We start from the raw sequence: 56,057 nt of genomic DNA, 5'->3' as shown, positions 1-56,057 counted from the left end.
CTTTCTATTACAGGGATTCTAGTAGGTAAGGGTCTAGGAGATACTGTCGCACTGTTGACAGATGGCCGCTTCTCTGGAGGCTCACATGGATTCGTAATCGGACATATTGCCCCAGAAGCTCAGGTCGGTGGACCAATTGCTTTAATTCAAAACGGTGACATCGTTACGATAAATAGTGAAGAACAAATTTTGAATGTTGAAGTATCCGATGAAGAATTTGAAGAAAGAAGAAAGAGTTGGACCCCACCTCCACTACTTGAAAGAGGCTACTTAGCCAAATACTCAAGACTAGTGTCGTCAGCATCAAAAGGGGCAGTTACGGATTATTTTGAGGAGTAATTGGTGTGTGATTTTGGTTGGGGAAACCGTATGAGTTTAATCAACTAACCTACGAATTATAAAAATATGCAGGGTGTCGGTCGGGATGGGTAGGCTGACACCCTGATTTTTGTTATTTTGAGTTTTGGAGGTGTCAAAGGAGGTTTTTCAAACCGTGATTCCTGTGATTTGGGGTTTTGGCGGTGTCAAAGAAGGTTTTTGAAACCATGATTCCTGTGATTTTGGATTTTGGCGGTGTCAAAGGAGGTTTTTGAAACCGTGATTCCTGTGATTTTAGGTTTTGGAGGCGTCAAAGGAGGTTTTTGAAACCACGATTCCTGTAACTTTGGGTTTTGATGGTGTCAAAGAAGGTTTCTGACACCATGATTTACTGGAATAAGAAGATATCGTGTCAACAGGGATCCCACCCACCCATCATATATACATTAAGTTATCCAATTTTTAAAAATCTAATCCGAACCCGAAAATACTGATTAAAACCAATCCGGTCTTCCTCGCACTAAAATTGCATAAGATATAGTATTTATAGTATGCTTACATTGCAAAATAGTTTTGGGAGGGATCGCTATGTCTATGGCATATGAAGAATATATGAGACAAATGGTTAAACCAATGCGTCAAGAACTAGTTCAAGCTGGGTTTAAAGAATTATTAACAGAAGATGAAGTTGAGCAGTTTATGGAAAATGCAGAAGGAACAACACTAGTAGTAGTTAACTCCGTTTGCGGATGTGCAGCTGGACTTGCTCGTCCTGCAGCAACTCAAGCTGTTTTACGTTCTGAAAACAAACCTGATCATTTAGTAACCGTTTTTGCTGGGCAAGATAAAGAAGCTACGGCAAAAATGCGTGAATACTTTAATGATATCCCACCTTCTTCTCCATCTATGGCGTTATTAAAAGGGAAAGAAGTTGTCCATTTTATCCACCGTCACGACATTGAAGGAAATTCTATGGAAGCAATTATGGAGAATTTATCTTCTGCTTTTGAAGCAAAATAACGACCAATAGGATGTCATTTGACGTCCTTTTTCTATGCTTGTATTTCCATTTTCAAAGCTTAAAAATTACTTTCTATAGGTGAAAATATGTTTGTTACAACAGCTGGACGCACGGATCAAATCATGATCGAGAAGGCAAATGAAATTGCCCAGCAATTGCAAATTGAATATGTACATAGAAGAAAACGCTCTATCCCTACTTTGCAACAGTTAAGGTCCGATAGTTGTATTGTAGTTGGTAAGGAAAGGCTAGAGTTATATCCCTTGGGTTTTAATGAACCATTTTTCTTTCATCCTAACTCTGCTATGTTTCGTATCAAACGACTTCAAGCTGGTGAGCATGATCCTTTTATTGAAGCAACCAATCTAAGTCTAGGAAAAGAATTTTTGGATTGTACATTAGGCTTAGCATCTGACAGTATAGTTGCGAGCTTCGTTATAGGAAGTAGAGGGACGGTTGTAGGAGTAGAGGGTAATGAATATTTGTCCTACCTTGTAAAAGTAGGGTTAAAGCAATGGGATTCAGGAATTTCCGCTATGAATGAAGCGATGAATAGAATTCAAGTAGAGCATGGAAATTCTTTAAACATGTTAAAAACAATGAAAGATAATAGTTTTGACTGTGTATATTTTGACCCGATGTTTGAAGAAAATATTGTTGAGTCGGATGGAATTAAAGGTTTAACAAACTTGGCATTGTATGAAGAAATAACAGAAGAGTATATCAATGAGGCACTCAGAGTAGCTAGAGAGAGAATTGTTTTGAAAGATCATTTCCGGAGCAATCGATTTGAGAAGTTCTCTTTCAAAGTGTTAAAAAGAAAGACCGCAAAGTTTCATTTTGGCATACTTAAAAAATAACGCAGAAAGGATCATGACCTCTCTGCGTTATATGTAGGTGTTAATCTGCAATACCAAGATAGACAAAATACCCCAACATTACCAGACAACCTATAACAACCACTAACGTCCAATCCATCTAACTCACCCTTCCACTTTTATTATAGTACTTTCCCCGCTTCCACTATTTTAATCGTATTTATATTTGATTTTTTGTTGGTCTGTTTGGAACAGGAAATTTGTAAATAATTTTTAAAAACTAATCTACTCATAAGTTATGTTTGCTTTTGGTATTTTAGTAAAAAAAGAGTATAATATTTAATAAGATTAGAAGGTTGATGGAGGAACTAGAATGAACATCTCTATGTCAAGACGTATGAATGCTTTTCAAGAAAGCATCTTTACGGAATTAGCGCAACTTAAAAAGTCAAAAATTTCTGAAGGCAACGATATGATTGATTTAAGTATCGGCAGCCCGGACCTTCCACCTCCACCTTTTATTGTGAATGAACTAGTAAATTCTGTACAAGACCCTGCACTATACGGATATTCGTTAAAGGGAACCTCTGAGTTTCAGCAAGCTGTCAGTAAATATTACATGCGGGAATATTCCGTTCAGTTAGATAGTGAGGAAGAAGTCTTACTATTAATGGGATCTCAGGATGGTCTTGTGCACCTTCCGATGGCACTTTGTAATCCTGGAGACTACATTTTGGTACCTGATCCAGGTTATACGGCCTATGCTGCAGGAGTTGCAATGGCTGATGCTGAACTATACCCAATGCCTTTGAAAAAAGAACATTCATTCTTACCGGATTTTACCAACATTCCTACAGAAGTTTGTCAAAAAGCTAAATTGATGATTTTGAATTGTCCTGGAAATCCTGTTCCGGCAATGGCAACACAAGCCTTTTTTGAACAAGCGGTTGAGTTTGCAAGGGAACACAATATTGTCATCTTACACGACTTTGCCTATTCAGAACTTTATTATAATAAAAAGCCAATTAGCTTTTTATCAATAGAGGGAGCTAAAGACGTTGGGATTGAAATGAATTCATTGTCAAAAAGCTTCAATATGGCAGGCTGTCGAGTTGCATATGCAATAGGAAACAAAAGAATCTTAAAAATGCTCGGGGATTTAAAGTCTAATTTAGACTATGGAGTTTTTTATCCAATTCAAGCTGCTGCTAGTAAGGCACTACTTGATGAATCTCCTTTTTTAGAGGAAAACCGTCTGATTTATAAACATAGAAGAGATTTACTAGTAGACGGATTCCATCAATTAGGGTGGAACATAACTTCACCACTTGCATCCATGTTTATTTGGGCAGAAGTCCCTGAAGGTTATACATCTAAAGAGTTTACGCTAAAGCTTCTACACGAAGCAAATGTAGTTGTAACCCCAGGAACAGCGTTTGGTACATGGGGAGAGGGGTATGTAAGAATTGCGCTTGTACAGCCAGAAGAAAGATTGAAGCTGGCATTATCAAATATGAAAAAGAGTCAGATCTTTTCAAATAGTGTTGGTGTTTAAATATAGTTTATTGGTTTAAGTATGGATGAAAGGAAAGAATACTATGCCTAAATGGTTACAAAAATCATTCGTCGTCCTAATCACAATCTTAACATTCGGATTAATCTCACCATCTCATATTTTATTAAATGATGTTAGTGCTGAAAAAGCTGAAAAACGAGATGCACTCGAATCTGAATCATCAAAACTTTTACTAGAAAATCAAATTGATAAAACCGATATAGTCAAACAATTAGTAACAGAAGCAGAACAACAGTCTTACATAAAATTCGGAAGTAGAATTAAACCAGTTATTGAAGATGAATTTAGAGATATTATACTTCCAGAAATTGAAAAAGTGATTGAGGTTGTAGCTTCTAACTATCCCGAAGAGGACTTAAGTAGATTAACCATTACTGAGATTCCTAGTGGTGGAAACTCTGAAAAGATTTTTAATATTTATGACCATGTTAAAAAGCAGGATATCATTCGCTTTCATGTGAGAAAGGATCATCCTCCACAAGAGGGATATTGGTTTAATTTCCATTATCATACTTTTGAGGATCAATTCCAGGGGCATCATCATTTAGGCTCTATTTATTGGGATAAAAATACTCCTCCACAATGGATGAGTTAATGGTAAGGGACACAGGGCTTTCTGTGTCTCTTTTACTAGGTAAGAAAGTATAAGTGTTTTCAAGTTAGATTGGTGTCTAGCTCCAGCGCCTAGCGCCTAGTAAACTTCACCCCATCTCCTTACGATAAGTCAACATCGAATCGCTACGCTCTCCGTGTTTCCTTTATCTCATACGATGGGGCTCCAGTTTATACGGCGCTTAGCAAGGCGCTTGCGCTTTTCTTAAATAAATCAAATGTGAGAAGCATCTACAATCTGAAGATCCAAACCCCTTAATAGGATATACTCCACCCACTTGTTTCCTTAATTTCTCAGCTAGCAAGCACTCACCGATTGTATGTTCATATGTTATAATTTTAGTAATAGACCCGAACGGACGTATGTAGTCGAAGTGCCATCTTATTGTTTTTTCTAGTTGTAAGTGCCTATTAATTCTTGCTTGAATATTTTTCTTCGCACTTCCAACATAAATATATGTGCCTTCCTTCAAATGAAAGTGACCCAGTTTTCCGACGGTTATTGCCGCAGCTTGATCAATTTTTAAATGAACGGCATAAAGAGTGTGTAACGGATTTATCATTTCTCTCAAACTATAAACCTCCTAAACATAAAAATTGAAGGGTGAAATGTTATGCGAAAAGGAATTCTAATTTTAATTGTATGTATAACATCCTTATTCCTCTTAGGGAATTCTCAAGCCGACATGGGAGGGATCCCTTTAAAGAGCTTTCCAAATCAATCTGAATTAAAGCTGAACCTAAGCTTACAATCAAAGCATTTGATTGAGGAACTGATTGTTGTACCAAAGGAACCTTTTGACCAACTAGAAGCTGCTTCTATGATAGCACGTATTGATTTATTACCTCAGTCTCTATTAGCGAAATTGAATGAAAATGATATAAAAGTAGAATTGTTTGTTGGAAAATTAACAGACAACCCAACAGCTGATCATCTAAAAGGAATCATTCCTAGAGGATATAAGTCAAAGAAAAAGTGGGATCATGTTCCTGGGATTGGTGGAGGAAAGACTGTTTTAGTGAAGGTAGGACATAGTGAAAAAGGCCAAGGGCATGGATCGGTAAATTTAGAATTACATGAACTAGCTCATTCGGTGGAGCGCCATGTATATAAGGAGCTTCGTCATAACGGAAATTTTCTGAATGTTTGGAATGCCGAAAAATACAGTCTTTTTCCAGACAGAGATTATTTTTTAACATTTCCTGAGGAATATTTTGCAGAAACCTTTGCCATGTTCTATGTAGGACTGGAGTCTCGTCTACTATTAAAGGAGAAAGCTCCTTTAACTTATGAATTTATTAATAACCTAAAATAGATCTATATTAATTGTGAAAATATATTCAATAGTTTTTAGCCTTTATTTTTGATAAAATAAAAACAGTATTTTTCAAAAAGGGGCGGTTGAGCACATGAAACAATATTTACAACTGTGTGAGCATGTACTACAAAATGGTGTTAAGAAAGAAGATCGTACGGGAACTGGTACACTAAGTACATTTGGTTACCAAATGCGGTTCAATTTAAAGGACGGTTTTCCTTTAGTTACAACTAAGAAGTTACACCTGAAATCAATTATCCATGAACTGTTATGGTTCTTAAATGGTGATACAAATGTAAAATATTTACAAGATAATGGTGTTCGTATATGGAATGAATGGGCTGACGATGATGGGAATTTAGGTCCAGTATATGGCCATCAATGGAGATCTTGGACAACTTCAGATGGAAGCACCGTTGACCAGATTACACAGTTGATTGAGCAAATTAAAACCAATCCTGATTCAAGACGTCTAATTGTAAACGCTTGGAATGTAGGGGATATTGAGAAAATGGCATTACCGCCATGCCACTGTCTATTCCAATTCCATGTTTCAAACGGTAAATTATCTTGTCAGCTTTATCAACGTTCAGCAGATGTATTCTTAGGAGTTCCATTTAATATTGCATCTTATGCATTGTTGACGATGATGGTTGCACAAGTGTGCGATCTAGAGCCAGGAGAATTCGTTCATACCTTTGGAGATGTTCATATCTATCAGAATCATTTAGAGCAAGTCACGATGCAAATAACGAGAGATCCACACCCATTACCAACATTAAAGATTAACCCTGATGTAAAAGATATCTTTAGCTTTAAATATGAAGATTTTGAGCTAGTAGATTACACAGCTCATCCTCATATTAAAGGAGTCGTAAGTGTATGATTTCACTAATTTGGGCAATGGATGAAAACCGAGTAATTGGCAAAGATAATAAGCTTCCTTGGCATATTCCAGGGGATTTAAAATTTTTCAAGCGCGTTACAATGGGACATCCAGTCGCAATGGGACGTAAAACATATGAATCGATCGGGCGAACTTTACCTGGGAGAGAAAACATTATTGTAACAAGAGACTCGAATTATTCGGTCGAAGGTTGCACCACTTTAAATAGCGTTGAAGAGTTAATTTCTTATAGTAAGGCACAAAAGGACGAAGAGTTTTTTGTAATCGGTGGAGCGGAAATATTTAAAGCAATTTTTCCAAAAGCAGATCGACTCTATATTACAAAGATTCATCATACGTTTGAAGGAGATACGTTCTTTCCAGAATTCAATCTTGATGAGTGGAACCTTGTGTCAACGGAACAGGGCATTAAGGATGAAAAAAATCCATATGATTATGAATTTCTCATTTATAATAGGAAGTGACTCTAATAAAGCAGTCGTTACTACGGCTGCTTTATTTTTGGGTTTGAATTGAAACTGATTTTACAACAATTGGAGGAACACATGATTCGACTAGTAACTTGTTTTTTATTTATGTGTAGTTATTTAGTATACAGCCTTCCTACCTTATCGAGGATGAAGGAGCTGGACAAAGAAATTCCAGTAGGGGAAAGAGACCGTATCATTCATAAAATGCCGAAAAGATGGTCTAGGCTAATTATGAAAATTACTGGTGCTGATATCCAAATAAAAGGACAAGAGCTTTTGCCTGAAGGTCCTGTCGTTTTTATTAGTAATCATGAAGGGAATTTTGATATCCCTACTTTATTGGGGTATGTTGATAAACCGTTTGGATTCATTTCTAAAATTGAAGTGAAAAAGGTGCCTATCATCTCTTCTTGGATGGAAGTGTTAAATTGTGTATTTATGGATCGAAAAGATCGACGCCAGGCAATCAAATCGATTAGAGATGGTGTGGAATTACTTAAAGAAGGTCATTCCATCTTGATATTTCCAGAGGGAACAAGAACGAAGGGTGGACCTGTGGGAGAATTTAAATCAGGTAGTTTTCGTTTGGCTAAGGATAGTCAGGTTCCGATTGTTCCAATCAGCATACAAGGGACATCTGATGTCTTTGAAAAGAATGGAAGACTAATAAAGCCTGCAAAAATAAAAGTAACGATTTGTCCACCTGTTGATTCCCATCTAAGCGAGAATGTGGATATTAAAGACTTAGCTGTTCAAGTACGACAAATCATAGTAGACCATATGGACTAATTAAAAATCCCCCTGAACGAAGGGGGATTTTTCTATACATAAAACAGAACACAAAAATACATAGAAGCGCTTCCTGCTATAACAAATAAATGCCAAATTGCATGGAAATAAGGTATCTTTTGAAACACATAAAAAACAGATCCTAACGTATAAAGAATACCACCCACAAACAACAGCATAAATCCTGAATTTCCTAAAATGGAGTATAAAGGCTTAATTCCTATAATAATGAGCCATCCCATAATTACATAAATAATGGTAGACAGAACAATAAATTTCTTTACAAAAAAGAATTTAAAAATAACGCCTAAAACGGCTAGCCCCCACACGATTCCAAATAATGTCCATCCAAGACCACCCCGTATGGAAACCAGAACAAATGGTGTATAGGTTCCTGCTATAAGCAGGTAAATGGCGGAATGATCCATAATTTCAAAGAAATCTTTTGCTTTCTTATGTTGAATGCTATGGAGTAGGGTTGAAAACAGGTAAAGCAGCAACATGGTTACCCCAAATATGGTAAAGCTAACAACTCTCCAAGGGTCACCAGTCTTTGCTGCAAAGACAATTAAAATAACTAAGGCCGGTATGCTTAATAGGAAACCAATCCCATGAGTAATTGAGTTAGCAATTTCTTCTTTTATTGAAAAGGTCATACTTTTTCCTCCCTATACTACTGTTTATCATTTTAATGTAATAAAGGAAGAAAAACAATGATTCAAACTGGAGTCACTAATTAAACCTTTGCGTTGTTTAAATAGTCGGTAAACGAACTAATCATGTGATGAAACTCAGCTTTATCACAAAATTCATCTTCATTAAAGTTGGTTTGGATCCAGTTAATTAATTCGACCGGACTGTTAAAAAACTCTCCACTCGTATCGCTTTTCCTTACCATGTAACGCCCATTATCTTCGTCTAAAGTCACCTCGACTGGAAGTGCTCCATCAGGAACATTTAATAAAAATTCCACTTTCATTCCCCCAATACAATCATATTTGGATTATTATATGTAGTTTTTTTAATTATAAAACCGACAAAAGTTTGAAAAATATAAATTTTTTGATAATGGTATTGAAATGAAAATAGTACGTGGTATAATGTACAAATTAAATAACGGATAGAAATGAGGGAATGATATGGAACAGAAGACAATGAAGAGAAAATGGGTGCAATTAGAAGATATTTTAATTGCCTATCAGCACTTAAAAGATATCGTTGCTCATACACCGTTACAAAAAAATGAACGGTTATCCGAAAAATACGAATGCAATGTGTACTTAAAAAGGGAAGACTTGCAACACGTCCGTTCCTTTAAGCTCCGCGGTGCTTTTTACAAAATGAAATCATTAGGCGAAGAAACACTGAAAAAAGGTGTTGTATGTGCAAGTGCGGGAAATCATGCTCAAGGAGTAGCATTTGCATGTAGGCATCTTAATGTACATGGTAAGATCTTCATGCCTTCTACCACACCGAAACAAAAAGTGAGTCAAGTTGAGCTGTTTGGAAGAGGATTCGTAGACATCATCCTCGTTGGCGATACATTTGATGATTCATACTTTCAAGCAGTTGCATGTGCAGAAAAGGAAAATCGATCTTTTATCCATCCCTTTGATGATGAACTTATTATCTCAGGACAAGGTACAGTAGCAGTAGAAGTCTTAAATGATTGTGAGGAACATGTGGATTTTGTCTTCGCCAGTATCGGTGGAGGAGGATTGATGGCGGGGTTGAGTACCTACATAAAAAGTATCTCTCCAAATACTAAAATGATTGGTGTAGAACCAGAGGGTGCACCATCGATGAAAGAATCCTTCCTAAATAAATCGGTTACTCCACTTATGGATATTGATAAATTTATTGACGGTGCTGCAGTAAAATGCGTAGGGAGTAAAACCTTTGATACATGCTTTGAATTATTGGACGACATTTTATTAGTTCCTGAAGGAAAAGTGTGTACATCTATTTTAGAACTGTATAATGAACATGCGATTGTTGCCGAGCCAGCAGGGGCAATGCCAATTGCTGCTCTTGATTTATATAAAGAAGAGATAAAGGGTAAAAATATTGTTTGTGTCATCAGTGGAGGGAATAACGATATAAGCAGAATGCAAGAAATCAAAGAACGCTCTCTACTTTATGAAGGATTACTATATTATTTTATCGTTAATTTCCCGCAAAGAGCAGGTGCACTTAGAGAATTCTTGGATGGAGTACTAGGTCCGACAGATGATATTACAAGATTTGAGTACACGAAGAAAAATAACAAAGAAAATGGTCCGGCTCTCGTAGGCATTGAGCTTCAAAGGAAAGAGAACTACGAAGATTTAATCAGCAGGCTTAATAAAAAAGGATTTTCATATAAAGAAGTAAATAAAGATAGCAACCTCTTTCATTTACTCATATAGGACCTGTGATAAAACATTAAGAATCTTCGATGAAATAAGTCACAAATAGAAAATGTAATAGAAATTTGTGAAATTCTTATGAACATTTCAGATTCCTTCCCCAAACCTCTAAAAAAGTACTATAATCATAGTAGATGAATAGATTTCAAACTTAAATGAAATTTATTCAGGCTGCAATGTGAAATCATAAAAGGGGATGTAATACATGTTATCTAATATCGGAGTTCCTGGTTTAATATTAATTCTTGTTTTAGCTTTAATCATATTTGGCCCTAAAAAGTTACCAGAGATTGGTCGTGCATTCGGTCAAACGTTACGCGAATTTAAAAAGTCAACTCGTGAATTAACAAGCGACGTTATGGATGATTTTGAAGAAGAAAAGAAAAAAGCGACTAAATAAGTGTGAGATTCTTATCTTGCACTTTTTTTCTTTAAGTTTTCAACTTACACACTTTAAAAACATCGATTAATGGTAGGGGAAAGTTATGGAAGATAAAGAGTTGAATCTAGTCGATCATTTAGATGAGCTAAGAAAACGTCTAATTATATCGGTTGGGGCTTTTCTAATATTTTTTGTTATTGGATTTATATATGTAAAAGACATTTATAGTTGGCTTGTACGTGATCTGGATGTGAAATTAATCGTCCTTGGGCCAAGTGATATCATTTGGGTATATTTCATGCTGGCAACAGTTATTGCTATTGCTGGAACCATTCCAATACTAGCACTACAAATATGGTTGTTTGTAAAACCAGCTTTAAAGCCTGTAGAAAGAAAAATTTCATTGGCTTATATCCCAGCATTATTTATGCTATTTTTAGCAGGATTAAGCTTTGGGTACTTTGTCATTTTTCCTACAGTCTTGAATTTCTTAGTTGAACTTAGTGGAGATATGCTTGTAACGAACTTTACGGCAGAAAAATATTTCAAATTTATCATGAACATGACACTGCCTTTCGGGGTGCTGTTCGAATTACCAGTTGTTACGATGTTCTTAACATCACTAGGAATCATTAATCCTTATGTACTACAGAAAATAAGAAAGTACGCTTATTTTATCTTGATTGTAGTAGCGATCATTATATCACCACCTGACTTTATGTCTGACGTGTTAGTAACGATTCCTTTGCTATTCCTTTATGAGATTAGCATAAACTTATCGAAGGTTGTTTATAAACGTAAGTTGAAGAAACAAGCGGAATGGGAAGATGAGTTTGATGATGAAGATGAGGATACTTCAGAGGTAAGTTAATATTTTATTAACAAATAAATATTTATTAAGAAATAAAAGACTGGCTTCAGAGATAATAAGTTCTCTAAAGTCAGTCTTTATTTTCTTTTATAGGTAAGGCATTAATGACATATCGTTGTGGTGCATCTCCTAGGTATGAAAAGGGATAACACGTTGTTACAGTTAATACATCATTAGGTGCCGTAGACCTAATTACGGTTCGGTCATCTGCCTCTACGATTTTCATTTCATGGATGATATAAGAAAAGTGACCGTATGGAAGTTTAACCGTAAATATATCGCCTATTTCGAGCTCACCCATTCTTCTAAAAACTGTATCACGATGACCTGATAGGAGAATCTGGTCATTTTGTAACGGATAGGCAGTCCCCTTATAATGGCCAACCCCTTTTTCAAGCTCGTCTTCATCTGTTCCTTCTATAATAGGGAGCTCTGCACCTATTTTAGGTATTTCTAGTACTCCGACAACTTCACCTTGTTTTGGATTGAACTCTTTTTTTATAGTTTCAGTATTAGATTGCTGAAGTGGTTGGTTCTCAGATACGATATCTTTAGCTATTTTAATGCTTTCTTCTTGTTGTTGTTTTGTTTGTGCAAATTGGAGTCCACCATAGCCAATAAGAAGTAATCCGCTAATGAGAATGATAAACGCCGCATATTTTAGCACGATCAGTTTTCGCTTTCTTTCATTGTTGTTTTAAGAAATTGAGTAACTTCTTCTTGAGTTAACCCTAAATCCTTTGCAGCTTGAACCAATAGTATCCATTCTTGATCCAATGTCATTCTTTCAATCGTATCCATTAGGAATCCCCCTTCGTTTTCTTCATTTCTGGCCTTTTCTGCCACTTCTTAAATTTAGAAAAATCAAGATAGCTTTTAAATTCATCCTTACTAATACCTGAATCAATTGCCTTCTTAATAAGTGTTAACCACTCATCATCTAATTTTTTTTCTATCTCGCTCTTCTCTTCTCCCAGTAAATACTCAATACTCGTTTCTAAAGTAGAAGCAATTTTAGATAAGAATTGTAAGGAAGGATTTTTCTGTACATCTCTCTCTATGTAGCTTAAATAAGACTTTGACACCCCTGCGATCCTAGCAAGTTCTGTTATGGAATAGCCTTTCTTTAACCTTAGCTCCTTGATTCGTTCACCTACCATTTTTATTCTCCTTTTGTTCTTCATAAAGAAAGTTATTTTTCACTATACGTACATTATATAGAACTTTTTTGTTCATTAAAAAAGACAAAATAGTAAGAAAAAAAGAGGTATAGTGAAAAAACAAGAGATATCTGTTCTTTATAACGAAAAAACGGCTATTTTTGGTATTTTTCAAAATAATTCGTTTGGCTTATACTCAAGTTGTGAGTTCGGTAAAACGAACAAAGAGATCGAAGTACTTAACAACTAGTTTTTGCTTAAGTTGAAAGAGGGTGAGTGTGATTAGATTGAAGAGAGCGAGAAAATTCCGAAACCGTTATCGCCAAATCCTAAGTGGAATTAAAATGTTAACAGTTTGGTACCTCATTATATTTGTTGGAGTAAGTGTAAACACATTTACGAATGCATCTTTTAACGATATTGAAGAGTTACATGCCTCCATACATGTTAACTGGCCAGTTGAAGAATGGGATAGTAGTTCATTGGATTTCGCTGGAGCTACTACTGGATTTACCTGTAATCCTCCTAGTGTTTATAGTGGGATAGCAAATAAAGGAGAAGATATGACATTCTCTACTTGGAGTTGGGAATTGTTTGAAGTTGGTGATGGAAATGAAACTAAGACACCAATTGGTCCTGTATTAGCAAGCGGTGAAGTACCAATGATTAATAAAAGTCAAAGCGGGATAATCCTAGCAGAAAATATAGACCTATCCGATGGTAATTATCGCTTTAAAGTTACTAAACCGGAACGACCAGGTCAGGATTACATTTGGAGTGAGAAAATTGTAGTATCAGGATGCGTTGATAATGGTGAGACTAATTTAAATGTGGAAACCCAAGACAACAGTGAGGCTATTGAAGTAGATACAGGAACAACAAAGGAAACAGGAACAGAAACAGAAACAGAAACAGAAACAGAAACAGAAACAGAAACAGAAACTGGAACAGAAACAGAAACAGAAACAGAAACAGAAACAGAAACAGAAACAGAAACTGAAACTGAAACTGAAACTGAAACTGAAACTGAAACTGAAACTGATTCTATAGTCGGGTCAGGTGAAGAGGTTATTTCTGAGTCAGAAAGTGAGCAACTACCCGAAGATGGTGAGGTTGCTGAAACTGATGAAAATATAATTTAGTATAAATGCAAACGAAAATTTCTAAGCTTTTGGAAAGGAGAAAGCAATGAAGAACACAAGAAAAATAATAGGAAATGTACTTTATGGAATTGTTTTTACTACTCTACTTGTCATGATCGTTATGGTTATCTCTTCTCGAGCATCTGGTGGAGAGCCTGAACTATTTGGATATCAATTTAAAACAGTTCTATCAGGTTCAATGGAACCGACATTTAAAACAGGTTCAATTATTGTTGTAGAAAAGGTAGATGACACCAAGAGCTTAAAGAAAGACGACGTAATTACGTTTAGGCAGGATGAGAAAAATATAGTTACCCATAGGATTATTGAGGTTATTAAACAAGGAGATAGTGTTCTTTATAAAACACAGGGAGATAACAATGAAGATGCAGATACAAATCCCGTTATTGATGGTAATGTTGTTGCGAAATACTCCGGGATTAGTATTCCTTTTATAGGGTATTTTTTCAAATATGCAAGTACACCAATGGGTACAGCGTTGTTACTAATCATTCCAGGTTTATTCTTATTAGGCTATGCAGCTTGGACTATTCGATTAGCTATAAAAGAGATTGAACATAAAGTTAAAAATAACAACATTGTTGATTCAGCTGAAAAAACAGTTTCTTAGGTTGATACCCTTTTTAGGGTTCACATACATACCCAAATGGGTGAGATATAAAAGAGGAGGAATTTTAAATGAGTATTAAAAAGAAAATGGGGATGGGCATCTTAGCTGGCGCATTAGGTGTATCACTAATTGGGGGAGGAACTTGGGCAGCATTTAATGATGTGGAAGAAGTAAGTAATAGTTTTGAAGCAGGAACACTAGATCTTGTCACTAGTCCTGAGGAAATATTTAACCTCTCGAATTTGAAGCCAGGAGATTATTTTGAGAAGGAGTTAACCCTGTCAAATAATGGATCATTGACAATTAAAGATATTTTGGTGACAACTACAGTTTCTGACTGGGATGATGTTACACATAGTCATTTACCAGATAATGGTGTGAACGACCAAACACAGTTTTTAAATCAGTTTAAGATTACCGTAAAAAATGGCGATAATCCAGTTTTTGATGGTTATCTAGGTGCTATTCAAAGTGTCTCTGAGTCAGATATGTTTGGTAATGACGTAGCCTTAGAACCAGAGGAGACTGTTACCTACGATATTAGAATAGAGTTTGAAGAGGATGACTCGAAGTACTCTAATAGTAGATTACATGAGCAAAATAAATACCAAGGTGAGGGTGCAACCTTTGGTATTAAATTTGAGGCTACCCAAATGGACGGTGAGGAAAGAGGTAACGATTAAGAGCAAGTATAACTATTCGTAGAACTTTAATATTGTAGAAATTTATAATTTAGGAGGAGAATATAATGAGTTTTAAAAATAAATTAGTAATGGGTGCAATGTCTGCAACTTTAGGTATTTCCTTAGTTGCTGGAGGAACTTGGGCAGCATTTAATGATATTGAGACTAACACTGGGAGCATGGCAGCTGGTGAATTAAACCTAGAGTTAGCTCCACTTTCAGCTGACCAACCGTATGAATTTTTAGTATCGAATTTGAAACCTGGAGATTCTATGAAAAGAGCTTTAGAGTTTAAAAATACAGGTACTTTGGCAATTAAAGATGTTTTAATGTCAATTGAATTAGTAGAGTTTGGAGATTATGCTCCGACTGAAGCAGGAATGGCTGGGTACGGAGATACTTGGGCTGCAGATCACAATACAAGTGCATTAGACTTTTTAGATCAATTCCAGGTTTCGGTAATTCAATTAGGAGAACCCAATGCTACTGACACATATCCTAAAAATATCCTTCTACAAAATGTTTCATTAAAAGACTTCTATTTAGCTTCTGATTCTGTAGATCCAAGTAATAATAAATTTGGAGCAACAGAGACTGAAATTAATCAAGCAAAAATTGATGTATTCAATAAGGTGCGATCTGGATATATAAAAGCTGGGGACGATAGATTAGTAGTTTCTACAATTGATGAAAATGGTTATTATGGAATACCGGTTTCCCCGAATGATTCCGATAAATTAGAAATTGAGATAGAGTTTGTTAAAAACGACACTGCTAAGTATGAAGATGGCACGCATGAACAAAATATCTACCAAGGTGACAGCGTTGATTTAAAGGTAGCCTTTGAAGCTAGTCAGTGGGATGGGCAAGATGTATCTGATGAAGATGGGGAAATTGAATCAAACAAAAATGCTAATAATGGTGAAGACTTTTAATAGCTAGGATGTTAAATAATTTAATTAATAAAGGTGGGTTTAAGTTCCCACCTTTATTATTAAAATAAATGAGGTAATTATATGAAGAGTTTTATGAAGTTTTTGATTTTACCTCTTTTTTTTCTAATTATAATTTATTTACCTAAAAACGATGTTGTTAATGCAAATCAAAACCAACTAGATATTAATCTTGATTATAGTAATGTTTTTATGGAAATAAGTAACTTTAAACCTGGAGATACGTATACAAAGAAACTAGAAGTACAAAACAGAGGGACCAGAGACTTTACCTATAACACAACATCGAAATTTATTGTGGGCTCAAAAGAACTTTATGAAGAATTCTTATTACGTGTTTGGGAGAAGGGCAAAAAGTCTACCCCATTGTTCGATGGGAAATTAAAGGATTTTCATGGACTTACTCCACGTTACCTGAAATCCTTTCATGAGGAAGACCTCTTTTTTCAAGTAGAGTTTCCGTACGAATTAGGGAACGATTTCCAAGGATTGGCTTTTGAGTTTGAACTAAGGTTTATCGTAGAAGGCTATAATTACCCAGACCCAGACCCAGACCCAGACCCAGACCCAGATCCAGATCCAGACCCAGACCCAGACCCAGATCCAGATCCAGACCCAGACCCAGACCCAGATCCAGATCCAGACCCAGACCCAGACCCAGACCCAGACCCAGATCCAGATCCAGATCCAATTGACCCTGAAGATCCAGAGGAACCAACAGACCCTGAAGATCCAAAGGATGACGACACGATTGAACCACAGCGTCCAATTAGTGATGATGATTTAGCAGCGGAGCCGGTGGATGGCCAAATCCTTCCTTCTACGGCTACTAATATGTACAACAATGTCTTTGCTGGAACAGCCCTATTGCTTACAGGTCTATTACTTTACTTTTATCAACGAAAAAAGAAGAAAACTGTTCCGAGAGATATAAAATAAAACGACCTTGGTTACTCTAGATAAAGTAGCAAGGTCTTTTTTTATCAAATTTAAGCGGTGATGTTGTGGTAATCATTCTATTTTTCTATTTAGGTATTTTAAATATAATTGATGCTATTCTTACTTTTTTTGGATTATCAATCCAGGTAATTGAAGAAGCAAATCCCATAATGAATGCAGTTTACACTCTTGATCCAAGTCTATTCTTAATAGTAAAAATCAGCCTATCTCTTCTATTATTTAGTCTAATCTTTTTAAAACCTATACAACAAAGTCAACTCATTAAAAACTTATCCTTTCTGTCATCTATTCTATATACCTTCATCTGTCTACTACATATCACATGGTTAACACAATTATGAAAAATTCTTTAATTTTTTATAAACACCGCATAAATAGACACACTTCGACCTATAATTAAGGTATAATATAATCAAACGGGTGAAAAAGAGGATTGATATTTTGCTATTCAAAAGCCTAGAGTTCAAAAATGTTGTTGGACAGAAGGTAAAAGTCATGGATATTCCAGTATTGGAGGAAGATAGCCCTTATTATTTTTTAATCCAAGTCCGTTTGCAAACTTTTATTACAACCCTTTATGGGGACCGAAAAGTCAAAAAGTGCTATTCATTTAAGGATTACTTAAAGAGAGTGTTGAAATGGCCCGTATACGAGGATATTTTTAAATCTCAAGAGCTTAAGAACAACGCTTAAATGAAATGGTCATGTGACTAACTAACTTATTTTTAATCAAATGATTTGTTTTTGGAGTACTGGTAGTCTGCCGGTGCTCTTTTATTTTTTTTATCTTTTGAATGAACATCTTCAGTAACATTAGTGGAATGAAGCGGAAGACACTTGACTCCTCGAAAATGCTATCGCATTTCCTTCGTGCGTGGGCCAGTTCGAAGAAGTTAATTCAAAGTCCTGCGGGAATAGAGGGAAGTGTGAGACCTCACAGGCGAAGCCGAGAAGGCTCACATCCCTCCCCTAAGAGGAATCGAACCCTATTCCTCCTAGGAAAGCAAGTGTCTGCAGCGCAATGAAACGGACAAGATGTTGGGCTATCTTAATTATTTCCCTTACAAATTTATTAATTTTATGTAAAATTTACTACTGGACAAGGTATAATAAAAAATATGCCAAACGAAGTAAAAGGGAAGTGAAGATCATTAATAAAATTAAAGTAGTAACCGACTCAACTGCAGACTTATCACAAGAACTAATAAAAGAGTACGATATAGAAGTGGTTCCACTATCCATTCAGATTGAAAATGAAACCTATTTAGACCGCGTTAATATTACTCCTCAAGAGTTTCTGCAAAAAATGGCGGAGTCCAAAGAACTTCCTAAGAGTAGTCAACCAGCAGTCGGAGTGTTCGCTGAACTTTATGATCGTCTAGCGGATGAAGGGTATGACGTGATTTCTATTCACATAACTGGTGGTATGAGCGGAACGGTTCAGTCAGCAGAATCGGCTGCAAAGATGTCTAAAGGAAATGTAACGGTAGTTGATTCAAGATTTATCTCTAGTGCCTTATCCTTTCAAGTAATGGAAGCGGCAACAATGGCGAAAGAAGGTAAAAGTGTAGATGAAATTCTTAGTCGTCTAGACGAAGTTCGTGAACAAACTAGATTATTTGTCGTAGTGGATACACTAGAAAACCTTGTTAAAGGTGGACGAATTGGGAAAGGGAAGGCTATGATTGGTTCATTATTAAATATTAAACCAATCGCTTCACTTGAAGGCGGGGTTTACACGCCTGTCTCAAAGGCTAGAAGCTATTCTCAGGTCGCAAAATATTTAGCTAAGGAATTTGCTACTGATACGAATGGCAAGACTATAAAGGGTGTTGGGCTCGTCCATGCTGATGCACCTGAAATGGTATCGAAATTGAAAGCGAACATTAAAGAATTGACAGGCTATGATAAAATTCAAGAAATTTATACAGGTCCTGTTATTACTACACATACAGGTCCTGGAGCAATTGGCTTTATGTACTTTTTTGAATAAAATATACAACAACCCCTGAATGACAATCATTCAGGGGTTCGTTTTATACACCTTCAGGCATTTTTGTAGGAGTTGGCTCCGAAAATCCTTCTTTATATTTCTCATCAATATACTCACGTATTTCCATCATTGATTTTCCATCTTTATATTGCAGAATGCTTTCTGCTGCGGTTTCTAGACAAACGCCACAGCGGGTACCATGGTCATCCCAGACAACCTCACCATTTTCTTTATTTGCATAAACAAAACAATCATAAGCATCTTGATGGTTACCAGACTCTGCACAGCCACAGTAACAAGGGATGTATTCGAGAAGCTCTTGGTGTTGTGCAGCAGCACTATAAATGATTTGCATTTGCTCAGGCTTATCCTTTAAAAAAATAGGGAGAGTGTCAACTGAAGTGGTTAGCTCTCTTAGATCCCCGTTCTTTTCATTGTAAGTATGATTCCCGTGGTCCTGAGCAGGCTCAACAGTAGGAACCACTTCCTTCACTTCTTCTTCATTAGAACATCCTGTGATGAGAAACATTAACGTACCCAAAAATAAAAAATAACTTAATAGTTTTCTTGTCATTTTGATTCACCCTGTTTACACATTTTGTACAGGGATATCATATCATATTTTCAAAGTTTCTTTTGTGACGATTTTCACAAGATGAAATATTTTTTCAGAAGTACACATCAATCAATACTTCCAAATAGAAAATTCAGAACTTTTACAAAATAAATGGTATTTTTGTAATTTTTAAAGGGAAAACAATTGCATTTGTCGAAAAAAATAGTAGTTTACTAATACATATGGAACCGGAGCGAATGATGAGGAAATATATTAAAAACCTCCCCTTATTCAAGAAAGTATTACTTTTTTCTTTTTGCATAACATTCATGGTTGTTATTACTACTACTGCGATCAGCGTGATTTTACAAACGGAATTAATGAAAAATGAACTTACCGATCGAGTTGTCGGGATTGCTTCTCTTTGGAGTGCTACGATTGTGGCTGATGATGTAGAGAGGACAATTGAATTTAAAGATGACACACACCCGGCATATAAACGCTTAAAAAATATTGTCTCATTAGTACATGAGAAAAATTCCTTATACATTGACGGTGGGATTTTTTTACCCGAAGTGGTTGATGGTAAAAAAGTGTTTATCCTAATCGGCTCTAAAAATTATGATACTCTTGGTCTTCCTTCTTTCTCTTATTACGATGCTGGCGAAGAATATATTGATGGATTTTTAACAGCTCTGAAAACCGGTAAGGTGTCACACACAGAGATGTTCAAAGATCATTATGGTATTTGGATTACTGCATTTGCTCCTATTAAAGATATAGAAGGCAATGTCGTAGCCGTATTAGGAATTGATGTTAACGCGGAAGCCATTCAATCTTTCCAGAAAGAGATTGCCTTGTACTTATTTGCTTTCTTTCTCATCATAACGGTAGTTGTTTATTTTATCTTGAAAAATGGGCTAAACAAGGTAATGGAGCCTGTCAATGAAATAATCAAAGGAATAAACGAGGTAAGTTACGGAAATTTTGATGTAAAACTCCAAGCAGACGACCAATCCGACTTAGGTCTACTATGTGACCGTTTTAACTTTATGACAAACCAGTTAACGACATTGTTTGATAGATTGTCTGTTACATCCGAACAATTTGGGAAAGATGGACGTTTGCCTAACCCTACTGATAAATTTGAAGATGCCATTGGAGAAATGGATAATATCATCGAAAAAACGAGGCTTTTAAGAGAGCTTCAACGTGCGGAGAAAATGAATGCCATCGGTCAATTGGCTGCTTCTGTTGCCCATGAAATTAGGAACCCTATGACTGTGGTAAAGGGTTTTTTACAGATATTTTTATCAAAGGAGCTTTCAACGGAGGAGAATACGTATATTAAATTAATGATTGAAGAGCTAAATCGAGCAGAGACGATCATTAATGATTATTTATCTTTGGCGAAACCTGATTTAGATGAAATGGAGAAGGTAGATGCCGTAGAACTTGCGAGCAAAGTAATGGATTTAATGAACTCTTACGCGATGATGTCCAAAAATATTACCTTAAAAACGGAATTTGAGGATTCTGTTTTTATAAGAGGGAATGTTAGTGAGCTTAAACAGGTTCTGATAAACATCTATAAAAACGGTATAGAAGCAATGAAGGATGGCGGGACACTTACCGTTAGGGTTTTTAAAGAGAACCATTATGGTGTGTTTTTAATTGAGGATACAGGTGTCGGGATGACAGATGAAGAATTGGCTAGGCTTGGAACGGCATTTTATTCACTGAAAGAAAAAGGGACTGGAATGGGTTTAATGGTGTGCTACCAAATTATTGAGAGAATGAAAGGAAATATAGAAGTGTTAAGCAATAAAGGAGTAGGATCTATTTTTATCATAAAAGTTCCTCTTTATAAGGAAAGTGATTAATAAACTACGCAAAAAATACTATCTGTCTAGTGCCTGTACTCTAATTGTGCAGACACCTGATTAAAGCTGATATGGAAAAGGTCAGTCCATAATTTTGTAACATCTTTTTCTTTCTTCTTTCACAAACGTCTGCTAGAATAATCAAGTATATGAAATGAAGAACAGCAGGTGAGAATATGAAGCTTCGTATTATTTTTATAATGCTACTTACAGTTACCATTCTTTCAGCTTGTGGCCAAAGTGGAATTAAGGATCCTTTAAACTGGCCAGTTGAAGATTTTACTTTTACGAATCAAGAGGAACAACCTTTTGGATTAGCGGATTTAAAAGGAAAGATTTGGGTTGCAGACTTTATTTTCACAAATTGCGATGATGTTTGTTTACCAATGACATCCAATATGGTTAAACTTCAAGGAATGGTTAAAGACGAAGGGTACGAAAATGTTGAATTTGTTTCATTTTCCGTTGACCCTGAAATAGATAGTCCAGAAGTATTGAAAGATTACGGTGAGAAGTTTAATGTGAATTTCGGAAACTATCACTTTCTGACTGGCTATAGTAATGATGACATTCATGAGTTTGCTAAAAATAGCTTCAAAACAATTGTTGTTAAACCGAAAGATCAAGATCAAGTTGTCCATGACGTAAACTTCTTCCTTGTAGACCAAGAAGGAAACATTATGAAGTATTATACAGGACTAAACGAAATTCCATTCGATGAAATCATGAGTGATATAAAAGCTTTACAACAATAGACCTTTATCTTAAAGGTCTAATTTTTTTTCTCTAAAAACGCAAATTCCCGACAATGAAGTAGCTTTCTGCTAACAGTAGGCATTTACTGGTGAACTGTTTTTGAGCACAACTCGTGTTATAATATCTTTAATTTCGAATTAGGACAATTCCTTTGGACTTTTGAATATTATATATATTATAGCCGGAAGTTGGACTCTTTTCTAATAATGAAAAACCTTTGAAATTTTACTTTAACCTGAAATATAAAGGAAGGTGATCAGATGAAAAAGTTATTCACCTCTCTTACTCTTTGTTCCATTATGCTAACATCTTGTGCTCAATCAAGTGCTCAACCAGTATTCGTTTACAGTGGTGATTATAATAAAAATAGGGATTCTGGTTTATCTTTGAAGAGTGACATACCAGTAGACTTTGTTCCCGAAGATTATAAGATTGTATCAATAGGGGATTCGTTGACTCAGGGTGTTGGAGATAGCACGAAAAGAGGAGGATATTTACCTTACTTAGAAGAACATCTAGAAAAAGAAAAGGGAGTTAAGGACGCGCAATTCCTTAACTTTGGGGTAAGTGGGAATAGAACCTCTCAACTTTTAAAAAGGTTGGATAAAGACGAAGTAAAAGAAGCCATTGGGAATACGGACATGGTCATCATTACGATTGGTGGAAATGATATTATGAAAGTAGTGAGAGAAAACTTTACTACTTTAGATCTCAGTGACTTTGATAAACAAAGAAAGGTTTATGAGCAAAATCTAATCTCCATTTTGGATTTGATTCGCGCTGAAAATCCTCAAACCACCATCATATTAGTTGGCTTATATAATCCTTTTTCTAAATGGTTCGCGAATGTGAAAGAACTAGACATGATTATGGAAGGTTGGAATGAAAAAAGTAAAGCGATTCTCTCAATGTATGAGGAAACGTATTTTGTTGATATTGCAGAAACCTTTAAAACTACGGAAGAAAATCTCTTATACAAAGATTATTTTCATCCCAATGATAAAGGCTATGAACTCATGGCACTAAAGGTATATGAAATCTTAAGAAAGCAAGCTCTACCAACTCTTTCAGAAACGAAATATGCTTTAAGGAAAGAGGAGAATTATTATAATGAGTAACAGTTGGAAGAAGCTATTCTTTATCCTTCTAGGAATTAATGTAGCTACGATTCTTTTTGTGTTGGTCGTCATTAATATTCCTACTAGGGATGATGACTTAGATCTTGAATACTCAAATCATGAATATGTAGATTTTAACATTCACTCTAATAAGGATAACCTTAACAAAGTTATTAATCATTATATAGAAAAAGAAGGCTTAAAAAGTCCTATTGCCTATCAAGTGATACTTGGGGATGAAGTTGAACTGTATGGAACCCTAAAGGTATTTACACAAGATATTGAGATGAAGTTAACTTTTGAACCCGAGGCATTGGAAAATGGGGATTTAATATTAAAACAACAGTCAATCTCAATTGGGCAGCTTCATTTACCTGTCGATTATGTCCTTAAGTTTATAAGAGACAAGTACGATTTTCCAGAATGGGTGAGCATACAGCCAAATGAAGAGCTTATTTATGTAGCTTTGCAAAAGATGAAATTAAAAAGTAACTTAAGAGTAAAAGTAGAGAAATTTGATTTAAAAAACGACGATATTGAGTTTTCATTATTAGTTCCCACGAAATAGAGGTGGCTTCCGTTTAGGAGCCACCTTGTTTTGTATCTGTTAGCCTCTTAGCACAATAGTCTCTAGCTCTGGTTCCCCTGACAATAAGCCAACTGCAACAATGGTATAAACCTCATTAGGTCTTAATTGAACCCCAGGTAACGATAGAGCTACATTGTTGGTTCCGGCTACCCTTGCCTCTAGATCGACGGTCATCGGAGACAATCCTAGATAATTAGTAGCTTGTTTATAGGAAACGTTCGGGAAAATAACATCTCTGTTTTTAACAGCGATATCAACTGCAGGTGCATCAGGAGAAAGATGAATAAAGCGGACTTTTGTTTCTCCTGCCGGAACTCTTGGTTCGTCCTCATAAGCTAATAATCTTAGATGTTTATCTGGCTGACCAATTGCAGCCAATGTATAGAATCTTCCTCCTTCTACGGTCACTTTTTTGCTGATGACCGTAGATACCATGTTTCCTGCTGGGTAGATATCTATTTGATATTTTCCTGCCGGTAAAGATAAATAGTTACTAGATTCTTTAAATGGAAAATCTCTTAATATACGATTCCCATTTACATAAATATCTACGTTTCCTGCTCCGGGTGCAGCATGTAGTACACGAACTCTTGCAGGCTGTGCACCACCCATATTATTGCCTGGCATCATATCCGTTCTATATGATTGAATGGCTTTATGCATATACTTTAAATGTTTTTGGTAATACATCATATGTGTACTGGGATCAATATATTTATAGTACATGGCAAGTAAATCGTACATGGCTGCTTTTTCAAAATAATCATGGTGATTTCTCTTTGTAGACATACCCCTCGCTCCTATCTATATAGCTTCACGTCAATAAGATATGCGAGACAAAGTGGATGGGTGCCTAGTGTAGAAATAGATTGAGATTTTAAAATCCTTGTTTCCATAAAAGGATAGCTCTGAAAATTTTTTTGAGAATATGGTTTACTTTCCTTTACCAATTTTATATACTTATTACAACTAATGGAAAGGTGGGCGATGAATTATGGTACAATCATTAATTGTTTTAGAAACCGTTGCTATTGTAAATAATGCACAGCCCAACCTATGTACGGAGTAATTTTGCACTAAAGGTCTATTTTCTTTTGTTCCTTTAACTGTAAAACCATGGGCTGTGTTGCCTATGGTTTTTTTCGTATTTTAAACATTTGGAGGAACAGAACAAAATGAACTTAAATAAAATGGGCTTTAATGAATTTTTTCAAAATGATTTTCAAGCAAATTATTCAGATCAAACACTTATTGTTGGTAGAGTGGCTCTTGAGCATAAAAGATTGTATCGGGTTTGGACGGAAGTAGGAGAGTTACTATGTGAGGTTTCCGGGAAGTTCTCGTTTAATGCAACTTCTCGTGAGGACTACCCTGCTGTAGGTGATTGGGTTGTGCTAAATGGTAGACCAGAAGAACAAAAAGGCACCATCCATGGAGTGCTCTCTAGAAAGAGTAAGTTTTCTAGAAAAGTTGCAGGGGAAACGACAGATGAACAAATTGTAGCTACAAATGTAGATACGGTGTTCTTAGTCAGTTCATTAAATGATGACCTCAACCTTAGGAGGCTGGAGCGTTATCTATTGTTAACATGGGAAAGTGGAGCGAATCCGGTCATTGTCCTAACGAAGACTGACTTAGCTAGTGACATCCATGAAAAGGTATCAGCGATTGAAGCCGTTGCACTTGGTGTACCGATTATTCCAATCAGTGTGGTGGATGGTACAGGAATAGAGGAATTGACAAGATACGTTGAATCTGAAAAGACAATTGCACTCTTAGGCTCTTCTGGAGTAGGAAAATCAACGATCATGAATTACTTTCTAGGTGAAGAAAAACAAAAGGTTCAGGGGATACGAGAGGATGACGCGAAGGGTAGACACACGACTACACACCGTGAGATGGTGCTCCTCCCAAATGGGGCCATCTTAATTGATACTCCTGGTATGAGAGAAATACAGCTATGGGAGGGTGGAGAAGGGTTATCCGAAAGTTTCTCCGATATTGAGCAACTGGCCGATCGTTGTAAGTTTAGGGATTGTACACATAAAAATGAGCCCGGATGTGCCGTTCTAATGGCGATTGAAGATGGAGTACTTGATGCAGATAGACTTCACAGCTATAAGAAACTGTTGAAGGAGTTAGCTTACCTCGATCGAAAGCTTGATAAACGAGCACAAGCTGCAGAGAAAAGCAAGTGGAAAAGTATCAACAAACAAATTAAGAATAGAAGATAATCCAAAAAACCTCTCTTATATAGGAGAGGTTTTTGTTCCTAGGTAAGAAAGTATAAACTTTTTAAAGCTGGACTGGTGTCTAGCTCCAGCACCTAACGCCTATAAAACTTCGCCCCAACTTGGAAAAATCGAATGATTTTTCCTTCCTCACGATAAGTCAACATCGAATCGCTTTCGCTCTTCGTGTTTCCTTTATCTCATACAATGGGGCTACAGTTTTTACGGCGCTGGGCAAGGTGCCTGCACTTTTCTTTGAAGCTAATTCGATTATTTGCATATCAATTGATTTTTCTTTAATCTAAACCATATAAACATGTTGTAAAGTCCATTATAAAAGAGGTGTTCACTTGAAAGAGCAAAACTTTGAACTTGCCACGTTTGCCGGAGGATGTTTTTGGTGTATGGTTAAACCATTTGATGAACAGCCAGGAATCATTAGTGTAACATCTGGTTATACAGGTGGTCACAAAGAAAATCCAACCTATCAAGAGGTCTGTTCCGAAACAACAGGACATTATGAAGCTGTTCAAATCAAATTTGATCCTGAGGTATTTCCTTATAAGAAAATAGTTGAGCTTTTTTGGCAGCAAATTGATCCAACTGATCCTGGTGGGCAATTTTACGACAGAGGTCAGTCCTATCAAACAGCCATCTTTTATCATACGGAAGAACAAAAGGTAGAAGCAGAGCAATCAAAAAAAGACTTGCAGGATAGTGGAATTTTTAAAAAGCCAATCGTGACGGAAATATTACCTGCCAAAACTTTTTATCCAGCTGAGGACTACCACCAACAGTTTTATAAAAAGAATCCTACAAGATATAACTCTTATCAAATAGGGTCCGGTCGAGCGGCTTATATAAAGGAACATTGGGGTGAGAAGAATGAAGGATAAACAGGGTGCTGAACTTAAACAGAAGCTAACACCGATCCAATTTGAAGTAACTCAAAATAATGGTACTGAACCTCCTTTTCGTAATGAGTACTGGAACACATTCGAAGATGGTATTTATGTAGATATCGTTTCAGGTAAACCGTTATTTAGCTCTAAAGAAAAATTTGATGCTGGGTGTGGCTGGCCGAGCTTTTCAAAACCTCTAGAGGAAGAAGAAATTACGGAAAAAACAGATACTAGTCATTTTATGGTTAGAACAGAGGTTAGGAGCAAGACAGCGGATTCACATCTTGGCCACGTATTTGATGATGGTCCTGGACCTACGGGTTTACGTTATTGTATAAACTCTGCCGCTCTAAAGTTTATACCAAAAGATAAGCTTGAAGAGGCGGGGTTAGGGGAATATAAAAAATTATTTGAAGACAAGTAGAAAAGCCGCCATTTGGCGGCTTTTCTTATGATACCTCTTTCTCTACTTGCTTTTCTTTCTTTGTAGTCATTCCACCAGATAAAATAAATTTCATAGCATCTTCCGGCTTGACTTCGATGAATTCAACTTGATCTTTTGGGATTAAAAATGTAAACCCTGCAACCTGAAAAGTCTGCGGGACATAAACGGCAATGTAATCTTTTAGTGGACTGTGAAAGCTTTCGAGTTCCTCAGCCGTTACAAATCCCATACTTTTCATGTCTGTTCCTGGAATCGTAACAAGTGCGACCTTTGAAAAGGACTTTTTCTCGCCTAAGAAGGAATGCACCGTATCTTTAATAACGGAATAGATCGTTTTGACGATGGGGATTTTTTCTAATAAACGATCTACTAATTTGATCGAAGTACCAATAAAAAACTTTGTTGATAACCACCCTAATACCGTTATGGCTATAATGGTAGCCAGCAGTCCAATTCCCGGGATGTAATCCTCCTTAAAATATCCTTTTAAAAATGTGCCAAGTAACCCATCTAAAAACATAAACGTTTTATAAACAACGTAAATCACAAGGATGATTGGAACAATCGTTAGAATCCCATTTACAAAGCTGCGTAATAAACTTTTCATTTTTCATTCTCCTACTAATTTTATAAAAACTACATTACTACGTTTCTAATTTTATATCAATCTCCCTGCAATTAAATGTGAATGCCTAATTACTTATGAAAAAAATGGGCAAACGCACATACGGGTCAAGTACCTACCACATAGATTAAAGTGAAAACAATAATTTTAGAACTTCAAGGAGGTATTCTCTGTGAAAGGTGCAGATTACGGATATGCTGGATATGGATGTGATCCTTGTTATCATGGATATGGTTACCCAACAGCAGTAGCGCCAGTTGCGACTGGGCCAGTGGGTGGATTTGGATACGGTGGTGGCTTTGCTCTAATCGTCGTTTTATTCATCTTGTTAATCATCATTGGGGCTAGCTTCTACGGAAAATGCTAAGTAGAGAAAATGGGACTGTCTAAATGGCAGTCCTTTTTGGTTGGAATAAAATTTTTCAGAAATCATTAAATATTCCTTAAAATACGCTATTTACGAACGTTTTTTTATAATCTAAATTAAATAGTTCGTAAAAAACTATTGACGTTGCATTATTCCTCTGATATATTATCCAAGGGTTAAGAAAATACGAATACACGCACAACGTCTGGGGGAATAAGACGATGAAAACGAACTATGATGTAATTGTTGTCGGAGCCGGTCCGGCTGGAATTTTTACTTGTTATGAATTATCTCTAAAAATGCCAGAAGCAAATATTTTATTGATTGATAAAGGTCATGATATATATAAAAGAAACTGTCCGATCCTACAAAAGAAAATTGAAAAATGTCCACCAGCAGCCGGAAGAAAAGAATTCGCTGGTTGTTTACCAGCTTGTTCTATCACAAATGGATTTGGTGGTGCAGGTGCATACTCAGATGGGAAGTTCAACATTACAAGCGAATTTGGTGGCTGGATGACTGACTATCTTCCTGACTCACAAGTTATTGACTTAATTAAGTATGTTGATGATATTAACTTGCAGCATGGAGCTACTGAAAGCATAACGGATCCGCTAACAGACAAAGTTAGAGAAATTGAGCGAAGAGGCTATGCAGCAGGACTAAAACTTCTACGTGCACAAGTAAGGCATTTAGGAACAGAACAAAATCTTGAAATTTTAATGAGTATTTTCGAATATTTAAAAGATAAAATAGATATGGTGTTCAAAACAGAGGTTGAAGATTTAATTACAGAAAAAAATTCGGATGGTCACGTGGTTAAAGGAATTAAACTAAAAACTGGTGAATCTGTTACAGCAGATAAAGTCGTGATTGCACCAGGACGTGATGGTTCAGTATGGCTAGCAAAGCTTTTGAAATCTCGCCGTCTAAAAATGATTAATAACCAAGTTGACATTGGAGTTCGTGTTGAAACATCCAATATTGTTATGGAAGAAATCAATGAACATCTTTATGAAGGAAAGTTCGTTTTTAATACTTCAGTTGGTACAAGAGTACGTACTTTTTGTAGCAATCCTTCGGGCCATGTTGTTGTTGAAAATCATTCAGGTATTATGCTTGCGAATGGACATGCGTATAAAGATCCAAAACTAGGCAGCCCAAATACAAACTTTGCCCTTCTTGTGTCACATACATTTTCAGATCCTTTCGATAAGCCGAATGAATATGCACATGAAGTATCAAGATTGGCGAATAGTCTTTCAAGTGGTGGGATTATCGTACAAAGTTATGGTGACATCTTGAAAGGTAGAAGATCAACATCGAAAAGAATTAAAGAAGGTTTCCTTGAGCCAACGTTAAAAGAAGCTGTACCTGGTGATCTTGGCTTAGTTCTTCCATACAATACAATGAAAAGCTTAATTGAAATGACGGAAGCATTAAACCACGTGACTCCTGGTCTTGCATCTGAACATACTTTATTTTACGGGGTAGAAGCGAAGTTCTATTCAGCTAGACCAAAAATAAATGATCGTTTTGAAACGGAAATTAGTGGTCTTTATGTGGGTGGAGACGGTGCTGGTATTACGCGTGGCCTTGCTCAAGCAGGAGCGTGTGGAGTATGGATTGCACGTGACATCGTTGAAAAATCAAAATCAAGTAAGAATAAAGAAACGGTATTAGCATAATTGTTTGAAAGCCAAGCGTAGGGCGTTGACCTCGTTTGGCTTTTTATATTGAGAAAACAGCTTTCAAGAATTTATGTTCTTTGGTAAAATGTGTTTTACCATTTTATTTTTGGAAAAGAGGAAGTTAGTATGTTCGCACAAAGATTAGTTCCAGGTGACGAAATTAGAGTCATAGCACCATCAAGAAGTATGGCCATTATAAAAAAAGAACAACGAGAGATTTCGATTGGGCGTCTAGAAGGCATGGGGTTTAAGGTTACATTTGGGAAAAATGTTTCCGAGCATGATGAGTTTTTTAGCACGTCGATTGAAGAGCGAATTGAAGATCTTCATGATGCTTTCCGTGATCCGAACGTAAAAGCGATCCTTACCGTCATTGGTGGGTATAACTCAAACCAGCTTCTAAAATACATAGACTTTGATCTTATTAAGCAGAACCCAAAAATCATTTGCGGATACAGCGATATTACAGCCCTTAGTTTAGCGATTTATCAAAAAACAGGATTGGTCACGTACTCCGGACCGCATTTCTCTACAATGGGAATGAAATATGGAACAGAGTATACTGTACAGTCATTCTTAAGTGCCATGACAAATGATGCCCCTTACGAGGTTAATCCTTCCTCTTATTGGAGTGATGATCCATGGTATTTAGATCAAGAAAAGCGTAATTTCATTGAACAGGATTCCTATCTTGTTTTACAAGAGGGAGAAGCTAGTGGAAAGCTTATTGGAGGGAATCTTTGTACGATGAACCTCCTGCAGGGAACAGAGTATATGCCGTCTCTAAAGGATGCTATTCTTTTTGTTGAGGATGATGAAGAGTCCCACTCACTTACCTTTGACCGAGACCTGCAATCACTATTACATTTACCGGATGCGGAGTATATTAAGGGGATCTTAATCGGTAGATTTCAAACCTCTTCAAATGTTACGGAAGAAGCATTAAGAAAAATCATTTATTCAAAACGCGAGCTTAAAGATATACCAATTATCGCGAACGTAAACTTCGGTCATGTAAGTCCAATCGCAACGATACCAGTTGGAGCAATGGCTACAATTACGGCAAAAGGTACACAAACTGAAATTATAATTGAACAAACCGAGTAAATTTACTTAATAAAAGCTAATTATCTATATTTTTATAGGTAAATAGCTTTTTTTGTTTTATAAAGGTTAGACGCACTTTTGAAATTAGTCGCATTCTTCGAATTTAGAGTTTTTATAATCGATTTTTCGATTTTCTCTTCTAATTTTAAAAATTTTTGTTCGAATTTTTCCATTTATCGATTATTCGACAAGAAGAGGGCAACCAGCCGTACAAGCAACCACGCACTACTCTACGATACAGCCCAACTAACTCACAAGCCCCACCTCGAACCACATAAGAATCTAAGAAAGATTTCTCATTTCATCTCATACACTCTAATATATTGCCATATTTACATGAAAACGCTTACAAACAGACAAAGGGAATGGGGGAAAAGGCGTGGATCAATCATTCTTAATTAAACCAATGCTTGATGCACAATATCCTATAATTGATTATGGCAAAGGCATTTATTTATACGACACAGAAGGAAAAAAATACTTAGATGCCGCTTCTGGTGCTGTGACTGCAAATATTGGTCACGGTGTAGAAGAAATTATTGAAGCAATGCACGAACAAGCAAAAAGAATTTCATTTGTCTATCGGTCTCAGTTTACGAGTGAAGCGGCCGAGAAACTAGCTAGAAAAATTGCTGAAAATACGACGGGAGATTTAAATTGGTGCTTTTTTGTTAATAGTGGATCAGAAGCAACGGAAACAGCGATGAAGATCGCTATTCAGTACTGGCAGGAGAAAGGCATACACACAAAAACGAAGGTGCTATCTCGGTGGATGAGTTATCACGGTATTACACTAGGAGCACTCTCAATGTCGGGTCATACAGGAAGAAGAGCACGCTTTGTGCCATTGCTTGAAGACTTCCCTGTTATTCACCCACCATATTGCTATCGTTGTCCCTACAATCGCGAGGCCCCTGATTGTGGGTATTTATGTGCCAATGAATTAGAAACAGTCATAAGACGAATTGGTGCCCAACAGATTGCTGCATTTATCGCTGAACCGGTGATTGGGGCAGCTGGAGGAGCAGTCACGCCACCTAAGGATTATTACAAGGTCATTAAAGAAATATGTGAGAGGAATGGGATCTTGTTTATCGCCGATGAGGTCATGACCGGGTTTGGAAGAACCGGAACGATGCTTGCATGTGAACATTGGGATGTTGAGCCAGATATTGTCGCTCTAGGAAAAGGGATGGGAGCAGGATACGCACCTATTGCAGCAGCCCTTGTTAGCGATAAAATCATGGAGCCCATTCTTGTTGGCTCAAAAACCATTATGAGTGGGCATACATTAAGTGCAAATCCACAAAGCTGTGCTGTTTCGTTAGCGGTTTTAGAGTACCTGGAAAAAAATCAAATTATCCAAGAAGTTGAATCAAAAAGTAAATATTTGCGGGAAAAATTAGAGCGATTAAAAGAGCAATTTACTTTTATTGGAGATATACGTGGGAAAGGTTTGTTAATTGGTCTTGAGTTTATTAAAAAGGATACGGATAAAAAGGAACCGTTCCCAAGAGAGTTACAAGCAACACAAAAAATCGTTGCACTTGCACAAGACAATGGATTGCTTCTTTATCCTGCTGGTGCAGGAATGGATGGGATTAATGGAGATGCGATTTTACTTGCTCCACCGCTAACCATCACAACGGTAGAGATGGATGAACTTATTACCTTATTGAGCCAAACCTTCAAACAATTTGAAGAAGAAGAACTTTAAAGACAACTGATATATCTAGATTATAGGAAAAGGAAGGGATGTAGCGATGGGGAACCCTTTCGGAAAAATTACAGACATAAATAGAGTGATGGAGCTATTTCAGGATGGTTCAACGATCATGTTTGGTGGTTTCGGTGGGGTTGGTTCTCCACCGACTATTATTGATGGGATTTTAGATAAGGGAGTTAAGGATTTAACCTTAATTGGAAATGATACAGGATTCCCGAATATCGGGATAGGAAAAATTGTAAGCCAAGGTAGAGCAAAAAAGGTCATTGCTTCTCATATTGGATCAAATCCAATTGCCGGACAGCTTATGACGAAGGGAGAACTGGAAGTTGAGTTTTCCCCTCAAGGAACATTGGCTGAGCGGATACGAGCTGGAGGAGTAGGGTTGGCAGCCATTTTAACAGACATCGGCATGGATAATGAAATGGTCTCTAAAAATAAACCTATTTATAGCTTTCATGGAAAGGAATATTTTGTTGAAGCAGCTTTAACCGCTGAAATCGGAATTATCTATGCTAAAAAAGCAGATCCATATGGCAACTTAATCTATGACAAAAGTGCAAGAAATACGAATCCATTAGTGGCGATGGCAGCTGATATTACGATTGCTGAAGTGGAGGAAATTGTACCATTAGGGAGCTTGGATCCAGATGAGGTAGTAACACCTGGTATATTTGTAGATTACTTGATTCCGTCTAAAGGGGTGAATTGGAAATGGGCTTGGGAGTAGAAGTTCGAAATCGGATTGCAGAAAGAGCTGCCAAAGAAATACAGAATGGAATGGTTGTAAATCTAGGTATCGGAATCCCATCCCTAGTTCCTAACTTTCTACCTGAAGAGATGAATGTGATGTTTCACGCTGAGAACGGAATTGTCGGCATGGGACCGAGTCCGCATCATGGAGATGAGGATGAAAACTTGTGTAATGCTGGTGGTTTTCCGGTAACGGTTGTCCAAGGTTCATCTTACTGTGATAGTGCAATCGCATTTGGAATGATTCGAAGAGGATTAATTGATATCACCATTCTAGGCTCTCTACAGGTAAGTGAAAAGGGGGACTTAGCAAACTGGATTGTCCCTGGTAAAAAGGTTCCAGGAATGGGTGGAGCGATGGAGCTCGCTCAAAAAGCTAGAAAAGTAATTGTCGTCATGAACCATGTAGATAAAAAAGGAAATCCTAAAATTGTGGACACCTGTACGCTGCCATTAACCTCAGCGAACTGTGTAGACTTGATCATTACTGAAATGGCTGTATTTGCTGTAGAAGAAAAGAAGTTAATACTCATTGAACTGTTTTCACCTTTTACCATTGAAGATGTTTCAAAAAATACAGGATGTACATTTCAAGTAAGTCCAAACTTTAAAATCATTGAAGATTACTAGGCAAAGGGGAGCTGAAGCAATTTGGAACAAGAAATGATGAAAGTGAAGAAATGGTTTTCTGAAAACAAGAATCAGGGGATCCGATTATTGCAAAAGCTTGTTCAAGAAGGAAGCGTTCGGGGAAATGAAAGTAAAGCTCAGGCTATAATTATAGAAAAATGCAGGGAACTGGGATTGGAATTGGATATGTGGGAGATAGGAGAGGAAAAACTTTATAACCATCCAGCCTTTTGCTCAGATCGAAAAGACTTTTCAGGAAATCCGAATGTAGTAGGAGTCTTAAGAGGAACAGGTGGTGGAAAATCCCTTATTTTAAATGGACACATTGATGTGGTTCCAGAAGGTGATAAAGAGGATTGGAATAATAGTCCTTTTAGCGGATATATAGAAGATGGAAAACTTTATGGCCGGGGTTCAACCGACATGAAGGGAGGTTCTACTTCTCTTCTACTTGCTATCGAGTCACTAATTGCCAGTGGAATTCAGCTGAAAGGAGATGTTATTTTTCAAAGCGTCATAGAAGAAGAGAGTGGTGGAGCAGGAACATTAGCAACCGTCCTAAGAGGTTATAAAGCTGACGGGGCCATTATTCCTGAGCCAACGAACATGAAGTTATTTCCAAAGCAACAAGGGTCCATGTGGTTCCGCATTACGGTGAAAGGAAAATCTGCTCATGGCGGAACTAGATATGAAGGGGTAAATGCCATTGAGAAGTCCATGTTAGTGATTCAAGCTTTACAAGAATTAGAGAAAATGAGAAACGAAAAAATTACCGATCCTTTATACGAGCATATTCCGATCCCAATTCCTATTAATATTGGAAAAATTTCTAGTGGAGAATGGCCATCCTCAGTCCCAGATTTATGTATAATTGAAGGGAGAATGGGTGTAGCACCTAATGAAGCACTAAAAGATGCAGAAAAAGAGATGGAGAATTGTTTAAGATTACTTGGCGAATCTAACGCATGGTTCAAGGAACATCCTGCCAAGGTAGAGTGGTTTGGCGCCAAATGGTTACCTGGAGATTTAGAAAGTGACCATCCGCTAATGACCACTATTTCAGAAAGTTATCAAACTATAAAAGGTGTAACCCCTAAAATAGAAGCATCACCATGGGGTACAGATGGGGGAATCCTCTCTAATGTAGGCGATACACCTGTTGTGGTGTTTGGGCCAGGGGTAACAGAGGTTGCTCATGACGCCAATGAGTATATTGAAGTAGATAAAGTATTCGAGTGTGCGGAGATTTTGTCTTTAGCCATGATGAAGTGGTGTGGAGTCAGTGAAACAAAGTAGGTTAGTCACAAAAGTTCAATGAACCAAAATTAACGTTCAAAGGGGGATAAAATGAATCTTACTGCCTCTATAGCAACAATCGTAACTAAAAATTTTTCCATGAACGTGTATACAGACCCTTATAACAAAAGACTACGCGTGGACGATGTTACTGGGAACTTATCTGATGCAATCATAAAAGCTGAAGAGTTAGCTGGAGAAATGAATGCAGAGAAACTAATCTTTAAAGGAAGGGAAGAACAGTTCCCACGATTAGTTGAAAAGGGGTTTCAGTGTGAAGGGATGATTGAAGGCTATTTCCTAGGGTCAAACATGCATTTTTTTAGTAAATATTACACGGATGAAAGAAAGAAAAGCGATCATTGGGTTACAGAAGATGGAATTGTAAAAAATGTTCAGCAGTTAGAACCTTCAAAAAGTAGCATCATCCCTCCAAGTGAATACACATTGAAAAAAATTGAAAAGAAGGATGCTGAAAATCTCGCTACACTCTATAGAGCGGTTTTTGAAATTTATCCAACCCCATTACATGACCCAACTTATATAAGAAAAACAATTGATGAAGGTACGATATACTATGCTTTTTTTCTTGAAGATAAATGTGTTAGCGCAGCATCAGCCGAAGTCAATCAGCTTTATAAAAATGCAGAGTTAACAGATTGTGCTACTTTACCAGATCATCGGAAGCATGGACTTATGAAAATTTTACTTGAAAAATTAGAAGAGGAATTAGTGGACAACGGGATATTTTGCTCTTATTCGTTAGCTAGGGCCCTATCCTTTGGAATGAACGCTGTACTGCATCAGCTAAACTATCACTATCGAGGGCGCTTAATGAATAATTGTTTTATATACGATAAACTTGAAGATATGAATGTATGGGTAAAGGATTTATCGAAATCATTTTAAACAAACTGCCGAAAAATATTCTATGTGTGACAATTTTTCGGCACCCCTGTCAGATGAACATATCTTAAACTGGATTTAGTGAAAAACAATTCCTAGGAAATGGTTGGGATTGTGTATCGAATAGAATAGGTAGGTGTTCAATTTGATTGGGAAACCAGATATTTCAAAAGAAGTATTAACCGCCATTCTTACAGAAATTGATGAAGGAATACACGTGGTTGATACAGATGGAATCACCATCTTTTATAATGAGGTTGCAGCCAAACACGATGGATTAACTGTTGAAGAGGTACTTGGAAAGCCTTTGTTAGATGTGTTCCCATCCTTAAATGAGGATACTAGTACGCTATTAAAAGTATTAAAAACAAAAACAACGATTATGAATCAGGCGCAGTCCTATACAAATATACATGGCAAGAAAATTGAAACAATGAATACCACCATTCCCATTATTGTAAATGATGAGCTTGTCGGTGCAATGGAAATTGCTAAGGATTATACGAGTATAAAAAGGTTGTCTGAGCAGCTTATTGATTTGCAGAAGGACATGCAGTCTCGTAGCAAAACAACCTATAATAAGAGTTCTGTGCTCTATTCGCTGGAAGATTTATTATCCGTCAATCAAGACTTTTTAAAGATGAAGGAGGAAGCATTTAAACTAGCTAAATCCCATTCTTCAATTCTTGTATTTGGTGAGAGTGGCACAGGCAAAGAGTTATTTGTTCAAGGAATCCACCATGCTTCAAGGAGGGGGAAGAAGGCGTTTATTGCACAAAATTGTGCTGCTATTCCTGAAACCTTGTTAGAAAGTGTTTTATTTGGTACAGCGAAAGGGAGCTATACGGGAGCAATCGAGAGACCTGGACTTTTTGAACTCGCAGATGGTGGAACCCTATTTTTAGATGAACTTCATGCTATGCCAATCGACCTGCAAGCGAAACTTCTCCGTGTTCTTGAAGATGGAGTGGTAAGGCGTGTAGGTGGAACTAAGAATATTGTGGTGAATGTAAGGGTAATTGCAGCCATGAACATTCATCCGAAAGAGGCGCTTAAAACAGAACAGTTAAGAGCCGATTTGTTTTATCGCCTAAACGTACTTACATTTGAACTCCTTCCATTAAGAAAAAGGAAAGATGATATCATTTTCTTATTAGAACATTTTATTAACGGCTTTAACATGAGCTTAAATAAAAGGGTTAGAGGAGTGACCGATGAGGTAAAATCGTTGTTCATTTCTTATCCTTGGCCAGGGAACGTAAGGGAGTTGAAGCATGCTGTGGAGTACATGATGAATATAAGTGAGGAGGATATTCTTACGGTAGAGCATCTCCCAATTATGTTAAAAGAGCAAAGTATGCTAGTTCATCATGAACCGAGTAACGAGACCTATTCTCTCCGAAAGAAAGTATATCTTTACGAGAAGCAGCTAATAGAAAGAACGCTAGATCAGACAGGCGGAAACATTAAAAAAGCTGCTGTACAACTACAGATCCCTCGCCAAACCTTACAGTATAAAATTCAAAAGTACACGAACTTAGATGCCGAATAATAGGCATCTTTTTTTACGTAATCCCAACCTAACGCAATGTTCAAATTGGCATAGTTCTTGCAAGATACTATAGTAAAGAATCCTAGGGGGAATGAAGATGAAACAAACTCTATATAAACCTAAGCGCCATTGGAAAGAAATTGAACTTTGGAAGGATGTAACGGAAGAGCAGTGGAATGATTGGGTTTGGCAACTAACCAATACGATTAGAAATCTTGATGACTTAAAAAAAGTCATTAACCTAACTCCTGATGAAGAAGAAGGGGTCAGAATCTCTACTAAAACCATCCCTTTAAATATAACTCCTTATTACGCTTCACTCATGAATCCAGATGACCCACGCTGCCCAATTCGCATGCAGTCTGTTCCTATCTCGAAGGAAATTTATAAAACAAAGTATGACCTAGAAGATCCTTTACATGAGGATGAAGACTCTCCTGTTCCCGGATTAACACATCGATACCCAGACCGAGTATTATTCTTAGTAACCAACCAGTGCTCGATGTATTGTAGATATTGTACAAGGAGAAGGTTCTCTGGACAAATCGGAATGGGTGTACCGAAAAAGCAACTCGATCAAGCTATCAACTATATTCGTAACACACCTGAAGTAAGGGACGTTCTAATTTCCGGTGGAGACGGACTTTTAATAAATGACCATATTTTAGAGTATGTCCTAAAGAATTTACGTGAAATTGACCATGTTGAAATCATCCGGATCGGTACCCGTGCACCTGTGGTCTTTCCACAACGAATAACAGAGAACCTGTGTAACATTCTTAAAAAATACCATCCAGTTTGGTTAAACACTCATTTCAACACGTCCATTGAAATTACAGAAGAATCAAAGAAAGCTTGTGAAATGTTAGCAAATGCAGGAGTTCCTGTCGGGAATCAATCGGTGATATTAGCCGGAATTAATGACAGTGTAAGCATTATGAAGAAGCTAATGCATGATCTCGTAAAAATCCGCGTTCGCCCGTATTATATTTATCAATGTGATTTATCTGAAGGAATTGGACATTTTAGGGCACCAGTATCAAAAGGATTGGAGATTATTGAAGGATTAAGAGGCCATACTTCAGGCTATGCTGTCCCTACGTTCGTAGTCGACGCTCCAGGTGGCGGAGGAAAAATTGCGTTACAGCCAAACTACCTTATTTCACAGAGTGCCAACAAAGTTGTTCTTCGAAATTTCGAGGGGGTTATCACCACTTATCCAGAACCAGAGGAATACGTTCCAGGAAGAGCTGAAGACTACTTTAAAGAGATCTATCATGATGTAGACGACAAGAAGCCTAAGGTAGGAATTGCCGGTTTACTAAACGATACACAATTTAACCTAGTACCAAAAGGGTTAGAACGCTTAAACCGTAGAGAACAATATGTAACCGATCCGACTCATAGCAGCCTTAAGGATAAAAGAGATAAGCGTGACCTATTAAAAGAAAAGAAGTATAAGGCGACCATAGAAAAATACGAACAAGTGGACGTGAAACAAGAAATTGAGTAGGGGGGATAAAATGGAGAACCAATGTCAATGGTGTGACAGCAATGATATTAAGACTGGGACAAATGAGGTTTACTGGGAACTTCCGGACGGTTCAAGAGCAATAGAAATTAGGGACACACCTACGATCTTCTGTGATAGCTGCAATATTATCTACCAAAATGAATCCATCGTAAAAGAGATAGAAGATCAACTTCTTTTAGTAGATACGAATAAAATAGAAAAGACCATTTCCTTTTCTGAATTAATGGAAATACCAAGGTTCCTTAAGAAAAATTATTTCGATTTTTCCTCATAAAAATTGCTTAGAAAAGTTTCACAATTTCTTCACCTTTTTCTCACAAACTATTATATTACTATTCTTATAATAGGGTATAGGGTAATTAATCTGATCGGGGGAGAAAAAGGTGAAGTTTGCACTATTTATCATGCTGGCAGCAGCAATGGCTGTTTTGTTCTTTTGCGGATATTATGTGGGAGTTATTAAAGAAAAGTACGGGAAAAATTGGCTAAGCGCAGTTCCTATCACCATTGCTATCCTCATGTTTAATATCATTTTTGCTATTTATGAACTATCTAAAACAGCAAGATGGCAATAAGAATAACGGGTAATCCATGATATGGATTGCCCATTTTTGTTTACATTTTTTATCGTTTTGTTATGATAAAATACTAAGAGAGATAATTCACGTGTTATTTGAATTGAGGTGTATGAATGGCCAAGTCATTTTACCATTTTTTAATGAAATATCGACATCCAGAGCCTAAAGATGAAATTAGCCGTTTTGCAAATCATGCTTATATAGATCATTCTTTTCCAAAGACTACTAGCAGTTACGATAAGCTTAGTTCCTATCTAGAATTAAATGGCCATTACTTAAACAGTATGGCAGTGTTTGATGACGCATGGGACCTTTATTTGCAATCTGAGCAGTAGAAAACCTAATAAGATACAAAAAATAGTCGCCTATTTTTAAAGGGCGATTATTTTTTTACCCCATAACTACGTATGGTATTTGCATAAAGTGGGGCGATATTCCATATGCCCAGCCTTTTCCCATCTTTGTTACGAATTTTTACTAACTGCATATACTATCGTAATCATAATAATTCACGACGATCATTGAGAGGATGGAGGATATGGATAAAAAGAAAAAGCCAAAGTACAAAGTCGGTGATACAGTCGTGATCACTATGTATGGTACGGTTGGGAAGATAACAGACGTAAAATGGCTGGACGGAATGTATGTATATGAGATTAATAAAAGTGAAGGATTATACATGGAATCGAGCCTGAAAAAGTTATCTGAATATGATGGGAACACGACTGAAAAGGAGCAAATTGACATCGAGTTTAAATACTTTATTGGCGATCTTGTTCAAGTGAAAGGTTATGGATCAGATTTATTTAAAGTAGTTGGATTTCGAACGGAGATTTGGCGCTATAAAGAGGATGCTTGGGAAGATGTGATCTATGAGCTATCAAGAATTAGCGATGGTGAATGGTTAGAAGCGGGTGAAGAAGAGTTAGCTCTGATTGCCGATGCAGAAAGCGCTGACACATTCATACAAAAATTAGGTCTTCTTTATTTAGTAAATAAAAAACAAAAACCGCTCGAGATTCAGGAGCCAAAATCCATGCACTCCTATCGCCAAGCGGAAAAGTCAATATTAAATGAGAAAAAAGAGGTAAGCCAGCTAATTGATGGTTTGCTAGATATATATAATGACTATCGCGTCTTATACGAGATGTTTAAAGATGAAGAATATAAACAAATCATGAAGGTCGTTCTTCGAAAATTAAAGATAATCGTTAATAATGATGGTCATACAAAAAGCACTAAAAAGTAAAAAGTTGAAATAGCATATATGTAATTAATGGGATTCCAAGAAATAACACACCTTTAAATAGCACTTTTGTAAACCTATCAAAAAGGGATTGTATAGAACTATTATCATCATTTAGATCTTCGATTATTTCTTCCACAGTTTTAGAAAATGCTGTCATTTTTCTTTCCCCCAACAAACGATTTATAATTCATTTCTATGCTTGTCCCAAAAAAAGATGACAATATTTACAACTTTAATAAACACTTTATTTTCTTCTAATTTTCACAAAAAAGAATGAAAATGCCGGTAGCATCATACATTTTGAAAAAAGGGGGCGATGCTGTGAGGGAAATCGAAGTATTTATTGATACAGATGAGATAGCAGAGTTTTTCTTTCAAGAATTATTAAAAAGGGGCTATGTCCCTTCCGAAGGTGAAGTAGAGGAGCTTGCTGACATCACTTTTGAATATTTATTAGAAAAATGCATTATTGATGAAGAAGTGGAAGATGAATAATAGATATGCAAATGACGAGCTGGTTTTCGCTCGTCATTTGTTTTTTTCATATCAATTTAATAAGCTCTCATTTATGTGATCGAAAGCTTGAAGCACTGTATACTGACCGGCTATCTTCGTTGTTAAATCATAATCTTTAACTTCAGGCAGGGTATGCAGTTTTTTAATCACATCTAGATTATCTTGACCAAACCAGTCTTGCTTTTGACGGAAGGAATGCTCTACATTTGACCAAGCATGAAATAGGGGCGGACTATATATTTTTTCTTCCTTACTATGTTCATCATTTGTAAATAACCAACCCCAGTAGTCTTTTCTCGAGCCAGTATGCACGTTGTGATTAGCAAACTGAAAGCTAGATTCAAATACATATTTGGAAAACAAGATTTGATATAATTTTTTCCCTATCGTTATCCGTTCATCAACGTCTGAGAAATTTTTAACCTCTTGACCATATAGCTTATAGCGCTCGCTTTGTTTGGATCTATAAGGAAAGAGGACAGTTGTAAGACCTAGTGTTTCTTGCAGTTTATAAGGCAGTTCATCTAAAACTGAGTGGGATTGGTAAAGAATCTTTAGGACTCGCTCTCCTAGCATTTTTTGCTCGTTAATAATCATCCCAATGGTAATGGCTTCACTGTTCTTATTGTTAAAAAAGCTCTCCCACAAAGGAATCATAAAGGACGAGACGTTAAAGCCTTTTAGAAGATGAAACATGGGCTTATTAACTTTTACACAATATTCATAGAGTAGTAGTTGGGGAAATGCATCTTGAAAGATATAAGCATTACATCGTTCTAAAAAAAGAAAGTATCGTTTCTGTTCATGGGAAGGGATAATATCTTTAAAGAAGGAACTTTTTAAATCTGTCATGTAATACCCACCGTTCCTTGATACCATATGTGCAAGAAATGCCCAGTGAACGTTTGGATTTCTAAGAAAATACTTTAAGTAGGCGGATGTCCGAGTTACATTGTTTTCATTATGGATGAAGACCTGTTCTCGAATGGTCCTAATGATCTTTCTTTCCTCACTTGAAGTAGTTACAAATGGCTGGTGGATTTGGTCTTTATCTGCTTGTAATATTTCCTGGAAACGTAATAGATCACGGTTAGACATAACCATTTTTTCTTTTATTGATTCTTCGGGAGGGTTTTTTAAAATCTTTAAAAAAGATTGAATAATATTGGAAAAAGAAAATTTCATAAATACCTCCTTAACTACGAAACTTTTATATAAAATATTCGTATACATTAGATGAAACTTCATAATAAAACTTACTCACATAAGGGGGAAGGGTTGGATGTTAAAGAAAATTTTAAAAACAATTTTGAAAGAGTCTTTACACAAGAAATATAGTTCCAGTGATGCATGGAAGCATCGAAAACACCGTAAGCATAGTCACCATGGGCATAGCTATTATAAAAGAAAACGGAAGAGTAGCTTTTTTTCTAGTTTTAGTAGTTTTAGTTAATTCTGCTTAAACTAATAAATCCTTCCATTTAAATGTATAGAGGAAAATGTAAAATATGTTGCTAAAAGGGATTGTTTTGGCGGTTTCAAATATTTTCGAAAGAAAACATGAAGTCGGGCATGTGATTGATGGACGATATGAAGTGAAAGAATTTTTGGGAATGGGCAGCTACGGTTGTAGTTATTTGGTTTTTGATCAGACATCAAAATTAATGAAAGTCCTGAAGATATTAAGATTTCATAAACGCATACGAAATTCAGGTAGAAAAAGTTTTTTTCGAGAAATGGAACTGCTAAAAAACTTAGACCATCCTCACTTCCCCCGTTTTTATGAAAAAGGAGAATATGAAGGTGTTCCATACTTCACGATGGAATACATTAAGGGAAAAACTTTTGAACAATTAATTTTTGAAGAAGGAAAAACCTATACCGAGATAGAAGCATTTAAACTAGGTTTACAGTTGCTTAGTTTAATGGAGTCTTTACACGAGGTAGAAATTGTTCATCGTGACATAAGAATTCCGAACGTTATGTTTATGGATGAAACAATTAAATTAATAGATTTCGGACTTGCACGTCCTTTGGATGAACATAATCCACAAAGCGATAAAAATGGCTTAAAAGAGGTTTCTATAACAACGGATTATTATTCACTAGGACATTTTTTATTATTTTTACTATATTCCCAATACGAGGCTTCCGAAAAAGCGAAGGAGAAGTCCTGGGAGGAGGAGCTAGAGATATCTGAACTAAGTAAAAAATGTATTAAACGTTTATTGTTATCAGATATTCCATATGCTTCGGCAACTGAAATTAGGAAAGATTTTAATAAGATTATTAGTTAGGACTATTTTTTTAATAACAGGAGGAAACAAGATGTCATTCTTTAACAAGGTGTTCGCAAGTGTTGGAATTGGAGCTGCAACAGTAGATACGAAGTTAGAAAAAGACACATTAGTACCTGGTGAAGAAGTAAGTGGAATTGTAGAAATTAAAGGTGGAAACATTGAGCAACAAGTAGATGAAATTTACTTATCTATTCATACTACTTATATTAAGGAATCAAATGATAAGAAATATACGGAAACAGGTGTTGTAGATAAATTCCGTTTGACGGATCGTTTTACCGTACAGCCCAACGAGAAGAAGGAGATTCCATTCTCTTTCAGATTACCGAGTGATACTCCACTTTCAATTGGACGTACAAGAGTGTGGGTAGCAACGGGTTTAGATATTAAAAATGCCATTGATCCATCAGACAAAGACTATTTAAAGGTCATTCCAAATCCTTTAATGGAAGCTGTTTTCGAGAGCATTAGTTCGTTAGGGTTCAAACTTAGGGAAGCTGAGTGTGAGCAAGCGCCGTATCGTTTACGCAGAAGATTGCCATTTATTCAAGAGTTTGAATTTGTACCTGTATCAGGTGCTTATAGAGGCCGTTTAGACGAATTAGAGGTTGTATTCTTCCCGACATCAAGTACTGAAATGGACATTGTGATGCAAGTAGATAGACGAGCACGAGGACTGGGTGGATTCTTGGCAGAAGCATTAGAAATGGATGAGACCAATGTCCGCTTAACGGTAACGTCATCTGACATTCCAACAATGAAGCAAAAAATTCAATCCGTTATTGACCGTTATTCGTGATTCTAAAAGACTGCAGGAAAACCCTTTAATTCTCGAGTTTTCCTGCAGTCTTTTCATTTCAAATAATACTAAAAAAATCTACATAAAAGATCTTTTTATAAGCTCCTGTCCCCTTTTGAAAAAGTTGATGGCTAATGATTGGTTAGAAGCTGTTTTTTTCTCTTCATTGGAGATAATCCCATGAACCTTGAGCCTTTGCATGATTGAAAATTGGTATTGGTGCTTAATCGTCCAGGAATAGACCTCATAATCTAATAGCTTTGCTTGACTAATAAATGATTTGGATAAAAGTGGATGGTGGACAGCAACGAAAGAGGCGAAACTGCGGTATGAAGCTAGGTGGAACATATCTAGTGGCTTACTTAATAATATACCTGCTTCTATGTTAGGACTAAGCTCATGAAATTTTTTTATTTCATTAACATGAAAGGATTGCACTTTAATAGCTCTTGGATTTAAACCATCTTTTATAAAAGAGGATAATAAAATAGACAGTGATTCAGTCATCATATTCTCGGTTTCAGGTGATTTCATTTCAATTAATAAGCCAATTTTTTCTCCAAATTGCTCCAATACTTCGTATAGTAATGGGATTTTTTCCCCTTCGTATGCTTCGTCAAACCACGAGCCAGCATCTAGTTGTTTTAATTCTTCTACCGTCATTTCATTAACAAAGCCCTCACCATTTGTTGTACGCTTTACATCTCCATCATGAATAACGACAAGTTGATGGTCTTTGCTCATCCTCACGTCTAACTCTATATAGTCAAACCCTAGATCAACGGCTTTCTCAAAGGCTGCCATTGTATTTTCTGGGGCATAGGCAGATGCGCCACGATGGGCAATGGATTTAAAAGGGAAAAGAGGTTGAAAAAAGTAGGATAGGGATGAAATGATTAAACCTAATATAACGGAAGCAATTAGAGATTTGTTCAGAGATCCCCTCAACAAACATCACTCCAATAGCCTTTTTTAACATTTTATGCACAGAAAAAATAAAATTGAACCTAAATGTGTGAAAAACTAGCGAATACTCGACAATATTAGAAGTATTTAGCTAAAGGATTCGACAGAGTCAATCTATAACTATTAGGGTAAACAATTACCTGATATGGAAGGTGGAAAAATGCTAAAAGAGTGGACTCGATCTCGAAGGAAAAGCTTCGATGTAACCATTTTTCAGACAGCCGAGTTTAAACAAAAAAAGGGGTTTAAGCAGGTTTACAGAGTTATTATAGAAGGTCATTCTCGCGAAGATTGTTTAAATCAAGTTTTTAAGAAATTTAATGTTCCAGATCGGATTCCAAACGATTATGTTGGCAGGTTTATTAGCACTGGGGATATTGTCCACATTGATCAAGGAAGGGAAGGTCAGTTCTATTATCAATTACGACCTGAGGGCTGGAAAAGAATTAACAGGATTCATATTAGATAAGGTCGGCATAAGTAAGACGTAAAAAGGAAGGGGGAACCTTCCTTTATTCGGTTATATGACTACCAGGGCTGTTCTTTCGCTTTCTTGATGTATTTTCTTTGGCGTGTGCTTCATGCTCAGCCACAATGTCTTCTGCCGGGATATGATTGTTTTTCTTAGGTTGATTTATGCGATTTCGATGTTTTTTACCCATGGCCGTCGCCTCCTGTTATTTTTTGTGTTTTCTTTTAACAGTTAGTGAAGTGTGAGGTTCTGTATTAGACCTTGATGAAGGTGTTGTTTCATTTGCATGTTGAACAGCTTGTTGAAGTTTTTTGCTCATCTTTTCTTTTGGCATGATTAAAACCTCCTTTGGAAAAGCTAGTGATAGCTTCCCACAAAGTTTATAAATAAATGCTGGATGATTTTTCAGGTTGACAGGATTATGGTATAGTGTGAGATGGACAAGGCATGAATAAATGGAGGTTAAAAAATGAGTATACATATTGGCGCAAAAGAAAATGAAATTGCTGAAACGGTTCTTCTTCCGGGAGATCCATTGAGAGCTAAATATATAGCTGAAAATTTCCTTGAAGATGTTAAATGCTATAACGAAGTACGTAATATGCTAGGGTTTACAGGCACTTACAAAGGGAAGCGCATTTCTGTTCAAGGTACTGGAATGGGAGTTCCATCGATTTCTATTTATATCACTGAATTAATGCAAAGCTACAATGTGCAAAATTTAATTCGTGTTGGTACATGTGGAGCCATTCAAAAAGATGTAAAAGTGAGAGACGTAATCCTTGCAATGAGTGCATCAACAGATTCTCAGATGAACCGTATTACATTCGGTGGTGTTGATTACGCACCAACGGCTAACTTTGATCTTTTGAAGAAAGCTTATGATGTTGGTCAGGAGCGAGGACTAAACCTAAAAGTAGGTAATGTTTTTACAGCTGACTTATTCTATAACGACAATGCAGAACACGAAAAATGGGCAAAGTATCAAATTTTAGCTTTAGAGATGGAGACTGCTGCTTTATATACATTAGCAGCTAAGTTTAATCGTAAAGCACTGTCCGTTTTAACGGTAAGTGACCATATTTTAACAGGTGAAGAAACAACAGCTGAAGAAAGACAAACGACTTTTAATGATATGATTGTTGTAGCACTAGATGCAGTTATAAAAGAATAGTGGTAGCATAAAGAACCAGCTCCTCAATTTTTGGGTAGCTGGTTTTTTATAAACTGAAAAATATAGGAAATCCCTCAAGGAGCTCAAAAAGGATGCCCTATTAAATGTATAATGTTAAAATAGACATGCTGTCATTTTAATATGATTATGGAAACAGGTGGAATAGATGAAAAAGGTTTACTTATTATTATTTATTATTGTTCTATTACTTTCAGGGTGCAGCCAACTACAACCTTATATAGAGAAAATACCTTTCTTAGGTGAAAGTGATTCAAACGCGGTTGAAAGAAATGACCCGCAAGACGCTACGGATACAACGGATAACAACGAACTGGATCAGGATACACAAAACCAAGAGGAATCAACAGATTCTGATATCGTGGAAGAAGATGTTCTAACACTTGAATCACAATACTTTAACGAAGTAGTCCAAGTAGATGGGAAGAACATCATTCAAAATCCCCTGAATGTTTTGGCTCTAGTAAATAAAGAATTTTCACTACCAAGTGATTATGCACCAAAAGATCTTGTAAGACCCAATGTACCTTTCTCGTTTGGCGATATGGGAGTTGAGAAAAGCTTTGTTAGAAAAGAAGCTGCAGGAGCACTTGAAAGGCTCTTTGCATTAGCAAAGAAAGATGGGATTGAACTTTTTGCCGTATCAGGTTATAGGTCCTTTGAAAGACAAGCCATGTTATATGATGCAGAAGTTAAAAAAAGCGGAGAAGAAGCAGCGCAACAAGTTGTTGCTATACCTGGTAATAGTGAGCACCAGAGTGGACTAGCGATGGATATTTCTAGTCGAAGTGTTGGGCTTGCACTAACGGAAGAATTCGGTGAAACCGTAGAAGGAAAATGGTTAGCAGCAAATGCGCATAAGTTTGGGTATGTTCTCCGCTATCCGAAAGGGAAAGAGTCCATTACAGGATATCAATATGAACCGTGGCATTTTAGATATATCGGTGTTGAAGCGGCTCAAATTATTTATGAAAAAGGCATGACGCTGGAGGAATACTTTAGCATTGTGAAGAAAATATAATTCAAAAGGTCAGCCTCGTTTTGGCTGTCCTTTTTTAAAAAGTAGATAATAAGTTGAAAGTACTACAGGAATCATAACAATAAATCTTAAGTATTTAATTACATTATTTTCGGTACCTAACACAAAAAAGAATGGTAATAACAGCAGTACACTAAGGGCGGTAAATTTCCAAGATTGGCCCATTATTCCAATAATAATAGCTAGTAAGGCTAGGGCAAAGCTAAACCATAATAAAATGTCAAATAGGGTAATGTTCTTCTCCTCCTTTTTTAGTTAGTATTTAAACGATATGACGTTCGTTCTTACATTAGAAGTAGAAATTTTAAAATCTAAATAGTTTATAGATCATGACTAAGCGATGTGATTTGTTCATCAATGATTGTAAATATTTTATTAAAGGTTTGTACGTTTTTCTTTGTTAATTTAAATGTAAAAATGTTATTCTAAGGATTAAGGATTGACGACCAAGTTTTTTACGGAAGCGAAAGTGGTGAGTGTTTTGGAAAATGAAAATGAAAATTTAAATGAAGAATCGAATGAAAAATTAAATGAAAACCAATCAGGTTTTATACAAATGAAAAAGTTTCATTTTGTCATGCTTTTATTTTTTATCGTGTTTCTCTCGGCAGGTATAACTACATTCGCACTAGCCTTCGGCGATGAACAAGCAGTAACGGTAGGAACGGAAAGAAGGGAATTCGATAAATTATATTCTGCGTTTGACACATTAAAAGAAAGTTATTTCAAGGAAGTTGACCAAGACACACTTATCAATGGTGCGATCAATGGGATGATTGACTCTCTTGAGGACCCTTATTCTGATTACATGAATCAGGAAGAAGCATCTAGTTTTCATGAAAGTATTTCTTCGTCTTTTGAAGGTATAGGTGCAGAAATACAGGAGCAGGACGGCTATATTATTATCGTATCTCCACTGAAAGGGTCACCTGCAGAGAAAGCAGGCTTAAAACCTAATGATAAAGTTCTCTATGTAGATGGAAAAAGTATTCAAGGAATGAGTTCAACAGAAGCAGTTATGTTAATACGTGGTGAAAAAGGAACAGAAGTAAAACTTGTCATTCAAAGACCAGGTATTACAGAACCACTAGATATTACGATTGTTCGTGATACGATTCCAATTGAAACAGTTTACGGTGAAATGCTTGAAGATGGAATTGCCAAAGTGCAAATCACAGCGTTTTCAGAGAATACTTCAAAAGAGTTAATTACGGTTTTAAATGATTTACAAAAACAAGGAATGAAGGGTCTTGTACTGGATTTAAGACAAAATCCAGGTGGGCTATTAGATCAAGCAATAAACATTTCTAGTTTATTTGTACCAAAAGGAGAAGTTCTTTTTAAGGTTCAAGATCGTGAAGGAAATACTCAAGTGATGGCTTCAAAAAATGAAAAAAATCCAGATATTCCATTAGTGGTTGTTATTGATAAAGGAAGTGCGAGTGCTTCAGAGATTCTTGCTGCAGCGGTAAGCGAATCTGCTGATGTTCCTTTAGTTGGTGAGAATTCTTTTGGTAAGGGAACGGTTCAAAGAGCTCAAGATTTTTCGGATGGATCGAACATGAAATACACGACTGATAAATGGTTAACACCTAATGATAATTGGATCCATGAAAAAGGAATTAAGCCAGATCATGAAGTTTCACTCCCTGATTACGCATCTTTACCATTTATCAATCCTGATGAAGAACTAAAACTATCTACTGCGTCCACTCAAGTTAAAGCTGCGCAACAGATGTTAAAAGCACTTGGTTATGAAGTAGGTCGAGAAGACGGATTTTTTGATGAAAATATGGAAAAGGTTGTAATTGAATTCCAAAAGGCAGAAAAACTAGAACCAACTGGTGTACTTACAGGCCAATCTACCCTTAAGTTAATGGAAAAACTGAGAGAAAAAATTCAGCAAAATGATACGCAAATTCAAAAGGCTGTAGAAATTTTAAAAGAACAAGTAAAATAACAAATCTTTAAAAACTCTTCCTTAAAGGGAGAGTTTTTTATATGCCTAAATAAAATTGAAGGTCAGAGGGAAAATATAATGAAACGGTTATAAAACAAAATACTCCAGAGGTTTAGAAATACTTTTTCTGTTAACAATGGTACTACTAGCCTGAATAATGAGGTGAAGTAACATGAAAAGATGGAGTATCTGCATGGTTCTTGTATTCCTACTAGCTGGTTGTGGGTATTTTTCTTCGGACCAGAATTTGAATACTCAGAATGAGGAAACAACCGATATTGTCTCTCCTTTTCAGCACGTTAATGAAGATGGAGAGATTAAAGAAACACCTCGTAATAAGCCATTTAGTACGTATCAAAAAACAACAAACTTTCTACTCATTGGTGTTGATAGTAGAGGGGAAAAAAATTCACGCTCTGACGTAATAATGGTTGCTAGGTATGAACCAACGGATAAGACCGTAAAACTAGTCTCTCTTATGAGAGATAGTTATGTGAAGATTCCAGAGCACCCTCTCAATTATGGAAAACTTAACCACGCTTACTATTATGGTGGAAAGACGTTGTTAAAAGAGACGGTTGAAGATAATTTTGGCATTCCAATTGACCATGTAGCCATTATCGATTTTGAAGGATTTGTTAGTGTCATTAACACATTGGCGCCGAATGGTTTAGAAGTGGAAGTTTCAGAAGAAATGATCAGGGATTTGAAACTAGCAGGTGAACCAGGAAAAAGGGTTCTAAAAGGAGAAGAGCTTTTAGGGTATGTGCGGTTTAGGCATGATGCCGAAAGTGACTTTGGAAGGGTTAATCGTCAACAGCAAGTCCTTATCTCGTTAAAGGACGAGGCGGTAAAACAACTTGGGTCACTAGAAGGAATTACCCAGCTCCCAGATCTGTTATCGGAAATGTTTAAACATGTTGAAACAGATATAAAACTCCAGGATTATTTTTCCCTTGGTGCTACATTTGTACTAAATCCGGTAACAAACGTTGAAACACTGAGAGTTCCTGTTTCCAATAGCTTTGAAAATAAAAGTTATGACCATGTTGGAGCAGTTTTACAGTTAGACTTAGAAGAGAATATAGAAGCCATTCATCAGTTTTTTAGTGATGAGGGAGAAGGTGGGTAACATCATCTTCTCCTTTTTCTTTTGGCCTCCACAAATGTCGTACTCTCCCTTGTACGAAGTAAATAATAAGAACCACTTTCCTCCTCGTTTAAAGGCGTCACATAAAAGCCCTCGCAGCCCCTATAACCGGATAAGCTTAATCTTCAAGTTGTAATCAAGAAAGGTCAAAGATTCAAAAGTATTTCATGAAGAATATTAAGATTTTCTTAAGGAACAAACAAATAATTCTTTAAAACTTCCTAATCTATAAGTGATATGATAGAAGAAAAACAAAGGAAGTTCCATAATGCGTGAAGAGAAGATATTAGTTGTAGATGATGAGAAAGAAATTAGGCAGCTCATTTCTATATATTTGAGGAATGAAGGGTATATTCCTGTAGAAGCTGTTAATGGTGAAGAGGCTCTTACAATTCTAAGTAATGAAGTTATATCCCTAGTTATTCTTGACGTGATGATGCCGGGAAAGGATGGGATAACTACTTGTATCGAAATAAGAAAAACTTCAAAAATCCCGATTATTTTTCTGTCTGCAAAAGGGGAGCAAATGGACAAAATCTCGGGTCTAACTGTTGGGGCGGATGACTATGTGACAAAGCCTTTTCACCCTCTAGAATTAATCGCAAGAGTGAAATCCCAACTCAGACGCTACCTTCAATTTGACAAAAGCACGGTCGAAGCTGATGCAGTTGTGCAAATTGATGAACTATTGATTAAAGTAGATTCTCATCAAGTCTTTGTAGGAGAAAGAGAAATTAAGTTAACCCCTCGGGAGTTTCAAATTTTACTATTATTAGCAAAGCACCCTGGTAGGGTGTATAGTATCTCAAACATCTATGAGTCGGTTTGGGGTGAACCTTCGATTGCAGCAGATAATACGGTTATGGTTCATATTCGAAAGTTACGTGAAAAGTTAGAAGAGAACAGCCGGCAACCAAAGTATATTAAAACAGTATGGGGAGTAGGATATAAAATTGATACGTAGGCGCCTTCTATTTCTTCTTAGCTTTCTTATTCTAAGGATTAGAAGTAGTATTCGAGTAAAGCTTTTAATTGTCTTTATCATTAGTATTGTTGCAGGGATTCTAACTAACATCATCTTGTTCGAGGTATTAGAAAATCGAAATGTAAAAAAAGTGTATAGCTATGATCATAGTTATAACGAGTATGAGCAATATATGCAATGGGTCGAAAATGAAGTGAAAACCCGCTTAGATACAGATTTCAATGAAATTACTAAGCAAAAACCTGAAGGTCTAAATGTATTTTTGGTAAACAAGGAAGGGTATAAGTACGATGCTGATGAACAATTAACAAATGAGCAAATTGACATTTATGAATATCTAAAAATAAGATCTGAAAATCATCAAGAATATATATATATTACTCCTGTTCAGAAGCATGGTCGCAGTCTATACCTTGTGGGACAAGGGTTACTTACTCTTTCTTATGAAGAGATTAGAATCTATAACGAGTGGTTAGGGGTCATAGGCCTTATTGTATTTTATATATTCTTTTACTTTCTTACACGAATTAAAATTAAACAACTTGAAAAGCTTTCAAAGGGTTTTACGGAATTGGCTGAAGGAAACCTTTCCTTTAGAGCAAAAGTAAAGGGGAAAGATGAAATATCGCAACTTGCTGAACAAATGAACGAAATGATGGATAAACTACAAACGAGTAAAGAGGAAGAACTGCGATTACAACAATTTAAGACTGAGTTAATCACAAACGTCTCACATGATCTACGGACTCCGCTAACCTCTGTAATAGGATATTTAAGCTTATTGAAAGATCAGATGGACATGACAAATGAGGATAAAGCCGAATATACTGAAATAGCCCACAAAAAAGCTGAACAACTTTCAAGCTTGGTGAATGATTTATTCGAATTTACAAAGCTTTCGAATCGAGATTTACCCATTCTAAAGGAACCACTGTCAATTAACCAACTGTTGGCACAATTACTTGATGAGTATGAATATATGTTCACTAGCCACGACATGCATGTTAAGAAACATATACCATCTCAAAATACGGTTATTCATGGGGATGCTCAGAAGCTTGTAAGATTGTTTGAAAATATGTTTAGAAATGCAATGGACCATGGTGTTAAACCTGGGGAAATTCACGTAAAATTAAGTGTACATGAACGTAATGCTGTCATTGAAATTAAAAATGATAGTAGAAACACACTAACAAAACAAGAATGTGAAAATATCTTTGAACGCTTTTATAAGAAGGATGAAAGTCGATCAACAGGCAATGGTTCTGGTTTGGGTTTAGCCATTGCAAAGGAAATCGTCGAACTACATCAAGGAGATATTAAAGCTCATTCAGAGGATAAAAAAGTGACCTTTATCATTATGTTACCTCTAAGTGAATCAAAAAATTGATATGAATTAAACTTTCAGGGGCAAGATTTATTTGCCTCTTTTTTGGGGCATTATTCCTTTATAATATGAAAAATTTGTTACTTTTTTGGAAATCAGATAAAATGTCTCCTTAGAGTTAAACCTTTTTTAGAGGTGATCCTTTGAAACAAATTATTGATTTAAATGAGCAGGTTAAAAAATCTATTACTAACCTGGAAAAAGAGTGTGAACTTGTCGGAAATAAATTGAAGCATATCTATTTTGAGCGTTTTAAAAGCTTAGAGGCAATTCTCTCCATTGATCTTGTTCGAGTACAAAAGGGAAAACCCGTGGGGGAAGAAAAGGTCTTTGCAGAAGAATATGAATCTTATTTAGAAGTAGGAATTGAAGAAGATGAAGAGTATTTTCCAAATGCATATATTCCAATCTGGAAGTGTAAACAAGAATGGTTTCAATTAGTTGGTTATATATCAGAATGCGATTCTAAGCTTATTGAAAAGAAGCTAAACTCCATTTTAGAGGATATGTTGACCGAAAGAATAGATGATATGGAAGGACAAATGAAATGAATGTAGCAGAAGTCTATATATTATCAGGATTTTTAGGAAGTGGAAAAACGACGCTTCTAAAGCGCTTATTAGAGGATGAGAAAAAACAAGGGCGTAAAGTAGCTGTTATGATGAATGAATTAGGGAAGGTTTCAATTGACTCTGATCGTGTTGGGGACGATATACCATTAAAAGAACTGCTAGATGGGTGTATATGTTGTACGATACAAGATAAATTAGAAGCACAAATACAAGGATTGTTAGCAGTAGAAAAACCTGAGGTCATTTACATCGAGACTACAGGTGCGGCTCATCCAGTGGAAGTATTAGATGCAGTACTGTCCCCTCTTTTTGCTCATCAGCTAAACGTTAAAGGGATTATCTCTGTAGTAGATGCAAATCGGTGGTCAGCACGGAAAACACTTAGTCCTCAAGTTCAACAGCTATTGCTGGAACAGGTTCGCCATGCTGATTTAATATTACTGAATAAATCAGATGAGTTGTCTGAGGCTGAAAAAGCCCAACTGAATTTTGAAATACAATCGATAAATCCAAATGCACTTTCCATCCTTACTTCATATGCGAAAGTAGCAATGAATCAAGTCCGGAGTCTTTCTACTCGTAAAAAAGGCAAAGCGGAGGGTTCCCATGTTCACTTAGATTTAAATCTAAGTACATTTGTGCACCAATTCAAAAATCCAATTAATCAGTCAGATTTTGAAGACTTTTTACGAACACTTCCGGATACCATTTATCGTATAAAGGGTTACGTTAAATTTGAGTACTCAACACTCCCATACTTATTTCAATTTTCCTATGGGATGCCTTTATACATGAAAGAAGAAATGAACCTGCCCCTTAATATGGTGTTTATTGGAGAAAATGTTCATTGGGATGTAATTAAAGAAAAATTAATGAAACTTGAAAAAAACATGTAGAGGTCTCAATTTTGAGATCTTTTTTCATTTTTTTGATATGAATAGCATGAGAAAAAGTTAATCTCCGCTCCATGTGCCTACTTTCCTGGCTGCCCACAAAGGAAATCAATGGTCTATTTTAAATTATTGTTTTACCTACGGATTATATAAAAATGTATGTTAATACATTCACTGGGAAAACTTCTTATATGAGTAATAACAGCCAAATTCATTATTAACATTCTTATAATTAAACGTAAGAGGAAAATACAGAACGAATAAAGAAGAGTGAAAACAAATGAGAGCTTTTATTATTTTTTTAACCCTGTTAATGTTG

68 protein-coding genes (2 of these 68 cut by a window edge) are annotated in these 56,057 nt (G+C 36.3%); 55 read left to right on the top strand and 13 right to left on the bottom strand.

Annotation, left to right across the window (positions count from 1 at the left end; genetic code table 11):
* From ilvD to ACFYKX_RS16130, 5 genes are all read left to right on the top strand, one after another.
* Nucleotides 1-339, top strand: the end of a protein-coding gene (ilvD, locus tag ACFYKX_RS16150; RefSeq protein ID WP_389362095.1) for a dihydroxy-acid dehydratase. 1,344 nt of this gene lie to the left of the window's left edge; 339 of the gene's 1,683 nt are visible here — the last part of the coding sequence; its start codon lies off the left edge, out of view; its stop codon occupies nt 337-339.
* A gap of 567 nt (nt 340-906) precedes the next feature.
* Nucleotides 907-1,338 carry a BrxA/BrxB family bacilliredoxin gene (locus ACFYKX_RS16145; protein WP_389362094.1) on the top strand — a complete coding sequence of 144 codons (432 nt, stop codon included), beginning with the start codon at nt 907-909 and terminating at the stop codon, nt 1,336-1,338.
* Nucleotides 1,339-1,425: 87 nt separating this feature from the next.
* On the top strand, nt 1,426-2,199 hold the full coding sequence (locus ACFYKX_RS16140) for a class I SAM-dependent methyltransferase (protein ID WP_389362093.1): 774 nt from the start codon (nt 1,426-1,428) through the stop codon (nt 2,197-2,199).
* 331 nt (nt 2,200-2,530) lie between these two features.
* Nucleotides 2,531-3,712, top strand: a complete 1,182-nt coding sequence (locus ACFYKX_RS16135) for an LL-diaminopimelate aminotransferase (protein WP_389362092.1) — start codon at nt 2,531-2,533, stop codon at nt 3,710-3,712.
* A gap of 43 nt (nt 3,713-3,755) precedes the next feature.
* Complete coding sequence (locus tag ACFYKX_RS16130; protein ID WP_389362091.1) at nt 3,756-4,328, top strand: YpjP family protein; 573 nt, start codon at nt 3,756-3,758, stop codon at nt 4,326-4,328.
* A 199-nt stretch (nt 4,329-4,527) separates the two neighbouring features.
* Here ACFYKX_RS16130 and ACFYKX_RS16125 read toward each other — a convergent pair whose 3' ends face one another.
* Nucleotides 4,528-4,908, bottom strand: a complete 381-nt coding sequence (locus tag ACFYKX_RS16125) for a GIY-YIG nuclease family protein (protein WP_389362206.1) — start codon at nt 4,906-4,908, stop codon at nt 4,528-4,530.
* Nucleotides 4,909-4,959: 51 nt separating this feature from the next.
* Here ACFYKX_RS16125 and ACFYKX_RS16120 point away from each other — a divergent pair, with 51 nt between their 5' ends.
* The 4 genes from ACFYKX_RS16120 to ACFYKX_RS16105 all read left to right on the top strand — a co-directional run bounded on the left by ACFYKX_RS16120 (nt 4,960) and on the right by ACFYKX_RS16105 (nt 7,830).
* Complete coding sequence (locus ACFYKX_RS16120) at nt 4,960-5,661, top strand: anthrax toxin lethal factor-related metalloendopeptidase (RefSeq protein WP_389362090.1); 702 nt, start codon at nt 4,960-4,962, stop codon at nt 5,659-5,661.
* A gap of 94 nt (nt 5,662-5,755) precedes the next feature.
* Nucleotides 5,756-6,550, top strand: a complete 795-nt coding sequence (locus ACFYKX_RS16115; RefSeq protein ID WP_389362089.1) for a thymidylate synthase — start codon at nt 5,756-5,758, stop codon at nt 6,548-6,550.
* The gene (locus ACFYKX_RS16110; protein ID WP_389362088.1) at nt 6,547-7,035 is read left to right on the top strand and encodes a dihydrofolate reductase; all 489 of its coding nucleotides are present in this window, start codon (nt 6,547-6,549) and stop codon (nt 7,033-7,035) included. The genes ACFYKX_RS16115 and ACFYKX_RS16110 overlap by 4 nt, the downstream gene beginning before the upstream one ends.
* An 81-nt stretch (nt 7,036-7,116) precedes the next feature.
* Complete coding sequence (locus ACFYKX_RS16105) at nt 7,117-7,830, top strand: lysophospholipid acyltransferase family protein (RefSeq protein WP_389362087.1); 714 nt, start codon at nt 7,117-7,119, stop codon at nt 7,828-7,830.
* A gap of 32 nt (nt 7,831-7,862) precedes the next feature.
* Here the strand turns inward: ACFYKX_RS16105 and trhA are convergent, their stop codons facing one another.
* Both trhA and ACFYKX_RS16095 read right to left on the bottom strand, forming a co-directional pair.
* The gene (trhA, locus tag ACFYKX_RS16100; RefSeq protein WP_389362086.1) at nt 7,863-8,486 is read right to left on the bottom strand and encodes a PAQR family membrane homeostasis protein TrhA; all 624 of its coding nucleotides are present in this window, start codon (nt 8,484-8,486) and stop codon (nt 7,863-7,865) included.
* A gap of 80 nt (nt 8,487-8,566) precedes the next feature.
* The gene (locus ACFYKX_RS16095) at nt 8,567-8,803 is read right to left on the bottom strand and encodes a hypothetical protein (protein ID WP_389362085.1); all 237 of its coding nucleotides are present in this window, start codon (nt 8,801-8,803) and stop codon (nt 8,567-8,569) included.
* Between the two features lie 166 nt (nt 8,804-8,969).
* On the opposite strand from ACFYKX_RS16095, the gene ilvA reads away from it, so the two are divergent.
* The 3 genes from ilvA (at nt 8,970) to tatC (ending at nt 11,491) form a co-directional block, all read left to right on the top strand.
* Entirely contained in the window at nt 8,970-10,238 is a 1,269-nt protein-coding gene (ilvA, locus tag ACFYKX_RS16090; protein ID WP_389362084.1) for a threonine ammonia-lyase IlvA, read from the top strand.
* A gap of 205 nt (nt 10,239-10,443) precedes the next feature.
* Complete coding sequence (locus tag ACFYKX_RS16085) at nt 10,444-10,638, top strand: twin-arginine translocase TatA/TatE family subunit (protein ID WP_389362083.1); 195 nt, start codon at nt 10,444-10,446, stop codon at nt 10,636-10,638.
* Nucleotides 10,639-10,723: 85 nt separating this feature from the next.
* Nucleotides 10,724-11,491, top strand: coding sequence for a twin-arginine translocase subunit TatC (tatC, locus tag ACFYKX_RS16080; protein ID WP_389362082.1), 768 nt, complete (start codon nt 10,724-10,726; stop codon nt 11,489-11,491).
* A 70-nt stretch (nt 11,492-11,561) separates the two neighbouring features.
* On the opposite strand, the gene ACFYKX_RS16075 is transcribed toward tatC, so the two are convergent.
* From ACFYKX_RS16075 to ACFYKX_RS16065, 3 genes are read right to left on the bottom strand one after another with little or no spacing between them, the layout of a single operon-like run.
* Entirely contained in the window at nt 11,562-12,158 is a 597-nt protein-coding gene (locus ACFYKX_RS16075; protein WP_389362081.1) for a class D sortase, read from the bottom strand.
* Between the two features lie 2 nt (nt 12,159-12,160).
* On the bottom strand, nt 12,161-12,292 hold the full coding sequence (locus ACFYKX_RS16070) for an anti-repressor SinI family protein (protein WP_389362080.1): 132 nt from the start codon (nt 12,290-12,292) through the stop codon (nt 12,161-12,163).
* Nucleotides 12,292-12,651: a helix-turn-helix domain-containing protein gene (locus ACFYKX_RS16065; RefSeq protein WP_389362079.1), complete on the bottom strand. Its 360-nt coding sequence runs from the start codon at nt 12,649-12,651 to the stop codon at nt 12,292-12,294. Before ACFYKX_RS16065 ends, ACFYKX_RS16070 begins: the two co-directional genes overlap by 1 nt.
* A 112-nt stretch (nt 12,652-12,763) precedes the next feature.
* On the opposite strand from ACFYKX_RS16065, the gene ACFYKX_RS16060 reads away from it, so the two are divergent.
* The 9 genes from ACFYKX_RS16060 (at nt 12,764) to ACFYKX_RS16020 (ending at nt 19,013) form a co-directional block, all read left to right on the top strand.
* Nucleotides 12,764-12,901: a hypothetical protein gene (locus ACFYKX_RS16060; protein WP_389362078.1), complete on the top strand. Its 138-nt coding sequence runs from the start codon at nt 12,764-12,766 to the stop codon at nt 12,899-12,901.
* 28 nt (nt 12,902-12,929) lie between these two features.
* Nucleotides 12,930-13,793 carry an amyloid fiber anchoring/assembly protein TapA gene (gene tapA / locus ACFYKX_RS16055; RefSeq protein ID WP_389362077.1) on the top strand — a complete coding sequence of 288 codons (864 nt, stop codon included), beginning with the start codon at nt 12,930-12,932 and terminating at the stop codon, nt 13,791-13,793.
* A gap of 46 nt (nt 13,794-13,839) precedes the next feature.
* Nucleotides 13,840-14,424 carry a signal peptidase I SipW gene (gene sipW, locus ACFYKX_RS16050; RefSeq protein ID WP_389362076.1) on the top strand — a complete coding sequence of 195 codons (585 nt, stop codon included), beginning with the start codon at nt 13,840-13,842 and terminating at the stop codon, nt 14,422-14,424.
* Between the two features lie 68 nt (nt 14,425-14,492).
* Nucleotides 14,493-15,107: a TasA family protein gene (locus ACFYKX_RS16045; RefSeq protein WP_389362075.1), complete on the top strand. Its 615-nt coding sequence runs from the start codon at nt 14,493-14,495 to the stop codon at nt 15,105-15,107.
* A 65-nt stretch (nt 15,108-15,172) separates the two neighbouring features.
* Nucleotides 15,173-16,042, top strand: a complete 870-nt coding sequence (locus ACFYKX_RS16040) for a TasA family protein (RefSeq protein WP_389362074.1) — start codon at nt 15,173-15,175, stop codon at nt 16,040-16,042.
* An 81-nt stretch (nt 16,043-16,123) separates the two neighbouring features.
* Nucleotides 16,124-16,999, top strand: coding sequence for a TasA family protein (locus ACFYKX_RS16035; protein ID WP_389362073.1), 876 nt, complete (start codon nt 16,124-16,126; stop codon nt 16,997-16,999).
* Nucleotides 17,000-17,064: 65 nt separating this feature from the next.
* Entirely contained in the window at nt 17,065-17,361 is a 297-nt protein-coding gene (locus ACFYKX_RS16030) for a DUF5658 family protein (RefSeq protein ID WP_389362072.1), read from the top strand.
* A 100-nt stretch (nt 17,362-17,461) separates the two neighbouring features.
* On the top strand, nt 17,462-17,713 hold the full coding sequence (locus ACFYKX_RS16025; RefSeq protein WP_389362071.1) for a DUF2535 family protein: 252 nt from the start codon (nt 17,462-17,464) through the stop codon (nt 17,711-17,713).
* Nucleotides 17,714-18,170: 457 nt separating this feature from the next.
* Nucleotides 18,171-19,013: a DegV family protein gene (locus tag ACFYKX_RS16020; protein WP_389362205.1), complete on the top strand. Its 843-nt coding sequence runs from the start codon at nt 18,171-18,173 to the stop codon at nt 19,011-19,013.
* Between the two features lie 43 nt (nt 19,014-19,056).
* Here ACFYKX_RS16020 and ACFYKX_RS16015 read toward each other — a convergent pair whose 3' ends face one another.
* A complete protein-coding gene (locus ACFYKX_RS16015; RefSeq protein ID WP_389362070.1) occupies nt 19,057-19,587 on the bottom strand; it encodes a PCYCGC motif-containing (lipo)protein in 531 nt (176 codons plus the stop codon).
* A gap of 239 nt (nt 19,588-19,826) precedes the next feature.
* Between ACFYKX_RS16015 and ACFYKX_RS16010 the strand changes: the two genes are divergently transcribed.
* The 4 genes from ACFYKX_RS16010 (at nt 19,827) to ACFYKX_RS15995 (ending at nt 23,894) form a co-directional block, all read left to right on the top strand.
* A complete protein-coding gene (locus ACFYKX_RS16010; protein ID WP_389362069.1) occupies nt 19,827-21,452 on the top strand; it encodes an ATP-binding protein in 1,626 nt (541 codons plus the stop codon).
* 176 nt (nt 21,453-21,628) lie between these two features.
* Nucleotides 21,629-22,207 (top strand): SCO family protein, encoded by a 579-nt coding sequence (locus ACFYKX_RS16005; RefSeq protein WP_389362068.1) that lies wholly within the window; start codon nt 21,629-21,631, stop codon nt 22,205-22,207.
* Nucleotides 22,208-22,468: 261 nt separating this feature from the next.
* Nucleotides 22,469-23,326: an SGNH/GDSL hydrolase family protein gene (locus tag ACFYKX_RS16000; protein ID WP_389362067.1), complete on the top strand. Its 858-nt coding sequence runs from the start codon at nt 22,469-22,471 to the stop codon at nt 23,324-23,326.
* Nucleotides 23,319-23,894: a YpmS family protein gene (locus ACFYKX_RS15995; RefSeq protein ID WP_389362066.1), complete on the top strand. Its 576-nt coding sequence runs from the start codon at nt 23,319-23,321 to the stop codon at nt 23,892-23,894. Before ACFYKX_RS16000 ends, ACFYKX_RS15995 begins: the two co-directional genes overlap by 8 nt.
* Nucleotides 23,895-23,933: 39 nt before the next feature.
* Here ACFYKX_RS15995 and ACFYKX_RS15990 read toward each other — a convergent pair whose 3' ends face one another.
* Complete coding sequence (locus tag ACFYKX_RS15990) at nt 23,934-24,704, bottom strand: DUF4397 domain-containing protein (RefSeq protein ID WP_389362065.1); 771 nt, start codon at nt 24,702-24,704, stop codon at nt 23,934-23,936.
* A gap of 386 nt (nt 24,705-25,090) precedes the next feature.
* On the opposite strand from ACFYKX_RS15990, the gene rsgA reads away from it, so the two are divergent.
* The 3 genes from rsgA to msrB all read left to right on the top strand — a co-directional run bounded on the left by rsgA (nt 25,091) and on the right by msrB (nt 27,472).
* Nucleotides 25,091-26,149, top strand: a complete 1,059-nt coding sequence (rsgA, locus tag ACFYKX_RS15985; RefSeq protein WP_389362064.1) for a ribosome small subunit-dependent GTPase A — start codon at nt 25,091-25,093, stop codon at nt 26,147-26,149.
* 401 nt (nt 26,150-26,550) lie between these two features.
* Entirely contained in the window at nt 26,551-27,042 is a 492-nt protein-coding gene (msrA, locus tag ACFYKX_RS15980) for a peptide-methionine (S)-S-oxide reductase MsrA (protein WP_389362204.1), read from the top strand.
* A complete protein-coding gene (gene msrB / locus ACFYKX_RS15975; RefSeq protein WP_389362063.1) occupies nt 27,032-27,472 on the top strand; it encodes a peptide-methionine (R)-S-oxide reductase MsrB in 441 nt (146 codons plus the stop codon). Before msrA ends, msrB begins: the two co-directional genes overlap by 11 nt.
* Before the next feature lie 25 nt (nt 27,473-27,497).
* Here the strand turns inward: msrB and ACFYKX_RS15970 are convergent, their stop codons facing one another.
* On the bottom strand, nt 27,498-28,100 hold the full coding sequence (locus ACFYKX_RS15970) for a DUF502 domain-containing protein (RefSeq protein WP_389362062.1): 603 nt from the start codon (nt 28,098-28,100) through the stop codon (nt 27,498-27,500).
* Between the two features lie 289 nt (nt 28,101-28,389).
* On the opposite strand from ACFYKX_RS15970, the gene ACFYKX_RS15965 reads away from it, so the two are divergent.
* From ACFYKX_RS15965 to ACFYKX_RS15895, 15 genes are all read left to right on the top strand, one after another.
* Entirely contained in the window at nt 28,390-28,485 is a 96-nt protein-coding gene (locus ACFYKX_RS15965) for a YjcZ family sporulation protein (protein ID WP_389362203.1), read from the top strand.
* Between the two features lie 221 nt (nt 28,486-28,706).
* Nucleotides 28,707-30,173, top strand: a complete 1,467-nt coding sequence (locus tag ACFYKX_RS15960) for an NAD(P)/FAD-dependent oxidoreductase (protein WP_389362061.1) — start codon at nt 28,707-28,709, stop codon at nt 30,171-30,173.
* A 129-nt stretch (nt 30,174-30,302) separates the two neighbouring features.
* A complete protein-coding gene (locus ACFYKX_RS15955; RefSeq protein ID WP_389362060.1) occupies nt 30,303-31,283 on the top strand; it encodes a S66 family peptidase in 981 nt (326 codons plus the stop codon).
* Between the two features lie 379 nt (nt 31,284-31,662).
* Nucleotides 31,663-33,000, top strand: coding sequence for an aspartate aminotransferase family protein (locus ACFYKX_RS15950; protein ID WP_389362059.1), 1,338 nt, complete (start codon nt 31,663-31,665; stop codon nt 32,998-33,000).
* Between the two features lie 46 nt (nt 33,001-33,046).
* Nucleotides 33,047-33,739 (top strand): CoA transferase subunit A, encoded by a 693-nt coding sequence (locus tag ACFYKX_RS15945; RefSeq protein WP_389362058.1) that lies wholly within the window; start codon nt 33,047-33,049, stop codon nt 33,737-33,739.
* Nucleotides 33,724-34,392, top strand: a complete 669-nt coding sequence (locus tag ACFYKX_RS15940; RefSeq protein ID WP_389362057.1) for a 3-oxoacid CoA-transferase subunit B — start codon at nt 33,724-33,726, stop codon at nt 34,390-34,392. Before ACFYKX_RS15945 ends, ACFYKX_RS15940 begins: the two co-directional genes overlap by 16 nt.
* Nucleotides 34,393-34,413: 21 nt before the next feature.
* On the top strand, nt 34,414-35,688 hold the full coding sequence (locus ACFYKX_RS15935) for a peptidase (protein WP_389362056.1): 1,275 nt from the start codon (nt 34,414-34,416) through the stop codon (nt 35,686-35,688).
* 51 nt (nt 35,689-35,739) lie between these two features.
* Nucleotides 35,740-36,597 carry a putative beta-lysine N-acetyltransferase gene (ablB, locus tag ACFYKX_RS15930; protein WP_389362055.1) on the top strand — a complete coding sequence of 286 codons (858 nt, stop codon included), beginning with the start codon at nt 35,740-35,742 and terminating at the stop codon, nt 36,595-36,597.
* A gap of 142 nt (nt 36,598-36,739) precedes the next feature.
* Nucleotides 36,740-38,146 (top strand): sigma-54 interaction domain-containing protein, encoded by a 1,407-nt coding sequence (locus ACFYKX_RS15925; RefSeq protein WP_389362054.1) that lies wholly within the window; start codon nt 36,740-36,742, stop codon nt 38,144-38,146.
* 97 nt (nt 38,147-38,243) lie between these two features.
* A complete protein-coding gene (gene kamA / locus ACFYKX_RS15920) occupies nt 38,244-39,659 on the top strand; it encodes a lysine 2,3-aminomutase (protein WP_389362053.1) in 1,416 nt (471 codons plus the stop codon).
* 10 nt (nt 39,660-39,669) lie between these two features.
* Nucleotides 39,670-39,954 (top strand): YokU family protein, encoded by a 285-nt coding sequence (locus tag ACFYKX_RS15915; protein WP_389362052.1) that lies wholly within the window; start codon nt 39,670-39,672, stop codon nt 39,952-39,954.
* A 109-nt stretch (nt 39,955-40,063) separates the two neighbouring features.
* Nucleotides 40,064-40,255 (top strand): hypothetical protein, encoded by a 192-nt coding sequence (locus tag ACFYKX_RS15910; protein ID WP_389362051.1) that lies wholly within the window; start codon nt 40,064-40,066, stop codon nt 40,253-40,255.
* A gap of 116 nt (nt 40,256-40,371) precedes the next feature.
* On the top strand, nt 40,372-40,593 hold the full coding sequence (locus tag ACFYKX_RS15905) for a YozE family protein (protein WP_389362050.1): 222 nt from the start codon (nt 40,372-40,374) through the stop codon (nt 40,591-40,593).
* Between the two features lie 203 nt (nt 40,594-40,796).
* Nucleotides 40,797-41,507, top strand: coding sequence for a hypothetical protein (locus ACFYKX_RS15900; RefSeq protein WP_389362049.1), 711 nt, complete (start codon nt 40,797-40,799; stop codon nt 41,505-41,507).
* Nucleotides 41,508-41,828: 321 nt separating this feature from the next.
* On the top strand, nt 41,829-42,002 hold the full coding sequence (locus ACFYKX_RS15895; protein WP_389362048.1) for a YozD family protein: 174 nt from the start codon (nt 41,829-41,831) through the stop codon (nt 42,000-42,002).
* Between the two features lie 51 nt (nt 42,003-42,053).
* Here ACFYKX_RS15895 and ACFYKX_RS15890 read toward each other — a convergent pair whose 3' ends face one another.
* The gene (locus tag ACFYKX_RS15890; RefSeq protein ID WP_389362047.1) at nt 42,054-43,208 is read right to left on the bottom strand and encodes a DUF2515 family protein; all 1,155 of its coding nucleotides are present in this window, start codon (nt 43,206-43,208) and stop codon (nt 42,054-42,056) included.
* A 323-nt stretch (nt 43,209-43,531) separates the two neighbouring features.
* On the opposite strand from ACFYKX_RS15890, the gene ACFYKX_RS15885 reads away from it, so the two are divergent.
* Both ACFYKX_RS15885 and ACFYKX_RS15880 read left to right on the top strand, forming a co-directional pair.
* Nucleotides 43,532-44,320 (top strand): serine/threonine protein kinase, encoded by a 789-nt coding sequence (locus ACFYKX_RS15885; protein ID WP_389362046.1) that lies wholly within the window; start codon nt 43,532-43,534, stop codon nt 44,318-44,320.
* 31 nt (nt 44,321-44,351) lie between these two features.
* Nucleotides 44,352-45,122: a sporulation protein gene (locus ACFYKX_RS15880; protein ID WP_389362045.1), complete on the top strand. Its 771-nt coding sequence runs from the start codon at nt 44,352-44,354 to the stop codon at nt 45,120-45,122.
* Between the two features lie 78 nt (nt 45,123-45,200).
* Here ACFYKX_RS15880 and ACFYKX_RS15875 read toward each other — a convergent pair whose 3' ends face one another.
* Nucleotides 45,201-46,070 carry a glycerophosphodiester phosphodiesterase gene (locus ACFYKX_RS15875; protein WP_389362044.1) on the bottom strand — a complete coding sequence of 290 codons (870 nt, stop codon included), beginning with the start codon at nt 46,068-46,070 and terminating at the stop codon, nt 45,201-45,203.
* A 178-nt stretch (nt 46,071-46,248) separates the two neighbouring features.
* Between ACFYKX_RS15875 and ACFYKX_RS15870 the strand changes: the two genes are divergently transcribed.
* Entirely contained in the window at nt 46,249-46,557 is a 309-nt protein-coding gene (locus ACFYKX_RS15870) for a YodL domain-containing protein (protein WP_389362043.1), read from the top strand.
* A gap of 43 nt (nt 46,558-46,600) precedes the next feature.
* Here ACFYKX_RS15870 and ACFYKX_RS15865 read toward each other — a convergent pair whose 3' ends face one another.
* Nucleotides 46,601-46,750, bottom strand: coding sequence for a hypothetical protein (locus tag ACFYKX_RS15865; RefSeq protein ID WP_389362042.1), 150 nt, complete (start codon nt 46,748-46,750; stop codon nt 46,601-46,603).
* A 15-nt stretch (nt 46,751-46,765) separates the two neighbouring features.
* Nucleotides 46,766-46,894 carry a hypothetical protein gene (locus ACFYKX_RS15860; protein ID WP_389362041.1) on the bottom strand — a complete coding sequence of 43 codons (129 nt, stop codon included), beginning with the start codon at nt 46,892-46,894 and terminating at the stop codon, nt 46,766-46,768.
* A gap of 135 nt (nt 46,895-47,029) precedes the next feature.
* Here ACFYKX_RS15860 and deoD point away from each other — a divergent pair, with 135 nt between their 5' ends.
* The 9 genes from deoD to ACFYKX_RS15815 form a co-directional block, all read left to right on the top strand.
* Entirely contained in the window at nt 47,030-47,734 is a 705-nt protein-coding gene (deoD, locus tag ACFYKX_RS15855) for a purine-nucleoside phosphorylase (protein WP_389362040.1), read from the top strand.
* A 166-nt stretch (nt 47,735-47,900) separates the two neighbouring features.
* On the top strand, nt 47,901-48,773 hold the full coding sequence (locus ACFYKX_RS15850; protein WP_389362039.1) for a M15 family metallopeptidase: 873 nt from the start codon (nt 47,901-47,903) through the stop codon (nt 48,771-48,773).
* 574 nt (nt 48,774-49,347) lie between these two features.
* Nucleotides 49,348-50,751 (top strand): lmo1851 family serine protease, encoded by a 1,404-nt coding sequence (locus ACFYKX_RS15845; protein WP_389362202.1) that lies wholly within the window; start codon nt 49,348-49,350, stop codon nt 50,749-50,751.
* Nucleotides 50,752-50,923: 172 nt separating this feature from the next.
* Entirely contained in the window at nt 50,924-51,883 is a 960-nt protein-coding gene (locus ACFYKX_RS15840) for an LCP family protein (protein WP_389362038.1), read from the top strand.
* A 286-nt stretch (nt 51,884-52,169) separates the two neighbouring features.
* Nucleotides 52,170-52,865 (top strand): response regulator transcription factor, encoded by a 696-nt coding sequence (locus ACFYKX_RS15835; RefSeq protein ID WP_389362037.1) that lies wholly within the window; start codon nt 52,170-52,172, stop codon nt 52,863-52,865.
* A complete protein-coding gene (locus tag ACFYKX_RS15830; RefSeq protein WP_389362036.1) occupies nt 52,855-54,276 on the top strand; it encodes a HAMP domain-containing sensor histidine kinase in 1,422 nt (473 codons plus the stop codon). The genes ACFYKX_RS15835 and ACFYKX_RS15830 overlap by 11 nt, the downstream gene beginning before the upstream one ends.
* Nucleotides 54,277-54,416: 140 nt before the next feature.
* Nucleotides 54,417-54,824, top strand: a complete 408-nt coding sequence (locus ACFYKX_RS15825) for a hypothetical protein (RefSeq protein ID WP_389362035.1) — start codon at nt 54,417-54,419, stop codon at nt 54,822-54,824.
* Complete coding sequence (locus ACFYKX_RS15820; RefSeq protein ID WP_389362034.1) at nt 54,821-55,741, top strand: CobW family GTP-binding protein; 921 nt, start codon at nt 54,821-54,823, stop codon at nt 55,739-55,741. The genes ACFYKX_RS15825 and ACFYKX_RS15820 overlap by 4 nt, the downstream gene beginning before the upstream one ends.
* A gap of 277 nt (nt 55,742-56,018) precedes the next feature.
* A protein-coding gene (locus tag ACFYKX_RS15815; RefSeq protein WP_389362033.1) for a hypothetical protein crosses the window boundary here: on the top strand, nt 56,019-56,057 show its 5' portion. Its footprint extends 801 nt past the window's final position; only the first 39 of its 840 coding nucleotides appear in the window; the start codon lies at nt 56,019-56,021; its stop codon lies beyond the right edge, outside the window.

It is taken from the genome of Cytobacillus spartinae, from assembly GCF_042865285.1.
In the GTDB taxonomy this organism is placed as follows: domain Bacteria; phylum Bacillota; class Bacilli; order Bacillales; family Cytobacillaceae; genus Robertmurraya_A; species Robertmurraya_A spartinae.
Note: the sequence above shows the minus strand (reverse complement) of the source record. Positions and strands in the feature narration are given on the sequence as shown.

Excerpts from the sequence above, each read along its gene's own strand:
- ACFYKX_RS15845 (WP_389362202.1), top strand. The coding sequence starts at position 49,348 with ATGAAAAAGTTTCATTTTGTCATGCTTTTATTTTTTATCGTGTTTCTC.
- ACFYKX_RS16120 (WP_389362090.1), top strand. The coding sequence starts at position 4,960 with ATGCGAAAAGGAATTCTAATTTTAATTGTATGTATAACATCCTTATTC.
- ACFYKX_RS16040 (WP_389362074.1), top strand. The coding sequence starts at position 15,173 with ATGAGTTTTAAAAATAAATTAGTAATGGGTGCAATGTCTGCAACTTTA.
- ACFYKX_RS15940 (WP_389362057.1), top strand. The coding sequence starts at position 33,724 with ATGGGCTTGGGAGTAGAAGTTCGAAATCGGATTGCAGAAAGAGCTGCC.
- ACFYKX_RS15865 (WP_389362042.1), bottom strand. The coding sequence starts at position 46,750 with ATGGGTAAAAAACATCGAAATCGCATAAATCAACCTAAGAAAAACAAT.
- ACFYKX_RS15955 (WP_389362060.1), top strand. The coding sequence starts at position 30,303 with ATGTTCGCACAAAGATTAGTTCCAGGTGACGAAATTAGAGTCATAGCA.
- ACFYKX_RS16005 (WP_389362068.1), top strand. The coding sequence starts at position 21,629 with ATGAAGCTTCGTATTATTTTTATAATGCTACTTACAGTTACCATTCTT.
- ACFYKX_RS15840 (WP_389362038.1), top strand. The coding sequence starts at position 50,924 with ATGAAAAGATGGAGTATCTGCATGGTTCTTGTATTCCTACTAGCTGGT.
- ablB (WP_389362055.1), top strand. The coding sequence starts at position 35,740 with ATGAATCTTACTGCCTCTATAGCAACAATCGTAACTAAAAATTTTTCC.
- ACFYKX_RS15995 (WP_389362066.1), top strand. The coding sequence starts at position 23,319 with ATGAGTAACAGTTGGAAGAAGCTATTCTTTATCCTTCTAGGAATTAAT.
- ACFYKX_RS15880 (WP_389362045.1), top strand. The coding sequence starts at position 44,352 with ATGTCATTCTTTAACAAGGTGTTCGCAAGTGTTGGAATTGGAGCTGCA.
- ACFYKX_RS16015 (WP_389362070.1), bottom strand. The coding sequence starts at position 19,587 with ATGACAAGAAAACTATTAAGTTATTTTTTATTTTTGGGTACGTTAATG.
- ACFYKX_RS15885 (WP_389362046.1), top strand. The coding sequence starts at position 43,532 with ATGTTGCTAAAAGGGATTGTTTTGGCGGTTTCAAATATTTTCGAAAGA.
- ACFYKX_RS15835 (WP_389362037.1), top strand. The coding sequence starts at position 52,170 with ATGCGTGAAGAGAAGATATTAGTTGTAGATGATGAGAAAGAAATTAGG.
- ACFYKX_RS15900 (WP_389362049.1), top strand. The coding sequence starts at position 40,797 with ATGGATAAAAAGAAAAAGCCAAAGTACAAAGTCGGTGATACAGTCGTG.
- ACFYKX_RS15850 (WP_389362039.1), top strand. The coding sequence starts at position 47,901 with ATGAAAAAGGTTTACTTATTATTATTTATTATTGTTCTATTACTTTCA.
- ACFYKX_RS16070 (WP_389362080.1), bottom strand. The coding sequence starts at position 12,292 with ATGGATACGATTGAAAGAATGACATTGGATCAAGAATGGATACTATTG.
- msrA (WP_389362204.1), top strand. The coding sequence starts at position 26,551 with ATGGTTAAACCATTTGATGAACAGCCAGGAATCATTAGTGTAACATCT.
- ACFYKX_RS16125 (WP_389362206.1), bottom strand. The coding sequence starts at position 4,908 with ATGATAAATCCGTTACACACTCTTTATGCCGTTCATTTAAAAATTGAT.
- tatC (WP_389362082.1), top strand. The coding sequence starts at position 10,724 with ATGGAAGATAAAGAGTTGAATCTAGTCGATCATTTAGATGAGCTAAGA.
- ACFYKX_RS16135 (WP_389362092.1), top strand. The coding sequence starts at position 2,531 with ATGAACATCTCTATGTCAAGACGTATGAATGCTTTTCAAGAAAGCATC.
- ACFYKX_RS16140 (WP_389362093.1), top strand. The coding sequence starts at position 1,426 with ATGTTTGTTACAACAGCTGGACGCACGGATCAAATCATGATCGAGAAG.
- deoD (WP_389362040.1), top strand. The coding sequence starts at position 47,030 with ATGAGTATACATATTGGCGCAAAAGAAAATGAAATTGCTGAAACGGTT.
- ACFYKX_RS16010 (WP_389362069.1), top strand. The coding sequence starts at position 19,827 with ATGATGAGGAAATATATTAAAAACCTCCCCTTATTCAAGAAAGTATTA.
- ACFYKX_RS15890 (WP_389362047.1), bottom strand. The coding sequence starts at position 43,208 with ATGAAATTTTCTTTTTCCAATATTATTCAATCTTTTTTAAAGATTTTA.
- ACFYKX_RS16110 (WP_389362088.1), top strand. The coding sequence starts at position 6,547 with ATGATTTCACTAATTTGGGCAATGGATGAAAACCGAGTAATTGGCAAA.
- ACFYKX_RS16035 (WP_389362073.1), top strand. The coding sequence starts at position 16,124 with ATGAAGAGTTTTATGAAGTTTTTGATTTTACCTCTTTTTTTTCTAATT.
- trhA (WP_389362086.1), bottom strand. The coding sequence starts at position 8,486 with ATGACCTTTTCAATAAAAGAAGAAATTGCTAACTCAATTACTCATGGG.
- ACFYKX_RS15945 (WP_389362058.1), top strand. The coding sequence starts at position 33,047 with ATGGGGAACCCTTTCGGAAAAATTACAGACATAAATAGAGTGATGGAG.
- ilvA (WP_389362084.1), top strand. The coding sequence starts at position 8,970 with ATGGAACAGAAGACAATGAAGAGAAAATGGGTGCAATTAGAAGATATT.
- ACFYKX_RS16000 (WP_389362067.1), top strand. The coding sequence starts at position 22,469 with ATGAAAAAGTTATTCACCTCTCTTACTCTTTGTTCCATTATGCTAACA.
- ACFYKX_RS16105 (WP_389362087.1), top strand. The coding sequence starts at position 7,117 with ATGATTCGACTAGTAACTTGTTTTTTATTTATGTGTAGTTATTTAGTA.
- ACFYKX_RS16065 (WP_389362079.1), bottom strand. The coding sequence starts at position 12,651 with ATGGTAGGTGAACGAATCAAGGAGCTAAGGTTAAAGAAAGGCTATTCC.
- sipW (WP_389362076.1), top strand. The coding sequence starts at position 13,840 with ATGAAGAACACAAGAAAAATAATAGGAAATGTACTTTATGGAATTGTT.
- kamA (WP_389362053.1), top strand. The coding sequence starts at position 38,244 with ATGAAACAAACTCTATATAAACCTAAGCGCCATTGGAAAGAAATTGAA.
- ACFYKX_RS15905 (WP_389362050.1), top strand. The coding sequence starts at position 40,372 with ATGGCCAAGTCATTTTACCATTTTTTAATGAAATATCGACATCCAGAG.
- ACFYKX_RS15990 (WP_389362065.1), bottom strand. The coding sequence starts at position 24,704 with ATGTCTACAAAGAGAAATCACCATGATTATTTTGAAAAAGCAGCCATG.
- ACFYKX_RS15860 (WP_389362041.1), bottom strand. The coding sequence starts at position 46,894 with ATGCCAAAAGAAAAGATGAGCAAAAAACTTCAACAAGCTGTTCAACAT.
- ACFYKX_RS15870 (WP_389362043.1), top strand. The coding sequence starts at position 46,249 with ATGCTAAAAGAGTGGACTCGATCTCGAAGGAAAAGCTTCGATGTAACC.
- msrB (WP_389362063.1), top strand. The coding sequence starts at position 27,032 with ATGAAGGATAAACAGGGTGCTGAACTTAAACAGAAGCTAACACCGATC.
- ACFYKX_RS15960 (WP_389362061.1), top strand. The coding sequence starts at position 28,707 with ATGAAAACGAACTATGATGTAATTGTTGTCGGAGCCGGTCCGGCTGGA.
- ACFYKX_RS16045 (WP_389362075.1), top strand. The coding sequence starts at position 14,493 with ATGAGTATTAAAAAGAAAATGGGGATGGGCATCTTAGCTGGCGCATTA.
- ACFYKX_RS16145 (WP_389362094.1), top strand. The coding sequence starts at position 907 with ATGTCTATGGCATATGAAGAATATATGAGACAAATGGTTAAACCAATG.
- ACFYKX_RS16085 (WP_389362083.1), top strand. The coding sequence starts at position 10,444 with ATGTTATCTAATATCGGAGTTCCTGGTTTAATATTAATTCTTGTTTTA.
- ACFYKX_RS16115 (WP_389362089.1), top strand. The coding sequence starts at position 5,756 with ATGAAACAATATTTACAACTGTGTGAGCATGTACTACAAAATGGTGTT.
- ACFYKX_RS15820 (WP_389362034.1), top strand. The coding sequence starts at position 54,821 with ATGAATGTAGCAGAAGTCTATATATTATCAGGATTTTTAGGAAGTGGA.
- ACFYKX_RS16130 (WP_389362091.1), top strand. The coding sequence starts at position 3,756 with ATGCCTAAATGGTTACAAAAATCATTCGTCGTCCTAATCACAATCTTA.
- ACFYKX_RS15970 (WP_389362062.1), bottom strand. The coding sequence starts at position 28,100 with ATGAAAAGTTTATTACGCAGCTTTGTAAATGGGATTCTAACGATTGTT.
- rsgA (WP_389362064.1), top strand. The coding sequence starts at position 25,091 with ATGAACTTAAATAAAATGGGCTTTAATGAATTTTTTCAAAATGATTTT.
- ACFYKX_RS15915 (WP_389362052.1), top strand. The coding sequence starts at position 39,670 with ATGGAGAACCAATGTCAATGGTGTGACAGCAATGATATTAAGACTGGG.